This window comes from Paenibacillus sp. SER-28 (genome assembly GCF_052906305.1).
In genome coordinates, this window is sequence record NZ_JBRECM010000004.1 from 1 (window position 1) to 57,671 (window position 57,671).

The 57,671-nt window shown below is 45.8% G+C and carries 51 protein-coding genes and 1 pseudogene (1 of these 52 running past the window's edge); 11 read left to right on the forward strand and 41 right to left on the reverse strand.

The features are described from left to right. The 13 genes and pseudogenes from ACUYLD_RS12525 to ACUYLD_RS12585 all read right to left on the reverse strand — a co-directional run. Window positions 1-210 (reverse strand): annotated as a pseudogene (locus tag ACUYLD_RS12525) (IS5/IS1182 family transposase); the annotation flags it as partial. A 151-nt stretch (window positions 211-361) separates the two neighbouring features. Then, window positions 362-508, reverse strand: a complete 147-nt coding sequence (locus ACUYLD_RS12530; protein WP_446675194.1) for a hypothetical protein — start codon at window positions 506-508, stop codon at window positions 362-364. 26 nt (window positions 509-534) lie between these two features. Beyond that, window positions 535-1,929, reverse strand: a complete 1,395-nt coding sequence (locus tag ACUYLD_RS12535) for a hypothetical protein (protein ID WP_446675195.1) — start codon at window positions 1,927-1,929, stop codon at window positions 535-537. Window positions 1,930-1,950: 21 nt separating this feature from the next. Beyond that, window positions 1,951-3,915 (reverse strand): DUF4163 domain-containing protein, encoded by a 1,965-nt coding sequence (locus tag ACUYLD_RS12540; RefSeq protein WP_446675330.1) that lies wholly within the window; start codon window positions 3,913-3,915, stop codon window positions 1,951-1,953. Window positions 3,916-3,995: 80 nt separating this feature from the next. Further along, a complete protein-coding gene (locus ACUYLD_RS12545; protein ID WP_446675196.1) occupies window positions 3,996-5,144 on the reverse strand; it encodes a hypothetical protein in 1,149 nt (382 codons plus the stop codon). After that, on the reverse strand, window positions 5,141-6,334 hold the full coding sequence (locus tag ACUYLD_RS12550; RefSeq protein WP_446675197.1) for a hypothetical protein: 1,194 nt from the start codon (window positions 6,332-6,334) through the stop codon (window positions 5,141-5,143). The genes ACUYLD_RS12545 and ACUYLD_RS12550 overlap by 4 nt, the downstream gene beginning before the upstream one ends. A gap of 26 nt (window positions 6,335-6,360) precedes the next feature. Further along, window positions 6,361-7,551: a hypothetical protein gene (locus ACUYLD_RS12555; RefSeq protein WP_322158905.1), complete on the reverse strand. Its 1,191-nt coding sequence runs from the start codon at window positions 7,549-7,551 to the stop codon at window positions 6,361-6,363. A 25-nt stretch (window positions 7,552-7,576) separates the two neighbouring features. Then, a complete protein-coding gene (locus ACUYLD_RS12560; RefSeq protein WP_322158906.1) occupies window positions 7,577-8,989 on the reverse strand; it encodes an NADase-type glycan-binding domain-containing protein in 1,413 nt (470 codons plus the stop codon). A 26-nt stretch (window positions 8,990-9,015) separates the two neighbouring features. Beyond that, complete coding sequence (locus ACUYLD_RS12565) at window positions 9,016-10,470, reverse strand: NADase-type glycan-binding domain-containing protein (RefSeq protein WP_322171953.1); 1,455 nt, start codon at window positions 10,468-10,470, stop codon at window positions 9,016-9,018. A gap of 127 nt (window positions 10,471-10,597) precedes the next feature. Continuing rightward, the gene (locus ACUYLD_RS12570) at window positions 10,598-13,363 is read right to left on the reverse strand and encodes an NlpC/P60 family protein (protein ID WP_446675198.1); all 2,766 of its coding nucleotides are present in this window, start codon (window positions 13,361-13,363) and stop codon (window positions 10,598-10,600) included. 51 nt (window positions 13,364-13,414) lie between these two features. Continuing rightward, on the reverse strand, window positions 13,415-13,792 hold the full coding sequence (locus ACUYLD_RS12575) for a DUF4280 domain-containing protein (protein WP_446675199.1): 378 nt from the start codon (window positions 13,790-13,792) through the stop codon (window positions 13,415-13,417). Then, window positions 13,789-14,319, reverse strand: a complete 531-nt coding sequence (locus ACUYLD_RS12580; RefSeq protein ID WP_254349935.1) for a hypothetical protein — start codon at window positions 14,317-14,319, stop codon at window positions 13,789-13,791. The genes ACUYLD_RS12575 and ACUYLD_RS12580 overlap by 4 nt, the downstream gene beginning before the upstream one ends. After that, window positions 14,303-14,908, reverse strand: a complete 606-nt coding sequence (locus ACUYLD_RS12585) for a hypothetical protein (protein ID WP_446675200.1) — start codon at window positions 14,906-14,908, stop codon at window positions 14,303-14,305. Before ACUYLD_RS12585 ends, ACUYLD_RS12580 begins: the two co-directional genes overlap by 17 nt. Before the next feature lie 373 nt (window positions 14,909-15,281). On the opposite strand from ACUYLD_RS12585, the gene ACUYLD_RS12590 reads away from it, so the two are divergent. After that, complete coding sequence (locus ACUYLD_RS12590; RefSeq protein WP_446675201.1) at window positions 15,282-16,466, forward strand: sensor histidine kinase; 1,185 nt, start codon at window positions 15,282-15,284, stop codon at window positions 16,464-16,466. Window positions 16,467-16,607: 141 nt separating this feature from the next. On the opposite strand, the gene ACUYLD_RS12595 is transcribed toward ACUYLD_RS12590, so the two are convergent. Continuing rightward, window positions 16,608-17,564, reverse strand: coding sequence for a nucleoside hydrolase (locus tag ACUYLD_RS12595; RefSeq protein WP_061830535.1), 957 nt, complete (start codon window positions 17,562-17,564; stop codon window positions 16,608-16,610). A gap of 211 nt (window positions 17,565-17,775) precedes the next feature. Here ACUYLD_RS12595 and ACUYLD_RS12600 point away from each other — a divergent pair, with 211 nt between their 5' ends. Beyond that, entirely contained in the window at window positions 17,776-18,369 is a 594-nt protein-coding gene (locus ACUYLD_RS12600) for a hypothetical protein (RefSeq protein ID WP_446675202.1), read from the forward strand. Between the two features lie 80 nt (window positions 18,370-18,449). Here ACUYLD_RS12600 and ACUYLD_RS12605 read toward each other — a convergent pair whose 3' ends face one another. Genes ACUYLD_RS12605 through ACUYLD_RS12615 form a run of 3 tightly spaced genes read right to left on the reverse strand, consistent with a single transcriptional unit; the run spans window position 18,450 to window position 21,967 of the window. Beyond that, window positions 18,450-19,058, reverse strand: a complete 609-nt coding sequence (locus tag ACUYLD_RS12605) for a pentapeptide repeat-containing protein (RefSeq protein WP_250260168.1) — start codon at window positions 19,056-19,058, stop codon at window positions 18,450-18,452. Window positions 19,059-19,095: 37 nt separating this feature from the next. Next, the gene (locus tag ACUYLD_RS12610) at window positions 19,096-19,605 is read right to left on the reverse strand and encodes a MarR family winged helix-turn-helix transcriptional regulator (RefSeq protein WP_013312480.1); all 510 of its coding nucleotides are present in this window, start codon (window positions 19,603-19,605) and stop codon (window positions 19,096-19,098) included. Further along, on the reverse strand, window positions 19,595-21,967 hold the full coding sequence (locus tag ACUYLD_RS12615; RefSeq protein WP_446675203.1) for a helicase C-terminal domain-containing protein: 2,373 nt from the start codon (window positions 21,965-21,967) through the stop codon (window positions 19,595-19,597). The genes ACUYLD_RS12610 and ACUYLD_RS12615 overlap by 11 nt, the downstream gene beginning before the upstream one ends. 168 nt (window positions 21,968-22,135) lie before the next feature. On the opposite strand from ACUYLD_RS12615, the gene ACUYLD_RS12620 reads away from it, so the two are divergent. Together ACUYLD_RS12620 and ACUYLD_RS12625 are read left to right on the forward strand one after the other, a co-directional pair. Then, window positions 22,136-23,212 (forward strand): GGDEF domain-containing protein, encoded by a 1,077-nt coding sequence (locus ACUYLD_RS12620; RefSeq protein WP_254328160.1) that lies wholly within the window; start codon window positions 22,136-22,138, stop codon window positions 23,210-23,212. A gap of 134 nt (window positions 23,213-23,346) precedes the next feature. Continuing rightward, complete coding sequence (locus tag ACUYLD_RS12625) at window positions 23,347-23,520, forward strand: aspartyl-phosphate phosphatase Spo0E family protein (protein WP_013312483.1); 174 nt, start codon at window positions 23,347-23,349, stop codon at window positions 23,518-23,520. A gap of 106 nt (window positions 23,521-23,626) precedes the next feature. On the opposite strand, the gene cidR is transcribed toward ACUYLD_RS12625, so the two are convergent. Further along, entirely contained in the window at window positions 23,627-24,526 is a 900-nt protein-coding gene (gene cidR, locus ACUYLD_RS12630) for a cidABC operon transcriptional activator CidR (RefSeq protein ID WP_446675204.1), read from the reverse strand. A 131-nt stretch (window positions 24,527-24,657) separates the two neighbouring features. On the opposite strand from cidR, the gene ACUYLD_RS12635 reads away from it, so the two are divergent. Together ACUYLD_RS12635 and ACUYLD_RS12640 are read left to right on the forward strand one after the other, a co-directional pair. Further along, window positions 24,658-25,029, forward strand: coding sequence for a CidA/LrgA family protein (locus ACUYLD_RS12635; RefSeq protein WP_013312485.1), 372 nt, complete (start codon window positions 24,658-24,660; stop codon window positions 25,027-25,029). Beyond that, on the forward strand, window positions 25,026-25,703 hold the full coding sequence (locus ACUYLD_RS12640) for a CidB/LrgB family autolysis modulator (protein WP_061830543.1): 678 nt from the start codon (window positions 25,026-25,028) through the stop codon (window positions 25,701-25,703). The genes ACUYLD_RS12635 and ACUYLD_RS12640 overlap by 4 nt, the downstream gene beginning before the upstream one ends. Before the next feature lie 116 nt (window positions 25,704-25,819). On the opposite strand, the gene ACUYLD_RS12645 is transcribed toward ACUYLD_RS12640, so the two are convergent. The 4 genes from ACUYLD_RS12645 to ACUYLD_RS12660 form a co-directional block, all read right to left on the reverse strand. Then, entirely contained in the window at window positions 25,820-27,523 is a 1,704-nt protein-coding gene (locus tag ACUYLD_RS12645; protein WP_446675331.1) for a glycerol-3-phosphate dehydrogenase/oxidase, read from the reverse strand. Between the two features lie 228 nt (window positions 27,524-27,751). Next, window positions 27,752-29,242 (reverse strand): glycerol kinase GlpK, encoded by a 1,491-nt coding sequence (glpK, locus tag ACUYLD_RS12650; protein ID WP_440723254.1) that lies wholly within the window; start codon window positions 29,240-29,242, stop codon window positions 27,752-27,754. 57 nt (window positions 29,243-29,299) lie between these two features. Beyond that, on the reverse strand, window positions 29,300-29,857 hold the full coding sequence (locus tag ACUYLD_RS12655) for a glycerol-3-phosphate responsive antiterminator (RefSeq protein ID WP_023990856.1): 558 nt from the start codon (window positions 29,855-29,857) through the stop codon (window positions 29,300-29,302). Window positions 29,858-30,064: 207 nt separating this feature from the next. Beyond that, a complete protein-coding gene (locus ACUYLD_RS12660; protein WP_446675205.1) occupies window positions 30,065-31,018 on the reverse strand; it encodes an alpha/beta hydrolase in 954 nt (317 codons plus the stop codon). A gap of 260 nt (window positions 31,019-31,278) precedes the next feature. Between ACUYLD_RS12660 and ACUYLD_RS12665 the strand changes: the two genes are divergently transcribed. Then, complete coding sequence (locus ACUYLD_RS12665) at window positions 31,279-31,914, forward strand: NAD(P)-dependent oxidoreductase (RefSeq protein WP_209947693.1); 636 nt, start codon at window positions 31,279-31,281, stop codon at window positions 31,912-31,914. Window positions 31,915-32,033: 119 nt separating this feature from the next. Here the strand turns inward: ACUYLD_RS12665 and ACUYLD_RS12670 are convergent, their stop codons facing one another. The 8 genes from ACUYLD_RS12670 to kduI all read right to left on the reverse strand — a co-directional run bounded on the left by ACUYLD_RS12670 (window position 32,034) and on the right by kduI (window position 40,642). Continuing rightward, window positions 32,034-33,221 carry a cation:proton antiporter gene (locus ACUYLD_RS12670; protein ID WP_446675206.1) on the reverse strand — a complete coding sequence of 396 codons (1,188 nt, stop codon included), beginning with the start codon at window positions 33,219-33,221 and terminating at the stop codon, window positions 32,034-32,036. 315 nt (window positions 33,222-33,536) lie between these two features. Next, complete coding sequence (locus tag ACUYLD_RS12675) at window positions 33,537-34,127, reverse strand: GNAT family N-acetyltransferase (protein ID WP_039271765.1); 591 nt, start codon at window positions 34,125-34,127, stop codon at window positions 33,537-33,539. Between the two features lie 62 nt (window positions 34,128-34,189). Beyond that, a complete protein-coding gene (locus ACUYLD_RS12680; RefSeq protein ID WP_446675207.1) occupies window positions 34,190-35,551 on the reverse strand; it encodes an MFS transporter in 1,362 nt (453 codons plus the stop codon). 93 nt (window positions 35,552-35,644) lie between these two features. After that, complete coding sequence (locus tag ACUYLD_RS12685) at window positions 35,645-36,796, reverse strand: winged helix-turn-helix domain-containing protein (protein ID WP_446675208.1); 1,152 nt, start codon at window positions 36,794-36,796, stop codon at window positions 35,645-35,647. Further along, complete coding sequence (locus ACUYLD_RS12690; RefSeq protein ID WP_446675209.1) at window positions 36,777-38,015, reverse strand: CynX/NimT family MFS transporter; 1,239 nt, start codon at window positions 38,013-38,015, stop codon at window positions 36,777-36,779. The genes ACUYLD_RS12685 and ACUYLD_RS12690 overlap by 20 nt, the downstream gene beginning before the upstream one ends. Window positions 38,016-38,261: 246 nt before the next feature. Further along, complete coding sequence (gene kduD / locus ACUYLD_RS12695) at window positions 38,262-39,038, reverse strand: 2-dehydro-3-deoxy-D-gluconate 5-dehydrogenase KduD (RefSeq protein ID WP_061831955.1); 777 nt, start codon at window positions 39,036-39,038, stop codon at window positions 38,262-38,264. Between the two features lie 49 nt (window positions 39,039-39,087). Further along, window positions 39,088-39,732 (reverse strand): bifunctional 2-keto-4-hydroxyglutarate aldolase/2-keto-3-deoxy-6-phosphogluconate aldolase, encoded by a 645-nt coding sequence (locus ACUYLD_RS12700; protein WP_025683172.1) that lies wholly within the window; start codon window positions 39,730-39,732, stop codon window positions 39,088-39,090. Between the two features lie 79 nt (window positions 39,733-39,811). After that, on the reverse strand, window positions 39,812-40,642 hold the full coding sequence (gene kduI / locus ACUYLD_RS12705; RefSeq protein ID WP_061831956.1) for a 5-dehydro-4-deoxy-D-glucuronate isomerase: 831 nt from the start codon (window positions 40,640-40,642) through the stop codon (window positions 39,812-39,814). Window positions 40,643-40,982: 340 nt separating this feature from the next. Here kduI and ACUYLD_RS12710 point away from each other — a divergent pair, with 340 nt between their 5' ends. Beyond that, window positions 40,983-41,939, forward strand: a complete 957-nt coding sequence (locus ACUYLD_RS12710) for a sugar kinase (protein ID WP_254349924.1) — start codon at window positions 40,983-40,985, stop codon at window positions 41,937-41,939. A 181-nt stretch (window positions 41,940-42,120) separates the two neighbouring features. On the opposite strand, the gene ACUYLD_RS12715 is transcribed toward ACUYLD_RS12710, so the two are convergent. Together ACUYLD_RS12715 and ACUYLD_RS12720 are read right to left on the reverse strand one after the other, a co-directional pair. Then, window positions 42,121-43,134, reverse strand: a complete 1,014-nt coding sequence (locus ACUYLD_RS12715; RefSeq protein WP_061831958.1) for a LacI family DNA-binding transcriptional regulator — start codon at window positions 43,132-43,134, stop codon at window positions 42,121-42,123. Between the two features lie 257 nt (window positions 43,135-43,391). Then, on the reverse strand, window positions 43,392-44,801 hold the full coding sequence (locus ACUYLD_RS12720) for an MATE family efflux transporter (RefSeq protein ID WP_023990870.1): 1,410 nt from the start codon (window positions 44,799-44,801) through the stop codon (window positions 43,392-43,394). 358 nt (window positions 44,802-45,159) lie between these two features. Here ACUYLD_RS12720 and ACUYLD_RS12725 point away from each other — a divergent pair, with 358 nt between their 5' ends. The 3 genes from ACUYLD_RS12725 (at window position 45,160) to ACUYLD_RS12735 (ending at window position 48,606) form a co-directional block, all read left to right on the forward strand. Continuing rightward, window positions 45,160-46,167, forward strand: coding sequence for an acrylyl-CoA reductase family protein (locus ACUYLD_RS12725; protein ID WP_446675210.1), 1,008 nt, complete (start codon window positions 45,160-45,162; stop codon window positions 46,165-46,167). A gap of 233 nt (window positions 46,168-46,400) precedes the next feature. Next, on the forward strand, window positions 46,401-46,961 hold the full coding sequence (locus ACUYLD_RS12730; RefSeq protein ID WP_446675211.1) for an RNA polymerase sigma factor: 561 nt from the start codon (window positions 46,401-46,403) through the stop codon (window positions 46,959-46,961). Further along, complete coding sequence (locus ACUYLD_RS12735; protein WP_446675212.1) at window positions 46,921-48,606, forward strand: DUF4179 domain-containing protein; 1,686 nt, start codon at window positions 46,921-46,923, stop codon at window positions 48,604-48,606. Before ACUYLD_RS12730 ends, ACUYLD_RS12735 begins: the two co-directional genes overlap by 41 nt. 108 nt (window positions 48,607-48,714) lie before the next feature. On the opposite strand, the gene ACUYLD_RS12740 is transcribed toward ACUYLD_RS12735, so the two are convergent. The 9 genes from ACUYLD_RS12740 to ACUYLD_RS12780 all read right to left on the reverse strand — a co-directional run. Then, a complete protein-coding gene (locus ACUYLD_RS12740) occupies window positions 48,715-49,539 on the reverse strand; it encodes a carbohydrate ABC transporter permease (protein WP_446675213.1) in 825 nt (274 codons plus the stop codon). After that, window positions 49,539-50,405, reverse strand: coding sequence for a carbohydrate ABC transporter permease (locus ACUYLD_RS12745; RefSeq protein WP_069290633.1), 867 nt, complete (start codon window positions 50,403-50,405; stop codon window positions 49,539-49,541). Before ACUYLD_RS12745 ends, ACUYLD_RS12740 begins: the two co-directional genes overlap by 1 nt. 16 nt (window positions 50,406-50,421) lie before the next feature. Further along, a complete protein-coding gene (locus ACUYLD_RS12750; RefSeq protein ID WP_446675332.1) occupies window positions 50,422-51,654 on the reverse strand; it encodes an ABC transporter substrate-binding protein in 1,233 nt (410 codons plus the stop codon). 197 nt (window positions 51,655-51,851) lie between these two features. Further along, entirely contained in the window at window positions 51,852-52,619 is a 768-nt protein-coding gene (locus tag ACUYLD_RS12755) for an ABC transporter permease (RefSeq protein WP_250266907.1), read from the reverse strand. Window positions 52,620-52,633: 14 nt separating this feature from the next. Continuing rightward, window positions 52,634-53,434, reverse strand: coding sequence for an ABC transporter permease (locus tag ACUYLD_RS12760; RefSeq protein ID WP_250266908.1), 801 nt, complete (start codon window positions 53,432-53,434; stop codon window positions 52,634-52,636). Then, window positions 53,431-54,159 (reverse strand): ABC transporter ATP-binding protein, encoded by a 729-nt coding sequence (locus ACUYLD_RS12765; RefSeq protein ID WP_446675214.1) that lies wholly within the window; start codon window positions 54,157-54,159, stop codon window positions 53,431-53,433. Before ACUYLD_RS12765 ends, ACUYLD_RS12760 begins: the two co-directional genes overlap by 4 nt. A 342-nt stretch (window positions 54,160-54,501) precedes the next feature. Then, entirely contained in the window at window positions 54,502-56,580 is a 2,079-nt protein-coding gene (gene abc-f, locus ACUYLD_RS12770) for a ribosomal protection-like ABC-F family protein (protein WP_446675215.1), read from the reverse strand. A gap of 102 nt (window positions 56,581-56,682) precedes the next feature. After that, window positions 56,683-56,826: an RAxF-45 family protein gene (locus ACUYLD_RS12775; protein WP_016822706.1), complete on the reverse strand. Its 144-nt coding sequence runs from the start codon at window positions 56,824-56,826 to the stop codon at window positions 56,683-56,685. Between the two features lie 80 nt (window positions 56,827-56,906). Continuing rightward, a protein-coding gene (locus ACUYLD_RS12780) for an MFS transporter (protein WP_235306641.1) crosses the window boundary here: on the reverse strand, window positions 56,907-57,671 show its 3' portion. It continues 414 nt past the right edge of the window; the window shows 765 of its 1,179 coding nt (coding positions 415-1,179); its start codon lies off the right edge, out of view — the gene reads right to left on this strand; the stop codon is at window positions 56,907-56,909.

Here is a 57,671-nt window from a genome sequence, read left to right on the forward strand (position 1 = left end):
GAAATAACCGAGAAAGATCATTTTAAACAACACGGTAGGATCAATGGCAGGACGCCCGTTGTCCGCACAATACAGCGGGCTTACCTTCTCATGAATAAAGGAGAAGTCTATATATGTATCCACTTTACGAAGCAGATGATCTTGCGGTACCAGTTCTTCCAGAGAAACCAATTCAAAAGATTGTTGTTTGTCTCGATGAGGTCGCAGCATATCAACACCGTCCGTTCTACAATAGTTACCTATATTATACAACATTAACGCGGTGTCGTCTTAAATAAAATGAACATAAAAAAAGCTATCGAGACTTTCTCGACAGCCTGAAGGCTCCTTAGGAGCCTTATTTACTTGTTGCTAAACATATTTAACGCGTTTCACCTTTGGTGCTATGCTTAGTTACATGAATAAAAGGATATTCACCTTTGCTTATTTTACGTTTCCACTCTTGTATCATGTCTTCTTGGGTAGGCGGTTTCTCATTCACGATTGCTCCTGTAGTTACTTTAGCCATGGTTTACCCTCTCTTGGTGGTTTTAGTTATTGCGTCTTTATCTTTTCTCCAGTCATTTTAATGTTACCATCCATTTCTACCAAACTCGTTTTACATTTTAACCCGATGGTATCTTTCGCGGTGACTTGTATTGTGTTACCCGCATTGAATACTAAGTTTCCATCAGCCTTAACACGTATGTCCTTTTTACTCCGCAGTTCAATTCCATGGTCATCCAGCAGTCGAATCACCACTTCATCGTCATTCCCCGTGATTAAAATTTCATTTTTCTCAAATATAATGGCTTTGCGGTACTTGGTCATAAAGATCTTCGTCGATGGGTCCTTAATAAAGTCGCCCCCTTTGGATCTTTTGCGGATCGAGTGAGTTACAATGGCGTCTTTTTCTTTAGCGGTTGGAAAGTAGATATCTACAAAGTCAAACAGCTCCGGCATGCAGTACCATCCCGTATTCCCTTCCGATGTATAAAATGTAGCCGTTGGAAAAGCGCAGGTTTCCTTGACGTTAGGCTTGACCTTGTCCATTTCATAAAAGAAAACATTCACATGGTCCTGCTCGATTCCAATAACCTTCGATTTTAACGAGATGCCACGAATACTCTCATTTACAATCAAATCCTGTTTCATTCCATCCGATGTGGTCAGCACATATTCATGCCACAAGACACTATGGCGTATAAACGCAACAGACTGCAGGACGTATAAGGTTTTCCCTTTGAATTTGACCTCTGCGCCAATATGCAGCAGAACATCTTTGGCCCCTGTCGTTTGTATTTTGTAATACAAAAGATTGTCGTCCTTGCTGGCCCCTGGCTTGGTTTTTCTGGTCATCGAGTAGTTATACTGTTTGAGCTCACCTTGGTTGACACCATCTGGTAATCCAAAATAAAACTGCGGTATGTCTCCAATCGGATCAGGTATCAGTCCCCAACCAATCCGAGACGCTATACGTTTTAAAAATGACCAGTCCGTTTCGTCGAATTGCATCGTAAATTCCTGTAGAAGCTGATCTTTTAAGCGGCTCGTACAATTCGCTTTGGGATATGATTTGAGTACATGTTCAAGTAATGCCTGCACCTTCATCTTCACATTTTGAAAGGATTGTCTATGAAGCACTTCATCCAGCTGACTTGTATAGGAGAGGGCCTCGACGACCAAATAGGCTACATTGGATACCATCTTGATTCTGAACTGCGTGACTAATCCCCTAAATAATACAATCTGCTTTTGATCATCATTCACATAAGAAACGACTAACTTCGCCCCTGCTTCCATATGATCTGTGTACTCTTCCATTTGGGCACCCGTTAACACACCTGTCAAAAAGACTTTCACATGCTCATTCATTTTCTGTACAACTTTAACTTTCGGATTTTTAAGAGATAAAACCGTTCCATTATACTTGATGATTGGATATCCCATGTTACCGCTCCCTTTTGTCGGTTAGTTTACGTTTATCCGTTGTTTGCTTACGTATTGAATGACATCTTTAATGGTTTGATTATGTCCCTGATCGTTGAGAGCATCATCTAATGCAGAGAGCGTGGTAAAGGTTTTATTTTTCTTTTGAAAATATATGTCTGCTATAGGGAATTGGTCAACTCTACCAGGTCCATGAATCCCGTTGTCAACATCGGCAATGATGATAACATCCTTCAATCCATCCTTATTGACATCCTTGAAGGCCACTGCTTCTACTCCTCCGTAACGTGCAACCCACTCACGGTTCCCGTAGAAATCCAGGAATGGATACAGAATATGTCCTTGGTCATCCAATAGGAAGAAAAAGAATTTACGAAAACCTTCCGCATACCCATATGTCGATACAAACCGTACTTTCCCAAAGCCTTCGAGAGTAGTTTGAAAAGACTGTGACTCTTCAATTTCATATTGGTCAGTATTCAACTTTTCACCGCCAACTGTGGAAACAGACTGATCCTCAACAGAACTTAACTCACTCCATAGTTCCTCATTCCGCCTAATATTCTCTGGAATTTGTGCAAAACGAATTTCATACTCCGCATGGTCCCCTACCACATGTGCCATAGGTACACTCATCCCCAACGAATCATTTGTGAGATAACTAAACGATTCCATTTCTGCTTCCGCAGGCGAACCTTTGGTTACATCCGCATTTGTTAACAATTGAATCAAATCATCTTTTGTGAAATCACCAATTAACCCTTGTTGCTCCGGCTGAACAGCTGTAATCTTCCCGCTTTTTATAAGCTCAATAAAAGATTTCTCGACCTTTACCAGATCCCTCAATTTTATTCTTGAAGCCTGCTTCATATCCAGGTTCGTCGTATAAAACATATGACTAGGATAGGCTGCGTCCTTCACATAACGAATACCCGTATATTGAACGCTCAAGAATCGTTCACTCTGTCGTTTGATCTCATAATCAATTTCGACATGGACTCCAGCATTGGAATCCGCATAGTTTTGTAATCCTTCTAAAGCATCAGTCTTAAGAATTTGGTTTAAAGATTTCTGCTTTGCAATATCCTTGAGTTTTATAATTTGAGGGTATTTAATCACCATCCCATTTTTTGAATATTCCTCTTGAATGAGTTCATAACTTTGCCGTTCACTATGAGTATTTGAGGCCATACTATATTCAGAATCAATACGGACTTCTCCACTTTTTGAGAACTCAATGATAATGTTCTGTTCAGAATCATCACTGCTTATTAAGAAACCATCGCCGTGGTCTAAAACCTCGATACCTATGCTATCATGTTGTCGACTCTCTAAAATAATGGGCTCATTCATATCCTTGTTCAATTCCCACGCATCCGGGAGCTTCATCTTACCTACATTTATGCCTTTCTCCGTCCACTTTTGTCCAGACAACTCCCACAAATCAACAAATACGGGGTCTGGATGATATATGGAGACATATCCCCCTAACCACAGCTGTATTCCCTTGTCTGAATCCCGAACCACGAAGTCTGTAGTCAATTCTGGCCCGCCATCCTCAATCATCTGGGCATGTACAAGTCGTTTCGTACTCCACCACTGAATAAATGTGTATTTATCTCCGATAGTACCTGTCACCGTTTTAGGTGCTCTGTAATTCACAACTCTAACGTTTAGCCGTCCACTCTTTAACTGAAACGATTTTGTTAAGATAGTGAGATTATTATCGAACTTTTCTACTAATTCTCCATCTTTCATCTCTACACTTTTAGGCTCGTTTAACAACAAATTAAGTTCCTGTGTGAAGTCCTGTAGCTTGTTTTGTCTGACATCAGAATTCATATTCTCATCGTTAATTATATGAAGTGTCTCTAGCAACGTATCCAACTTTTTAGAATAGGAAATCGTTTTGGCTTCATTTTGGAGAGAACGCGTATGATTTGTTGCTGCTTTTGAAGAATCATTTCCCTTCGTACATCCGTTCATTACTAAATAGGAAATTAGTAATAACAGCACGTAACAAATTCGCCCATGCCTCAAGAAACTCACGCTGGATATCACACTCTCTACAATTTATCGTTCATCTCTATACTCATAATCTTCCACTTGTCTGACTGCTTTTCTAACGTAAATACAAGTCCTTGGTTTGATTCCTCTTCTTCTGAGTTACTCTTTACCAAAAACGCCCGCTGATTAGCCTTATTAGCAATCTCTTTTATATTTAGATCTAATCCCGTATAGTCCATAGCGGAAAAATCTATAATATCTTCAAAATTATTTTTTAGACTTGCTGACAAAGCAGTGAATTCCTCCATTTCGGGCAAGTGTATCAAGAAGCGATTCATAAGATAATGATCTTCCAAATAATTTTGAATAATATCTTTAGGAACCATGGGGTATGCAAATTTTTTAGTTTCATTCTCATATAGTACTTTTGTTTTTTCTGGTCCGGTATTGTCGAATTTTTGATAAGTCATTATCGTATGTTGTTGAGTATCCTGAAAACGGTAGTAACTCACATCCTCAAAAACACCATCTTTATTAATGTCCTCTAGCTTCCTGCTCCCTTGCCCTGTTGCTTCTGGATAACTGTAATTAAGGTTATTAATTTGGTTATGGTCCAAAGCAAATATAGAGAAGCCTTCTGCCTCATTCACTTCGCTAGTTGAATATACTACGATAAATTTTTGTTCTGTTTGATCTAATTCCATAATTTTTATGTCTGTATTAAGATGCGCAACCATAACTGGGTCCTCTAATTTACCAATGATATGATAGCCAGCATCCTCACGGACTACAAATATGTTGTCATTTTCCTCTTTTTCTAATCCAAATGCGAGTACGTATTCCATCTTTCCATCAAGGTCCAAATCTGCTTTCAATATTTTCTGAAGGTGCTCATCCTTGGGTTGAATTTTCTTTATAAACTGATCTAATGTGTCAGAATCTGTAACCCGAGCACTACTTCTTTTATTTATCGGATTCACAATATTGCTATTTCGACCTTGTTCTTGAGCAGCAGACCCTGGTTCAGTCACAACTTTTTGCTCTATCACTTGAGTGCTATGTTTGGTGGAATCAACTGCTTTCCGCTTCTCATTCGTAGGCTTTTCAGAACATCCATTCAATAGCAGACTAAATAACAATATTAAAAATAGTATTTTATTTTGTTTTATAAAGTTGATTTCAAAAAACTCCTCTCTTACATTATTCATTGCACGTTTATACGTTGTTTGCTTACGTATTGAATGATATTTTGAAGCGTCCGATTGTGGCCTGTTTGATTGATACTCTTATCCAATTCAGGCAAGGTAGTGTATGTGTTGTCCTTTTTCTGAAAGTAGATCCCCGCGACAGGTAGCGTTTCTATTCCGTGTGCATTAACCCCGGTGATATAATCCGCAATTATGATAATATCCGTACGCCCGTCCTGATTTAAATCCTTAAAGCTTACTGCCTTGATCCTGTCGATCATCCTACCGTTGTTACCATAAAATTCGGGGAATTCGTATAGTATCTTATTTTCCACATATTTGTCACTGTTAACTTCCAAAAAAAACTTTGCGTGTATCAGATCATTTGTTTCCTCATCTTTTAATGTGGATATAAACTTTACTTCCCCCCATCCATTAAGAGTGGTGGTAAACGATTGTTCTTTTTGGATAGTATATGGTTCCAGATCAGGATCGGGCTGAGCATCTTCTTCTACATAATCAGCACTACGTTGCTGCTCCACGGATTTCTCCATGTTATATTCGATAAAAATATTATCTACTTTCTCTGTTTTAGTATCCCAATAAATATTCAAATGTAGGCCATTTTTGGAGTAAACCAGACTTCTATTTGTTATGATACTTGGTTGACCGTAAAGTTGTAGCACTTTACCAAGGGTATCACCAATCTTCAATCCTCTTTTGGTTTTAAACTTGGGATTTTCCAAGCTCACGGCTACTAGATAACTTTCACCATCAACTAGCTCCTCCCCTTCAAGTTCAATTTTAGATAAGACTACAAAATCAATTTCTGGATCTTCATAGTTAGGATAGGACAGACTCCATCTTCTATAGGTCCCATTCCCACTAACATATCCCCTGTTGTTAGCTTCAAACCCTTCACCGTAACCCCATTCATTAATAAGTTGTTTAATATCCGTATTTTTATCAATCTTGTGCGACCGATATGATACTGTGAAGTCCTCATCCTGAAGAGGGTCAGGATCAACTGATGCAACATTCCTGTTTTTTTCGACTTCTTCACCTCGATAACTCCTAGTGCTCTCTTGCTTAATTTTGACGGTAGCTGTTTTCCCACTGTTATAAGTTTTTATACTTGTAGAACTGCACGCTGTTAATCCCAAAATCATTACACACATTATAATGAAATAACAGTAAATTGGTCTGAACATTTCTTTTCCTCATTTCAAACTGTGAATTATCTTCTACCAACGATAGTCCACTCACCTGTATCATTTTTATCGCTATCGTTACCATTTTGGGTGGGTTTAAATGTAAAATTCGGAATCTTAATACCTTCGGATGCAGCTATCTTTTGCGTTACACTTTTATCTAGACTCAACAAATATTGTTCATAATTAGAAGCTTCATTTCCACTAAATATATTGTAGATTTTCTGTACATTATCACCCCAACGGTTATCGCTAGCGTATATGCCACATTCAACTTGCTTAGATTTCATTCTAATGATCGGCGTGAACCAATTGCAGTATTGAAATACGTTTCCTTTGCCTGTAATACCACTCAATTTATTGTTTTTCACTACAGCCTTTCTGAATTCCTGACCATAGTATATATATCCCAATATTTTACCAAATACTAAACTATTAGCTTTCATCAAATCTTTGGCATAATTTGTTTCAGCACCATGCTCACCATCCGCCGCTCGATTTGTACTACTAGTGTTAAAACTGCCAGTTCCTTCTTGAATAATAATTGCTAACAAAAAACGGGGATCAATCTGAATATCATACGTTTCTTGTATCTTTTTTGTAGCTTCCCACAAACTATGCAGCTTTTCCTGATTCCATTTCATTTTTTTGAGAGTTAATGAACGCCTCTTGAATGTTTTTTCAGCTTCAGAACTACCGTTATATTGGAATTCAGCAGGTATCCATTTTCCAGCCGGAGTCTTTACATTTGTGCTTGCAGGTTCATCCTTAAATTCGTTGGTAACCGGTTTTTCTAGTGATGCCTTATCAGTAGTATCGATCAAACCTAGCTTCTCGCGAATAGCTCGTCCCGCCTCCTCAGCAGCCAACCTTTCCCTGATATCTCCGCTTGCCTCCGCAGTCATCCAACGAACGGTTTCTTTTTGCATTTGCTCTTGAGCCCATTTGGGGAACGTAGCCATTTCACGTAATTTGCTTGGCAGCCCCTCTGCCAGCTTTTGCGCTTTGCGCATGCCGACCTCGTCGCCATTTGCTTGAGCAATATACCAATCTTCTTTATATTTACGCAGCCAAGATTGAGCCCAGTCGGGATAATTCAGTTTTTGTTTTTTCTGTTCTGCTGCAAGATCAAAAGCCTTTGCTTTCCTGTGCGCATTAGCGGTTGTTAAAGCTTTCAACATAGGTGTTGCACCAAACGTTGGTTCTTTCCACTTCATATGTCTTCTCCTTTGTTAGGAATGCTTAGAAGAATCGTATCTCCGACATACACGTATCGTGATATTTGCTTCCTTTCTCTACTGCCTCAATCGTTATTTTCACGGATGAGGTATGAATGGGGTTATCAAGAAATTGGTTGCTTAAAAAGTCATTATCTATCATCATGGTCTGCCCGTTTGAAAACTCCAGTTTCATTCGTTTAACTCTATTATTTGCTTGGAAAGCTTTGGATGACTTGGCTAAACCATTAATAAGTTCAAACCCCTTCAGTTCTTGCATAGAGCCGAAATCAATTTTGATCCACTCCCCGATCCCGTCTCCTTTAATGCCTTCACACCAGGCTGTACTCGCATCTCCGTCCATGATGTTTTGGGCAGCATAGGAATTTCCTGCTTGGTCTGGAAGTATAGAAGAAGCAATGATTTTCTGTGCCCTGATTTTCTTTCGATACTTCCTTAAATCCGTTGTTGTCTGTACCCATTGTGTAGGGGACACGTTATAGCCTATCCTGCGGAATATATTAGAGTATTTTATAAACAGACCTGTTTGAATATCTTGTTGTTGCATTTCACCCTTTGAATTCACATAAGCAACTCTTTGGTTATCCAAAGTTATAACAGGAGAGTCTGTGGCTTTCATTAGTATCCTCTTCTCTCCTGTTCTAATATTGAGCAAATACGTCTTATCAAGATCGTAAGAAGAGAGCAGTAAATTATCGTTATAAAGCCACTGTTCAATCTGTATTCCCTCTATCCCTAGCTTGATTTGTTGAATTTGCTTTTTCTTAGACAAGTCATAGATCAATACATTATGTTTACGATCTACAAGGGCAAATTGGTTACCGTCAGGTGAAAACACTGGAAGATTGAGATAGTGACCATCATTTAAACGCCCCAATGCTTCAGTTTTCTGTCCTCGGTTCATATAATAAAAACCGGCATCATCATCTGTGTAAACACATTTGCGTAAGTCAGGAGACATAACAGCGTAGTCCCTATTCGGCACCTTAAATTCATATAATTTCTTTGTGGTAGATAGATCAAAGATTTTGATCACTAAATAATTCAATTCGGTTGACTCTCTACATAAGGCAATACGCCTGCCATCATCCGAGAACCCAGCCAGATACAACTCATATTCAGGATACGTTTTACCTTCACTTGCATGTAATTCACCTATAATGTCATCTAAATCAATATAGGTATTACCTGTAGGATCATCCATGTCAGCTAAAAAATCCATAGGCATATTTCCATTTTCCGCTTCAAACAACAACCAATTTATGGGCCTTTTTGCTGGAGGAAGTTTCTTGGGCTGAGAGACAGCAGCATGAGTTTCATTCTGCTCCCGCGCTTTTTGGTCCCCATTCGATTGTATACACCCGCCTAGTATAGAAAAGATCAAGACGAGCAGCGCAATTTTATTTATCTGCATCATAGATTTTCCTCATTTTCTACAATTCATCACAATAACTTCAGCTCACCTATACATGTATTTGGGAAGTCCGCGCCTTTTTTCACTTCCAGGATGGTAATCTTAACGAAAGAAGTCCGTATAGGTTCATCAAATTTGAAACGTGCGTCACTGCCCTCAAACACTTCAGATTGCCCATTCGAAAAATCAAGTTTCATTTTTTTGATTTTACTTACGTCTAAATACTTATTATTAACCCACATGAAGTTATCGGTTATATCTATACCTCTCACCTCTTGAGTTGAACCCAAATCTATAGTTACCGTTTCCCCTACTCCGCCCCCCTTGGTCCCTTCACACCAAGAGGTTGAATAATTTCCATCCGTTAAATTGTCCACACTTAAAGAACGAATACCCTGATTAGGTAACGTAGAAGAGGCAGTAATTCTTTTCACTTTAACCTTGTTGCTATACTTCATATAATTGGTTTTTGCTTCGATCCACTGTATTGGAGCCGTGCGTATTCCTTGGTTTTTAGTAAAAGAGGATATATCCTCCTTTCTTCCATCGCTCAGATGAACCAGATACATTTTTGAAGCTTCGTATTCTGCGGACAGCGCCAATTTTTGATCAGGGGATAGTATAAATGGTGCCGTACTTTTAGTTATCCACCTTTTTTCTCCGCTCTCTATATCAAATGAATAGACAACATCTTTTGTGTAATTGTCGTCCTCTTCAGAAATTGTATAAATTAATTTATCTTCTTGATCCCATTGCAAAAGCGAAACCATAGACCCTGCAAGTAAACGTTTTGCTCCACTAATACCGGACAGATTCAGCATGATGATACCTGGTTGGTCATTTTCCTCAAAACAGAATCTAGTGCCATCTGGAGAAAATAATCCTGAACTAATGATACCTAAATCTATTTTACGTTTCCCAAGGTCTATTTTTGTCGTTTTCCTCTCTACTGCATCATATAAATACACTTGCCCATTCAACTCATAAAGATATTTACTTAAATCAGGAGAGACTACAGGGTAAGACGTTGAAGGCAGTTCAAACTCGGACTCTTTTTTTCCTGAGTTCAGATCATATACCTCAAGAATGTGTTTTTCGTCCCCTTCTTCCACATCAGAGATTGTCCTTACGATCGCCATTCGACTTCCATCATTTAACACTCTACTGACAGTTACTTGGGAGCCGCGATATTTTATTCGCTCTTCTTTAGTTTGCATCGCATCTACCAAGTCATCGATTCGTATATAGGTCTTCCCTGTAGGATCATCTAAATTGGTCAAAAATTGAGTCGGATATGGGTCTTCTTCTCCATTTAAAAGCCACCGTGCTTCTTTTTCAGTAACATTTCTATTATCTTGTGTGACCCTGTGTGATGATATTTCTTGGGGGTGAGGAGACGGGACAGCTTCCTCTCCTTTAAACCCACTACATGCTGATATAATGGCTACAAAACTAACAATCAGTATGATTTTTATAAAATTCACTTTCTTACCACTTCCTCTTCCGTTCTCAATTAAAGCCTACCTAGCTAAACGGGGCAGTACTTTTTTCTCCTGAGAGAATACCTTGGAATCAAATATTATTATGATGTTTAAGCTATTACTTACTTTCTTATTTATAATTGATTGAGCCATCATTTTGTATAATACGTCTAACTGCGATAACGTTTGAATATATAAGACCATAACCTTTTCCCCAATTTGTGTTTAATTTATCTATTGTTACATTATGAGATGGCTTGTGATCCTTTTTCATTTCGGCAAGATTTTCTGCTTGACCATGCTCGTGAATGAACTTTCCATCTCCCACATATATTCCTACATGATCTACTTTGAATTTGGTTTTCCCCCCACTCCCCCAATCAAATAAGATTAAGTCACCTAACTTCAGATTTTTATAATCTCCACTGGATCGCAAACTTTTGTAGTCAACCTCTGTCCCCCGAAGGATTTGATCTCCTGTATTACCGCCTATATGCACATTTAATATGGTCAAGTACACGGAGGAACTAAAATCAGAGCAGTCCATATATTCAGGAGGGTTGTTGGGATCAAGCTTCATCGTTCTGATTTTAGTATCCTTACAGTAAGGAATCTTGCCTAAAAACTTCTTAGCGAATTCCACAATTGCTTTCCTTTTCTCCTCGGCAGAACTGTTGGATGGTGTAGGCTTTGGTTCCTCCTTCGTTGGCTTTTCAGGAGTAGTCGACGGCTTCTTGCCCGGTTCCGTTTTCGTTGTTGTCGTCGTTGTTGGAACAGTCGGCGTTGTAGCCTTGCTAACCTTAGGCCATGGAAGGATGCCATTGGCTACTTGATGCAGGTACACCGCGAGCACATCACGACCATAGCCCTTATTCTCCAAACCGTATTTTTTCGCAAAGTCATGCAGTGCGGCGTTAAGCTCCTTATCCCAATCGCCTGTAGCTGGAAGCTTGTACGAGAAGCTGTCTGGATACTTCTTGGCAAGCTTGTTCAAATTCTCCCTGGCAAGCTGGCTGTTCACGCCATACTTACTTCGCAGAGCAGTTGCTTCCTTGGCTAAAGCCTTTTGATCAGCAACGGTCAGCTTATGGGCTGCATCTGAATATTGCCCGGACAGCTCCTCCAGCCGATTCGCATCCAGATAGGACTTGGCTGAATGCCCACGAATCAGCTCGTTGATTAGCACATTGTCACGCAGCTGGTTCGCGAGAAGATGCATCTGCTTTTGCTTGGCTTTATCGTTGGCTCCATGTGCTTCCCACCACTGGGACGTGTATTCGTGCATTTGCGCTCTGGCCCAGGCAGGCATACGATCTATTTCTGCCACCTGCTGACGCAATTGCTTGGCCTTGGCCGCTGCTTCCTTGGCCCCTTTTTTGTCCCCGGCTGCCACGGCCTTGTAGTAGTCCGTTTTATATTGAAGCAGCAAGCCCTGTACCCATTGCGGATATCCCTTCCCTTTCAATTCTTGAACTAGGGACTTATAGGCTTTCAGCTCTGCATCAGGCACCTGATTTTTCATGAGCTTACTAGCCTTGATATGAAGCGTTCCATCGGTTCGGATATAGCTGCTTTTGCACGTCAGAGATATTTCGCGAGTAGCGGTCATTTGTACCTTTTTGCCATGCAGCACCAAGTCTGTATCGGCGTGAAATATAAGATCGTGATGACTATAGACGTGAATACCGGAAGCTGGATTCAAGCGCACAAGTATCTTTTCTTTTTGGGTGGAAAGTGCCACTTCTTTGTCGTCGAATCTCGCCACTTTTTGAGTTTTGGTATGAAATAGCTTTCTTGACGGCTTGCTGATTTCATCTCCTTTGTAGTCTCTCTTACGCAGAGATTGGACTACACGAGCTTCCTTTTCATTGTTGGATGGAAAATACAAATGGACATGATCCCCTAGCTCAGGCATGCAATGCCAACCAATTCCATCCCCGGTATACATGGTGGGGTATGAAAACCAACACCCCTCAACTTTGGACTGCATAGAATCCACGGACAAGTGAAGTTTAACGGATTCGTTTTCACCATCTAAATCAATGACTTTCCCTTCAATAGAGGTACCTTTGATTAACGGGTTATGTATAAGCTCCCTCGGAATGCCTGCTCCCGGAACGAGAACGTAGCCATATGTCATAATGCCTTGCTTCATCTCTGCATGAATCTGATCAATAACCCAATGCTTTCGTTGAAACATGACGACATCTCCAAGTTCAAAACGCTTCGTATCCTCCACTTCAGCATATGTATACTGGGGACCTGACTTTGTTTTTTGGAGGGAAAAGTTAATGCTACGCAATTCACCTTTCACCTGTTCTTTTGAGGTACCTAACCATAGTCTCGGGAACACGGATGTAATCTCGGCAATGAGTCCAGTTTGCAGATGAGAGGCCATTCTTTTTAGAAACTCCCAATCACTCTCCTCATACTGAATAGTAAAGCCGCCCAGCTTTTGATCGCTGTCCGCCAGGTCAATAAAATCCCCATGTGGATAGGCATCTATAAGTTCGCGGAACAGTTGATAATACGTCAAGTTGCTGTTTTGAAACGAACGGTTTTTTCGTTGTTGATCCAATAAATATGTAAAAGACGCAGCCTCAAGGTACATGTGATATACGCCATTTTTGAATGCAATTCTAATATTGGTGACCATTCCTTTAAAGATGCTAACTGTCCCTCGGTCTTCATCCGTCTCATATACCTCTAGCACATCTTCATCGTAAGTTAGTCCATCATACTTTGCATGATCCTCATCCGGTATGAGAGCAGTGATGTACACCTTGCCGTGCTCATTTATCTTCTGTGTCAATTCAAAATCAAGTAGCCGGATAATTTCATACGGTGCATTCACTCTAATATTTCCATAAGTCAACATAGTTCCTGCCAGTCCCATCTTACTCCCCCCGTTTGCTTTTCACATGATGCAATTCCTACAATCTGTTAGCTATTCCTGCCCATCTGTCGTGAATGAAATTTTGCCGCACCACATGCATAAATTCGTCGAGCAGCTCATAAGAGCCGGAGATTGATCTACGTATACATCCTTTTTTCCATTCAACCAAGGCATAGAAATGCTCGGTTTGCAGGGCTGCGGAATGATTTTCCCGGAATCTCCTTTGTTAGCAGAAGAGACTGCAGGATTATGCATACTACGGCACATTCCGAATGCAGGGATATGCGTCTGTGGATGAAAATCCTCAATATTCCCCTGCAATTTATCGCCAATGCTAATTCCCCTGTTAGCTGAAACACTAAATCTTCCCGTATGACTTCCATAGCTACAATGTATCTGTGCCCCATCCACTACATAGCTCTCACTCATTCTTGGACTCTCCTTTGTATAGATGGCCCCTCTGTATCGACCTTTTGTAATTTCAAGCCTGCCAGATTGAACTTCAAAATACATTCAGCCACATCAAGATCTACAATGATATGATGATCGTCATCCTGAACCTTGAATATTTTATGATTCTCCACTGCATATTCATCTAGAATGATTTTCTTCAGTGTACCGTCCCTATGATATTCACTACGTGGTGATAAACACATCAGGCTAGGCGGATTTGCCAGCCAATACCTTGTTTGCTGCATTCGCTGCATATCGGCAAAAACAACCAACTTCCAGCTTAATCCGGATTGATATATATCAAAGATTTCCTTTAGTTGTTCCGAAACGATGGATACCGGATGCTCTATAAAATCAATATAGTCCGCATCACCTGATACATAAAATTGTAAAATAGATTCTTCATCGGCACATGATGAGCCTTCTGCCCATTCCAACAACTGCCTGCGATTTGTCTCTACTGGATACATATACTCCGTAATACGATTATCCTGTTGAATCATGTAGTACTCCATAAGCTGTTGAATACACCACCTCACTGATTCCTTTATACTCCCCTATTCTTACTTCCAAATCGCCCTCACATTTCAAGGCCTTGAATTCAGGTAAATGTACAGCTTGCTGAATAGCACCCTTCGCTAATTTCAGAATATATTGATGGAATTCCCCTGTAGCCTGGAGTACAAATCGCTCCACATCAGGCTGAAAAATCTTATTCATATAGGGTTTTCGAAGCTGATTCAATTCATCCTCCAATTCTGCTAAAAAGCGGAATGCCCAGCCTGCATCATAGATTCCATAACAAGGTTGAGGATCAAAGAACCAATTTTTATCATAGGCTTCGACGACATAGTTATAGTTACGGTCCATCAGATACGTGCGCCTCATAGAATAAGTAATGTATCCGATCCTCGTCTTGGCCACTTCTGCGGAATTGGCTTGTAGGCAGATCGATTGAAAGGATTGAATAAAAGAAGAGATGAGCTCATCTTTTCTTTGTTCATACAAAGACGCTGCCTGATGTAATTTCTGGTTCAATACATCTTCTGCATAGGTCTTAAGGAAGTGTTGTAGGGCTTCCTGTCTATTCATAATTCCACCTCTGAACCTATTATATAGAATATTTACATGATATTACTGGTTCTATCCTCCTATTTTATTACACAATTTTCATATCATGAGATTACATATGAATTTATGAAAACAGAATGAAAATAATCATATTTTTTCGTGAATGTGTAATAATATATGCGAAAATTCTCCAAGAAAGGCCAGCATTAGACCTAAGAAATGAAGGTTTGTGCAAGCGAATAGGTAAATCGAAGTAGAAGACTCAGGTTTATAATGAAATAATCATGTATAATTAATGATACGCTCCAAAAACACATTCAGAGGATCGGGAATGGGATACACAAACTGCTAAAGTTTTTGGATAACCACCACTTTGCATCAGGATTGGAGATACATGACTACTTCACCTACAGGTTTTTATAATAGTATTCAAGAGGCTACCGCGCATGTCATTGATGTGTTGAGTGATATTTTGCATGTAAATACCATTTTTATTGCCGCTAATGATGGGATTACGAATGTAATCGTTGATTCATTTAACCGGGAAGAGATACTCGTTAAGAAAGGGGATGTGCTCCCTTTTGAGCTTAGCTATTGCAGTCTGGTGTTGGACCATCCTGCGGATCACCTCACGATTTCAGAAACGACTATTCACCCGCACACATGTGATTTAGATGTGACTAAAACCATGGGAAACCACTCATTTACAGGAATCCCCATTCGCATGAAAAATGGACAGGCTTACGGAACCATTTGTATCTTGGACGCGCCATCTGTACATTTGACAGAATCCGAATTGAAGGCCCTACAGGCTATGGCTGTATTTCTGGGTTATGTGGTGGAACTGGAGAAAGAAAAGATAGATGCTGAGATCTCTGCCCTGAGCAAGCTGGATTTGATCTCTTCCCTGAGTAATAAAATTCGGTTTTCGCTAACCGAAATATGGGGAGCCACCGACCTCATGCTGACGACGGAGTTAACAGAGGAACAACAGCAATATATGAGCATCATGGAGTCGAGCAGTCGCTCGCTTATGACGTTGTTGAGTAATATTTTGGATTACAGCAATATAGAGTCCAGACAGATCGATGATATTGAAGATCCGTTTGATCTGAGAACGATGATGGAAAATGTATTGAGTCTGTATACAGAGGTAGCAGCGCGACGGAATCTAGAGTTGAAGCTCGACTGGAATCTCACCAGCTCGCCTATTTTTATCGGGGATGAGGCTAAAATTCGCCGTATGCTGATTAATTTGGTAGATAATGCAGTAAAGTTTACAAGCACAGGAGCTGTCATCTTATCTGCAACCGCCCAATCCGTGACCGATGCACCTGAAGTTGAACTGGAATTAAAGGTGAAGGATACTGGGATCGGTATATCTCCTAACAAACTGAAATTGTGGCTTGAGCATGACCGTGGGAACTCCCCCTCATATGGCAATCCAGGATTGGGTTGGCAGATTACCAAACATCTATTAAAACGAATGAATGGTAAAATGACTGGGATCAGTGAACCTGGTAGCGGGACAGAAATAACGCTCCAGTTCACTCTGAAAACATATCAGGAGTCAGCATGAAATAGAAACTAGCTTGTGATAATTATAGGACACATCATGTAATAGAAGCCCGTGACGCATAACGTCACGGGCTTTATGTTATGAGTACGTGTCACTAGGCAATATTATCACCCTATGCCGCACGTTTGTGCATAGTCAGACTTAGTAACGTTTGGGAGCAGCCAGCTTGGCCAAATCCGCCATATACGTAAAAAAGGCTTCTGGATCTGTATCGTATACCAGGTTCACAGGGCGTCCCTCTGCCTGTTCCACCGTTCTGCCCTGACTCGGGCCTTCTGCGATAACGCTGCAATGCACCGTCTTTTTCTTGACAATGTCCGGGCGTCCTACGGATGCAGTGGTCAGTACATCCCACAAGTAGTAGGTTGAGTTCGTTTCGCTATAGACGAGCGGCGGACATCCTGCATAGCAATTACCCAAGAAATCCACGCCTTCATATCGGCGCTCGGCAGCCCAACGATTGCGTACTGCTGGAGTTAATGGCACTTTGCTTGTGCTTTCCAGCGCTACCAGATCAATCGTGATACCGCTTTGCCACACCCGATATGCTGCTTCTGGGTCCCAGAACACATTCCACTCTGCTGTGCCGTCATGCTCCGGCTCCTCCACATTCCCTTTTTCAAAGGTGCCGCCCATCCATACCAGCTTTTCAATCTTTGCTTCAATATCCGGTGCTTCATCCAGCGCTCGCGCCAGATCGGTTAGCGGTCCAGTGAATAGCAACAGCGTCTTACCTTCAGCTCCGCGTACCTTTTCGATCAGATGCTGATGAGCTGGCAGGGATGAAAGCGGTGCTTCCATGCGCCCCGATTCATTCAGTACCGGTAATGCATCTACATAGAAGGAATGTAAACGCCAAGCAGCAGGAAACGGATTTTTACCGCGTGAATTAGACTTTGCGACTTCCACAGGCCCTTTATTTTGTCCAAAACGATCAATAATTTTGCGGCTGGCATCCGTCGCAGGCTCTAGGTAACCATCTGCTGGAATCACCGATACTCCGGTCAAATGAACCTGTTCCATCTGAAGCAACATAAACAGGGATACTAGATCATCCACTCCACCATCATGATTAAAATAAACGTTTGTCTGACTCATCTGTCTCTTCCTTCCTTTATCCCCGTAAAACAGGCTTGTTCTTATCGGCAACCACCCTTCATTATGCCTGATCGCTTCACAGGAGTAAATGTGCGATAGTGTGTGGATCAGGGATTTTTTGCTTACTCCATGCTTAAGATAGGTAGAAATGTGTGTAATAACAGGGTAGAAGCACGGGTCCTAATCGGAAGCGTAGGAAGGAGAGTTTCATATGACAGTCCATACAATAGAAGAGTTGGAGCAGATCCGTAGAGAGTGTAAATCCATGGTGACGAAAAGGGCTGCGGCTTCTGGTGGAGCGGTATTAGTTCCAGTTCCAGGGGCTGACGTTCTTGCTGATGTCGGCATTTTGATGCAGCTACTGCCAGCCATTAATGGAAAATTCGGATTATCTGAGAAGCAGCTGGAAGGTCTGGACGCAGAAACAAAATCCATGGTGTATGGTTTTATCACCTCAATTGGTAGCAAGCTGATCGGGCGACTCATCACCCGTGAAGTTATCGTGCAGATTTTGCAAAAAATGGGCATTCGGATCGCTACCAAGCAGGTTAGCAAGTTTGTCCCCCTTCTGGGGCAAGGGCTAGCCGCGGCAATTGGCTTCACTGCCATGCGAACCATTGGTAATCGGCATGTCGATCAATGTTATGAAGTAGCCAAACGCTTGCTGGAGCAGCGAACTGCCGCAGATACCGCGCGCAACTGGACAGTTCCACAGCAGCCTCTCGAGCCTGTGGGAGTGGATCATTTGCCAAACCGGGACCCGGGAGCAGCGATTCCACTACTGCCGGCACCCCCTAAAGATTAAGTTCTTCACATTCGAGTCAACCATCCATTTCACCTGCACGGGGTACTGCAGATCGAGACGGGTCCTGTACCCCGTGCTTTTTAGCCTTCCACCTTGGCTCCATAGGAGCGGGCCACCGCTACTGCCTGCTCGATATCCAACTTGGCTCCGGTGATGTCCAGATCTTTAAAATTCACGCCATCCATCTTCGCACCGCGCAGGTCTGTTCCTTGAAGATGGGCTTTGTGCAGTCTTACCCGGGTAAGATCCGCCTCCCGCAAATCTGCTTTTTCCAAATTGCATTCGGATAAGTCGGCTTCCTTGAATCGTATTTTTCGCAAATCTTGTTTTCTTAAATCTGCATGACGCAAATTCGTATAAGACCAGTCTCCGCCCGTAATTGTGATACCATCCATATTCGCCCCCGCAAAATCTGAACCTACCAGCTTGCAGTTTTCAAACCGGACTACAAACAAATTGGCGCTGGTGAACAAACAATTGGTAAAAGCCGACTCCTTGTAGTGAGATGCATTCAGAATGGCTCCGGTAAAATCACAGTCCACAAAAGTACAGCCTTCCACGAGAGACTCATTCATCTCCACACCCCGAAAGCGACAGCGGGTAAACTCGCAATTTCTCCACTCGCCTTCTCTGGCATCCATTGAGCCAAAATCACGGGCTTCATAGACCTCATCTGTATAAAAGAACATGTTCTCTCTCCTATTCCTTACTCCCTATATTAGGAATTCAGCATTTCGGCAAGGACCGCTCAAAACCGCCCTTCATTTTTCCCAGTAAACCCTTCATCATCTTATGGTCCTGCGGCGTAAACTCAGACATACACGACCGAATCAACTTCGTATAATAAGGGACTATCTTACTTAACAGCTCTCGTCCTGCCTCTTTTAATCCGACAGTCACCATCCGTCCGTCACTCTCATGAGCCACACGTTCAATCATGCCATCTCGCTCTAATCCGTCGATCAGCCCCGTCATGGTTCCACGCGTCACATCAGCTTTTTCCGCCAACTCTGATGGTGTCATGCGATGCGGCGAATGGCAATGCAACAGGCTAAGAACAATAATCCGACCCTGAGAAGCCCCCAACTTGCTAAAATCCGTATCCATTTCTCTGAAAATACCATTAGCCAAGCGCGCAAATGTCACAAAAGTCTCTATATTATCCACTTCGGCATCTTCATGTCCAAAGCTACGCAGCACCCCGCGTATGGAGTCATTATGAAAATTAAAGTTCATAGTCTATCCATTCCTTCCTTAATCCCGCTTGTTCCGTCAGACGGTAGCTTTTCCATTCGTCAGGCAGCAAAGAAGCATATGGTTCCTTGGCAAAACGATCATCTACCAGGATCAGCAATCCTTCGTCGTGCTCTGTGCGAATAAGTCTGCCACCTGCCTGAAGAACCTTGTTCATTCCCGGATATACATACGCATAGTTGAAACCATTCCGTCCCTGTTCCGAAAAATAATTCCGCAGCACATCCCGCTCTGCTCCAATTTGCGGCAAGCCGACGCCGACGACCACTACCCCATTTAAGCGATCCCCAGGTAAATCGACACCTTCAGCAAACACACCACCCAATACGGCAAAGCCAAGCAAGGTGTGCTCTTGCCCAGGCTGGAAGGCCTCTAGGAATTGATCCCGCTCTGGTTCGGTCATCCCCGGACTTTGTACCAACGTATTTGCGGACACGTCCCGAAGCATGAATTCCTCATACACCTCACGCAGATATGGATAGGACGGGAAAAACACAAGGATATTTCCTTTCCGTTCCACAACCAATGCAGCCAGCATATCCGCAATCGCCCCTTTGGAACGCTCACGATCCCGATAACGGATGGAGAGCGGTAGCAGACGTACATCCCACTGCTCCTGATGGAAGGGCGAAGGAACCTGTAACGTATAATCTTCCTCGTTTGCTCCGAGCATGTCCCGGTAATAAGCAAGCGGTGTCAACGTCGCGGAAAAATAAATGGCTGAGCGGTAGCCTTTAATAGCTTGTCCCAGCAAGTGAGAAGGATCAAGGCAGAACAGCTTGACCCTCACTTCACTGCGTCCTGCTTCCACATAAGTAACGTACCGTTCATCATATAAAGCTGCAATTCGCAGCATATTCTGAGCGGTAAAATACGTATCTAGAAGCAATGCATAAGCCGTACCCTCACCGCTTGCATGGCTTGTACTGCCCCCCGTTACCAGTTCACGTTCAGCTGCTTCCACAAAAGGCACCAACAGCTCCAGTACCTCTTGCGGTGCTGCTGTCTCTACTGCTTTTCCTGTATCTGCATATTGCTTGCGCAGCGTAATCATATGTGCGTTCACTGCACTCGCAGCCGCAGCAATCTCTGGGCTTAGCAACTTAAATTCCCGTTTCAGTTCCAAAAAAGAAGATTTCAAAATTTCCGCCGAAAACATGTCCCGGCCACGTTCTACCAGATTATGCGCCTCATCCACCAGTACGACACCTTTTCGCTTGTGCTCCTCCAGCAATCTTTTCAAAGAAATCCGTGGATCGAAAACATAATTATAATCACTGATTATACCATCCGAGGCATACGCCACATCCAGCGAAAATTCAAAGGGACAGACCTTATGCTTGCGCGCATAATGCTCAATCACCGCCCGGGTCATTAACGTCTCATTCGCCAAAATATCGGATACCGCACCGTTGATCCGGTCGTAATAGCCCTCGCACATGCTGCATGATCCAGCATCACAATCATTTTCATCCTTGAAGCAAATTTTATCCTTCGCAGTCAAAGTCACCACATGCATGTGCAGCCCTTGGGCCTGCATTCTGGCACAAGCTTCTTCGGCTGCTGCCCGAGTGGTGGTACGAGCCGTCACATAATATACTCGTCTCACCAACCCTTCGCCGATCGCCTTAATCGCAGGAAACAAGGTGGATACCGTTTTACCAATACCTGTAGGTGCTTTGGCAAACAGGTTAACCCCTTCGGTAATTGACTTGTACACCGAACCCGCGAGAATTCGCTGACCCGAACGATACGTGTCAAAGGGAAAGTTCAACTTAACAATGCTGGCATCCCGCTTTTCCGCATGTGCTCTCAGCAGAAATGCATACGGAGCATAATCAGCAATCATCTCCTGTGCAAAAGCTTCTAGCTCAGTAAAGGATAGTTCCCGTCTGAATCGGCGAATGTCTTCACTGTGTGCCTGTACATAAGTAAGCTGGACCTGCATCGAATGATGTTGTTCCTCACGAGCAATCATATAGGCATACAGAAATGCTTGTGCCCAGTGTACAGTTTGGCCGTCACCCTGAATATCTTCGAGGGGCAAAGAGGTCGATTTAATTTCATCGACCGTCCATACGCCATCCAGCTCAATTAGTCCGTCACAACGGCCTTCAATGATAAACAATTCGTCCTTATACGGAATTTCTGTACGTAAATGTACCTCTTTGCGGTCATGCTCCTTGTAACCTTTCTGGATAACCTGATGCACGCGAGTTCCTTCGAGCATACTGCTATTCGATCGAAAGCCGCTATGAATGCTGCCGCTCCGATGCACATATTCCACAAGTGGACGCACCGATATGTGAATTGGTTCCTTCATACGATCACCCGTTCCGGTCATAGTCCTTTCACTGTACCACGTAGATAAACGAAACGTAAGGGACATAAGAATCGTTTGTATTCAATTGGTATTCACTCATGCCTACTTTTTACCGAAATATAGAAACGAGGCCTTTTGCTTTATTCTCCACGATACTACAACTCTCATTACAGCATAAAGGATAGGGATATGTTAAAAGAATTAATTAACAATTTTGCGTTATTAACAAGCTTCTTATTCTTTGGAAATTTATTTTTCCGGAAATATGAACGTTACCTAAAAAAACATATATTCATTTATCGGGTAATGAACGGTTTAATGCTGGGTCTGTTTGGCATTCTGTTAATGATGACCGGTTTATGGGTCCGTGGGCACTTTGTGGTCGATCTGCGCCAATTGGCGATTATCATATCTGTTTATATGGGAGGATCGGTATCCGGTCTGCTGACCACCTTGATCATAAGCCTGTACCGTATTTACATCACAGGTGGTTGGACAGATGTTTCTCTGACTGCTACCGTCAATTGTTTCATGACATTGGGCATTTCACTTATCTTTATTCGAGAAAAAAGCCTAACACTCCGCAAGTGGATGTCGGCCGTACTTGGAGCTGCTGTAGTGTCGTTGTTATCTACTTTCTTTGTAGTTAACCCTCCTGATAATGAATCTATTATAATAATCACAACTGTTAAGTTGCTTGGCGGCCTGTTCACTTATTTTATGATGTCCTATATCAAAAAAACAGAACGGGCTGTTCATCTGCTGGAAGAAGCTGCAAATCGGGATCATTTAACCGGACTCTACAGTCCACGTGCTTTCGATGCGCTATTTGAAGAGGTCTTTCATACTTCCAAGACTACAAAACAACCCTTTGGACTCGTGATGCTGGATATTGACCACTTTAAAAATATTAATGATACGTATGGTCATTTGAACGGAGATACCGTCTTAAGCCAATTGGGAATGCTGTTAACCCGGGAATCTACAACGAGGGCGTACCCCTCCCGTAAGGGCGGAGAGGAATTTGCCATTCTGATTGGAAATTGTGATAGTCAGAAAGCAGCAAGCTTTGCCGAAAAAATTCGGAAAGCTGTGGAAAATGAACGTTTCCTTTTGAATGACGGAACCTCGATCTCTCTAACCGTATCCATCGGAGCAGGCAGTTCACCTGTCATTGCATCGAGGCACTTACTGGAAAAGTCAGATGAGGCATTATATGAAGCTAAGCGTTCAGGACGCAATCAGGTGAAACTAGCAAAACCATAGATATTAGTCGCTAAATGTCAGGAAAGCTGGATTATTGTTAATAAAAAGTGGTAAAATGGAAATAACATCGTTATCAAAAAAACTTCTGCCGCTAGTGGAGACATGCCTTACAATCGACATGGGGGGTGGGCTTTGTGAACCTCGAACAATTGGAAAAACTCATGGAAAAAGAACGCCGTGAACTGAATCGCATGGCTGACTTACACGGATTAAAAGATGAACGTGTATTGGACAAATCCTCCAGACTTGACCGTATTATGGACAAGTACCTTCACACCAAGCGTGCAATAAACCAAACACACTCATAGAAGCAAGCTACATCGCTGCCCCTCAGGGCAGCTTTTTTATGATGTAAGCAGTATTCGTCCTCCTTCGGTACACATCTGCACCGTTACTCACCTTCTCGCAGACTGACTACTTCCCGCCATATTCCGTCCGCAACAATTGCTGTGTGAACGATATCCATTCTCTGGCGGCAAAGGACAGATAACGATCGTTCCGCCAGATCATCCCCAAATGCCAAGGAATGACGGGTTCCACCAATGGAAGAACACGCAAGCGCTCAGAATCCAGATCTCGGCAAATGGCCTCCGGCAACAGAGCTACCCCCAGATTTGCAGCAACCATTTCGCTAATCAGATCCCATTGTGAGCTTTCGTAGACTACACGCGGCTGAAAGCCAGCACGGACACATTCGGCAATGATACGGTCATGCAGCGTAAAATCCTCACGGAACAGTACAAACGCCTCCTCCGCTAACGCAGATAACGGTACCTCCTTGCACTCTGCCAATGCATGCGTAGGATGAACGAGCAAATTCAGCTTTTCCTCCACAAACAGAAATGTCTCAAACATATCTCCAACCGCAGGCAGCACAATCACCCCGATATCCAACGCTCCGGCTTCTACGTCCTGTTCCACTTTCTTCGCCCCGTCCTCAAATAATTGAATGGTCACATCAGGATATGCCTTATGAAATTCTCCAATGACACGCGGAAAAAAGCTCGATCCGACCATAGGGGGCAAGCCAATACGGATATGTCCTTTTTTCAGGTTCATCAAATCACTCAGCTCCGAGGACAGGCTCTGAAAGGACTTTACAATCGCTTGTGCTTGAAGCTCAATTACCTTTCCCGCATCCGTCAGTTCGATTCTTTTGCCAATTCGGTCGAACAAAGCGACCCCCAGTTCATCTTCCAGACTTTTAATCGTCTTACTGATCGTCGGCTGGGTAATAAACATGCTCTGGGCTGCCTTTGTAAAGCTACGCAATCGCGCGACTTCCAAAAAATATTGTAAATGTCGGATATCCAAACCTACACCTTCTCCCATAGACAAACGGAATAGATTACATTCTTTATATGCATTTTACTCATGAAAGCTTGTGATGTAAAATTTCATTACAGTTTGAAAATAACCGATCTCAAAGATAGGAGCCATTATATATGAAAAGCTTCATACGCGGTGTCCTCCAGATCGCCGTCCTGATGGCCTTTTCGCTCATCCTGAACGCGGTAGTCTCCTGGCTCCACCTGCCTGTACCCGGTAGTATCATTGGTATGCTGATCCTTTTTATTCTGCTGCAAACCGGCTTGGTCCGGCTAAGCTGGATTGAAGTTGGCGCAAACTGGTTGCTGGCCGAGCTGCTATTATTCTTTATTCCCTCCGCTGTCGGCGTTATGAATTATTGGCCGATGCTGGAACACGATGGTATGAGCATCATGCTGGTCGTGTTGCTCGGCACCTTTCTGGTGATGGCCTGCACAGGTATGGTCGCCAGTCTGCTTGGTAAACGAAAGGAGCATAAATCATCATGACCGGTCTTCTATGTATTATATTGACACTCGCTATTTACTGGATGGCCAAACGCATGTACCGCACACTGCCCAAGGTGTATTTGTCTCCATTGCTCATTACACCTGTTGTTATCATTTTGATTTTGACGCTGACGGGTGTGAACTACCGTTCTTATAATTCGGGCGCCCACTTGCTGTCCATGCTGCTACAGCCAGCTACGATTGCATTTGCTGTCCCTTTGTACCGATATTTCCCTGTGTTAAAAAAACATGCTACACAAATCGTGCTTAGCGTGCTGTCTGGGTCCGTTGTAGCCGTGTTGTCCTCCATGGCGCTTGCCAAGTGGATGCATCTGAATTCTTCGCTGCTGAGCAGCCTGATTCCTCGCTCCATTACGACACCCATTGCGATGAATGTATCGCAAACGATTGGCGGCAATCCGACGGTCACAGCTGTATTCGTTATTCTGACCGGATTGAGCGGTCTTATTATTGGTCCGATGATTGTAAAACTGTTCCGTATTGAAAATGAAGTCTCACGTGGGGTGCTGCTCGGTACCGGTGCTCATGGTACTGGCACTTCCAAAGCCTTCGAGTTCAGTTCGCTGACGGGGACGATATCCAGCATCTCGATGGTGCTCGCCGCTCTCTTTACCTTGGCAGCCGCTCCGTTCCTGTTCCACTTGATGCTGTAAGCCATTTGTATACAAAGAAGCAGCGATTCTCTTGTTATTGAAGAATCGCTGCTTCTTTGCTTTCAGTCCATGTCTTAAAGCAATGGACGGCTCAAGGATATACATCCCTCGCGGCCTCAAATAGCTTTAACGTCGCCGGGTTTCGCCTCTACCTCTACAGGCGTTACAGCTTCATACAGGTAAGCATCCAGCTCAGCCGTATATTGTCGTTCTTGCGCGGCGCTCCAGCCTGCATGTTCGGACATTAATGCAATGGCGGGCTGTTTCCAGCGCTTCACCTCGTCAATCTGGAAGAACAGCGCCCCGGTTCGGCGTATGAAAAAATCAGACGGTGTCACCGTCATTTCCTGTTCCATCGCATACAGGAGCGGGACACGCACTTCCACAGGCAGCGCCGCTTCCTGCTCGGTAGCCTCCTTCATGCTCCGTGCCGCTATGGCAAACAGCCGCTCTGTGTTGGAGCCATAGCGAGTAGCCCATGCTCTAGCTATATCCGACGACAAACCGAGCGCAACACCTGCTGCGGTTTGCTTACCTACGTACGCGACCCAGCCCGCTGAGCCGCCTACACTGCCGCCCGAAATCGGGATATGTCTGGTGCGGCATGCCCGGAAGCTTTGCCCGTGCAAGCGTCCTAGCTCCCGTACCGCACGATCCACGACGAGTTCGGACATTTTCCGGTAGCCCGTCAGCTTGCCGCCTGCAATCGTGATCAGACCTGAACGGGATTCCCAAATTTCGTCCTTGCGTGAAATTTCCGAAGGACTTTTACCGTCTTCATAAATGAGCGGCCGTACCCCTGCCCAACTGGATTCTACATCCGTAACAGTCAGTTTCACATCCGGGAACATTCCGTTGATCGCTTGGAGCACATAGGCCCGATCTTCGGCGGTCATCCGAGGATGCGCCGTATCCCCTTCATACACCGTGTCGGTCGTACCTGCATAGGTTTTCCCATCACGTGGGATGGCAAATACCATGCGTCCATCCGGTGTATCGAAGTACACTGCCTGTTTGAGTGGAAAGCGCTCAGCATCGAACACCAGGTGAATACCTTTCGTCAGGCGTAGCACCTTGCCCTCTTTGGAGCGATCCATTTCCCGCAACGTATCTACCCATGGTCCGGCCGCATTAATAACCAGTGAAGCTCGAATTTCGTATGGCTTTCCCGTTACCCGATCCGTTACGCTTGCGCCGCTTATTCGTCCGCCGTCATACAGCAGCTTGTCAGCCTTGGCATAGTTCACCGCCAGCGCTCCTCGTGTAACAGCTTCCTTCATGACCTCAATCGTCAGGCGAGCGTCATCTGTGCGGTACTCCACGTAGCTGCCGCTCCCCTTCAGTCCATCACGCTTCAGCAAAGGCTCGCGCTCTAGCGTAGCCTGGATGTCGAGCATACGACGGCGCTCACTACGCTTAACACCAGCAAGGAAATCATATACTAGCAGCCCAACAGAGGTGGTGAATGCGTTAAACGTGCCACCCTTGTGAAAAGGAAGCAGCATTCGCTCCGGTATGGTCACATGTGGACCATTTTCGAATACGATGGCCCGCTCCTTCCCGACCTCGGCTACCATCTTAACTTCAAACTGCTTCAAATAACGAAGACCACCATGCACTAGCTTGGTCGAGCGGCTGGACGTACCTGCTGCAAAATCCTGCATCTCCACCAGTGCTGTCTTCAAACCACGATCCGCCGCATCCAGCGCAATCCCCGCCCCTGTAATGCCGCCGCCAATGATTAAAATATCAAAATGCTCATCTCCCATACGTTCCAAAACAGCGGTTCTCTCCTGCGCAGCAAATCCCTGTTCTCCCATCATGTATCCCTCCAGCTTTGTATATATTCACGATGCAATCTGCCAACTGAATCATCATAAGGTACAAAAAAAGACCACGAACATCGCTGCGGCGGATGCCGAGCGGTTCATGGTCTCTCCAAGTCTCCTGACGAGTATTAACTTATCTATATCGTAGCACACACGATACGCTATGAAAAGGGAAATCTGCCTGTTGTCAGATGGCTGACTTCTATCGTAAAACCATCCCTACTTGAACGCCATTGCGGCATGAACTGCCTTTTTCCAGCCACCATAAAGCCCAGTCCGCACGTCTTCACTCATGGACGGAGTAAAGGTATGATCACTCTGAGCATATCCCCGGACTTCATCCAGACTGCTCCAAAACCCAACTGCCAGTCCCGCTAAATACGCCGCACCGAGTGCAGTTGTCTCGTTCACAGCAGGTCGTTCTACAGGCAGATCGAGAATATCGCTCTGGAACTGCATCAGGAACTCGTTCATCACTGCACCTCCATCTACACGCATTGAACGCACAGGTACACCCGAATCGCTCGCCATGGCAGTTAGGACATCTTTAGTCTGGTAGGCCAGCGATTCCAGTACCGCTCGTATAAAGTGCTCCTTGGTCGTTCCCCGCGTCAAACCAAATGTCGCACCGCGCACGTCACTGTCCCAATACGGGCTGCCCAGACCCACAAAGGCCGGGACAAAATATACCCCTTCCGTCGAGGTCACACGCGCCGCATACGCTTCACTATCTTTGGCTTCGCGGAACATACGCAACCCATCACGCAGCCACTGAATAGCAGATCCGGCTACAAAAATGCTGCCCTCCAGCGCATACTTCACCTGACCATTCAGCCCCCATGCAATCGTCGTAATCAGTCCATGCTCCGAGTCACAGGGTTCATCTCCGGTATTCATCAGCATAAAGCATCCCGTACCGTAAGTATTTTTAATCATGCCCTTGTCAAAGCATCCCTGACCGAACAGAGCTGCTTGCTGATCACCCGCCGCTCCGGCAATAGGAATTTCCTGTCCAAAAAAGTGATAATCCACCGTATGCGCATATATCTCAGAAGATGATCTCACCTCTGGTAGCATAGACGCCGGAACGCCGAGAATATCCAGCAGCTCCTCATCCCATTTTAGCTCATAAATGTTGTACATGAGTGTGCGGGCCGCATTGGAGTAGTCCGTTACATGTGCTTTACCACCAGACAATCTCCAGATTAGCCAGGTATCAATCGTACCCAACAGCAAATCCCCGCGCTCCGCTTGAGCTCGTGCCCCTTCGACGTTGTCGAGTATCCATTTGATCTTGGTGCCAGAAAAGTAGGGATCAATGAGCAGTCCCGTTTTGCTATGAAAAATATGATCAAATCCACGGCTTTTCAATTCCTCGCAGATCCCGGCTGTTTGCCGTGACTGCCATACCAGTGCATGATATACAGGCAGACCCGTATGTTTATCCCACACCACTACGGTTTCCCGTTGATTCGTAATACCAATCCCGGCAATTTGGCTGGCTTTCACACCTGATTCCGACAAGCAGGAGGCGATGACGGCCAAAATAGAGCTCCATATCTCATTTGCATTTTGCTCTACCCACCCCGGCTGGGGAAAATACTGTGGGAACTCCCGTTGTGCCTTGTATACCACTTTTCCCTGCCGATCAAACAAGATGGCCCGCGAACTGGTTGTGCCCTGATCCAAGGCAAGAATGTATTGCTCCATTGTTTTCCAGCCTCCTTGCATATTTATGTATTGTTGCCCACTTGATTCAAATAAAAGCTATTGCTTATAATGCTCGAACAGTTGTTTATTGGAGGTCGTAACTGCTGTAGCTCCCGCAGCCAACGCCGCTTCCACATCCTCAGGGGTGCGAATAAGTCCGCCCGCCAAAATAGGAATGCCCGTGCGCTCGCTGACCTCCTTAATCATCGGCGGAACAACACCGGGCAGCACCTCAATATAATCAGGTCGTGTTTTTTCCACCAGCGCGTAGCTTTTTTCCAGCGCAATCGTATCGAGCAGGAACACCCGCTGTACAGCAAGAATCCCCTTCTTTTTAGCGGTTGCAATCACCCCGGATCGGGTCGAAATAATCCCAAATGGCTTAATTTCCTGACACAAATATTCAGCCGCATACTCGTCATTCTTCAAGCCTTGCACCAGATCGGCATGCAGGAGCATTTGCTTGCTGCGACTTCTAGCCATCTGGTACAGGTTGCGCAGCTGCGCTACATGCGTATCCAGAAAAACAGCATACTCATAAGAACTGTCCAAAATACCCTCCAGCTGCTTCATATGCTTAGCTGCAGGTAAAATGCGTTGTCCCTGAAATGGCATGGATATCCCCCTTTAGGCTGAATGTCGGTCAAACTCGTTCAAATTTTATATTATCACTCTGTTGGACGAACGTGAAGCGGTTTCATTGCAGATATGTATAAAGGCTGCCTTCCCTGCAATAGATGTCAGCAGGAAGAAGACAGCCTAATCGTTCAAAGGAACTGGATCAAATCACACGATGGCACCCTTAAAATGCTCCATAGTGTACTAGCTCTCAAACCCTTGGCGCAGCCATGAGGTAGCGAGCGTGATCGCACCGCGCTTGGCCGCGGTTTCCGACAATGGGTTCAGCATCACAAAGTCGTGGATGATGCCCTGAAAGCGTGCAGCGGTTACCTCTACCCCTGCTTCACGCAGCTTGTTCGCATAGGCCTCACCTTCATCGCGCAGCACATCGGCCTCGCCTGTAATGACCAGCGCACGCGGTAGCCCTTTGAGCTGTTCTGTGGTGGCACGTAACGGGGACGCCGTAATCTGCGCTCGTTCATTGGGATCTGTCGTATATTGATCCCAAAACCATTGCATTCCTTCGCGGCTCAGGAAATATCCTGTGGCGAACTCCTGGTAGGATTCCGTGTCAAAGGAAGCGTCCGTCACCGGATAAAATAACAACTGCTGCCGGATGGCAGGACCACTGCGTTCTTTGGCCAGCAGCGTTACGGCCGCGGTCATGTTACCGCCGACACTGTCTCCGGCTATCGTCAGCGTATCGGGCTTCAGTCCATGCTCGCGCCCATGCTGTGCCACCCATTGAACGACCGCGTAAATTTCCTCAATCGCCGTCGGATATTTAGCTTCAGGTGACAAGCTGTATTCCGGGAATACAACGGCTGCCTGTGAGCCGACTGCCAATTCACGAATCAGACGATCATGCGTGTGGGCATTACCGAATACCCAGCCTGCTCCGTGAATATATACAATGACCGGCAGATCACTTGTCACTTGTTGTGGACGAACAATTCTGACCTTTACCTCACCGCCAGGCCCACCTGGAATAGTTAGATCTTCTACATCTGCAGCAGGTTTGTCTGCTGGACCAGATTGAACCTCATTGACTGTTTCACGTCCTTTTTCAGGACCCAAATCATATAGAAACGGAGGTTTGGCATTATCGTCTGCAAATTTCTGTGCTGCCGGTTCAAGCTGTACTTTTTTACTCATATCGATTCACTCTTCCCTTCTTATCTGTGGTTTACATATATCCAATATGGCTTAAGTTTGCTCATTCAGTTTCACCTTATATATTTAAACGAGTTCCTCTCTTTCCAATCGGAGGACTTTAGTTTGCCCAACAGAAGAGCTTGACTTTTATTTTGTATTGTAACTATAATAGTTACATATTAAAGTTCGTAAATGCACTGGGTACACTTACGATCAAACGAATGAATCATCCACATCATATTTATAGGAGGCTATCTATTATGAAAATTGCAGTTATTGGTGCAACCGGTAAAGCAGGAAGTAATATCGTAAAAGAAGCATTAGACAGAGGGCATGAAGTAACCGCCATCGTCCGTGACTCGGCTAAAGTAACAGAAAATCGTGCTACTGTAGTACAAAAAGACGTTTTTGATCTGAAAACAGATGATCTGAAAGGCTTTGACGTAGTCGTTAATGCATTTGCCGCTCCACTCGGACAAGAGCATCTGCATGTCGATGCAGGTAACGTACTAATTGAAGGCCTGCGTAATGTATCCGGTACTCGCCTGATTGTCGTAGGTGGTGCAGGCAGCTTGTTCACTGACGAATCCCAAACACTTTTGGTAAAAGATGCTCCCGGCTTCCCTGATTTCGTATATCCAACAGCAAATAACCAAGGAAAAAACCTGGAAATTTTGCGTGGTACCAGCGACCTGAACTGGACTTTCATTAGTCCTTCTGCGGAATTTGCTCTGGGTAAACGCACAGGCTCTTACCAAGTGGGAAAAGACACACTGTTGGTTAATTCCAAAGGTGCAAGCTATGTCAGCTATGAAGATTATGCGGTTGCCGTAGTGGACGAAATCGAAAAACCACAACATCTGAACCAACGTTTCACTGTCGTATCTGAGTCCTAATTACTGTATTCTCGCAGCACATTTAGCATAAAAAAGACCCTTCGCCCATTCTCTCATGCTGCACGCTATGAGAAATTGAACCCGAAGGGTCTTTTTATTATGACCTGTTGATACTCTCGTTATGACTTGTCAGTGCTGACCTTCTTTTCTGTATCGTGAGCGGAAGTCTCCCTCTTATCGCTAAAACACAGCTTGAGGATCGGAGGCGAAGCCAAAGTCGTCAGAATGATGGCAATGATCACCGATGTAAAATATTGCTGTGCCAACAGACCCGACTGTAGACCGGTAGCTGCGATAATAAGTGCGACCTCGCCGCGAGATATCATCCCGGAGCCAATCGCAAGGGCAGAACGGTTATCGAAGCCCGTCAGCCGCGCCCCGAGTCCTCCCCCGATTAGCTTTGTCACCAGCGCAATCAGTGTCAAAACAACAACAAATCCGAGCTGCTGCCCTACTCCCTCAAAGGAAACATTTAATCCGATGCTGACAAAAAATACAGGAACAAAAATGGAATAAGCGATGGGTTCCACCTTTTCTTCTACGGCGTGCTTAAAGCTGGTTTGTGCAATGGCAATCCCGGCCGCAAAGGCTCCGATAATCCCTGCCATCCCCAACATATCCGCAAAATACGCAAATCCAAAGCAAATAATCAACGCAGTCGTGATGACCGCTTCAGTCACCTTGAGCGGAGCAAGTATTTTCATAATCCATGGAACAACGAACCAGCCCCCCAGAATAGCTACGACGAAGAAAACTAGCTTTTTGCCAACAAGAAGTCCCAGCGAAGTTTCTCCACCCATACCGAATATACTCATTACTACCGCTAGCAGCACCACGACAAGCACATCATCCAGCACTGCCGCACCCAAAATGGTTGAGCCTTCCCGGGTATTCAGCTTATTCATATCCTTGAGTACCTGTACCGTAATGCTTACCGAGGTAGCACTCAGAATAATTCCTAGAAACCAGCCTTCATGCACCGAGAATCCAAAGGCTTCCCCTACACCAAAACCGCAAATTAACGGTAAAATAATACCTCCAACCGCCACAGCTACCGCAGGCTTCCAGTTACGCCGAAGTTGATCCAGATCCGTCTCCAGTCCAGCAATGAACATCAGCAGCAGCACGCCGATTTCAGACATATCATGAATCAGCGAATCATTCTGAACCCATCCCAATACGGCTGGGCCCAGGACAATTCCTGCGATCAGCTTTCCCAACACCGCTGGTTGACCGAGCTTGACGGACAAATGACCCGCGACTTTTGTGAACAGTAGAATCAGCAGAAGATATAGTATAAATTGCATAGGCTGATAACCTCCTTTTTATTTAATCCTTGAACTCATTTGCGCATAACCCACAATATTGAAGATACTGATAATCATAAAATGCTAAACAAACGTGCAAAATATGTGTCTGACCTGAAACAAACGGCTCGCAAAATAAAAAGGGAAACCCGAAATACAGCACAGGTTCCCCTAAAAAAGACATAAAGGAGCCTTGGTGACAGGCTCCTCCAGTAAATTCATATATTCTTTTAATGTTGTCGGTCATACTTGCGCAAACGAGCAATTTTATCTATTAATTATATCTCTTCTGCAAACCCGTGTAAACGTGTTGAATCAATTTTCTGTTTTTTTCACATAGCGGTCGCGGTATTCGTGGTCCAGCATACTCATCAGAATCGAATCATGGTATTCATAATTGTAGAATAAAGCATCCCGCTGCACACCTTCACGCTGAAAGCCTACTTTTTCATAGCAACGAATGGCGCGTTCATTAAAATCAAATACATTCAGCTCAATCCGATGCAGATTACAGATACCGAATCCGTAACCCAGCATGAGTACAAGCGCTTCGGTGCCGTAGCCTTTCCCCTGATTTCCCTGCTCATTGATCGCAATACGGATGTTGGCACTGCGGTTTAGGCTGTCCATATCCTGCAGGGCTATATCCCCAATGACACGATCATCTTCGATAAGCGCAATCAACAGCAACAGGCTTGAGGTGTCCTGTCCTTTAGCTTCAATATAACGGGCAATTTGATCCTTGGTAAAGCTGCGTTGTGTGCCTGTCAGCCTCCGCACATCCTGATGGAACAATGTATTATAGTATAGCTCGGTGTCCTCTACGTTAACGGGACGCAAGTACACCCGTGATCCTTCAAGTAACCGTGCCACAGGCTCTGAGGCTGAAGTTTGTTGAGTCATCATGATCTCTCCCATGCTAATAATATAAATGACGAAAATCAAAGCAAATTATTGCGCAAGTTTGACTACGCAAGGTCTGCATTTTGCTCCGTAGTCAGGCTAGAATCAGCGAGGGACTCGCGCCAAATTACGGATTGAAGCAGCAGGCCTGCCAAACCCAAGATTCCAACAGTCATCCCGATCCAGACAAAAGCCGTTCCCGCCCCTGCTATTCGGATTAATACTCCCCCTGCAAGCGGGCAAACGACCATGATTGCTCCAATCACGGTACTTTGGATACCAAAGACGCGCCCCACCATATCAGCAGGGGTTTTGGCTTGTAATATATAATTCTGGGTGATAATGTACAGGCCGTTGCCCACGCCCAGCACGGCCCCGATCATAAGCAGTACGGGCAATCCTGTTCCGGGTTGTGCCCAGCCTAAAGCAGCAATAGCTCCGCCAACCAGCACATATCCACCACCGAGCCCCCAGCCTGCGCTTATGCGATTCAAGCGATTAAGCACAAGCATGCAGCCGACGGCGCCAGCACCAATGGCTGAAACCAGCCAGCCAAGCAGTGATTCATTACCCGGAGCGAGCACTCGCAGCAATGTAGGGAACTGGTAGTCGATCATGAGAATGGCGATCAAGCCGAAAAGTCCGAATATAAGCGTATGCAAAAGCATTCGACTGCGCCATAAGAACGCCCAGCCCTCGCGCCATTGGTTGAAAAAACGAGATGCGTGGACATGCTCCTCCCGCATTTTGGCTTCATCAGCCTCAGGCGCTGTATGCGCAGCCGACTTTCCTTGCTGCCCAGCTGCAACTGCTTGTTGGTCTGTGCTGACCAGCGTGGGACCGATTCCCCGCAGCGGCCACAGCAACAGGCCGGAACAGAGACGCAGCAATGCATTGAGAATAATGCATGCCTGAGGGGACAACACAGTCAAGGTCATAGCGCCCAGTAATGGCCCCGCCACTTTGGAGGCCTGATTGACCAGCCCATTTAGTGAGGTCGCCCGAAACAGGTCGTCGCTGGCGACTACCGTGCGGGTCAAACCTTGCTGTGAAGGCATTTGGAATACGCCAGCCGCCGCGCGCAGACCGAGCAAAGGCAGCAGCCACGCCGGGCCCGGGACGGCGAGAATCGCCAGCGTCAATAAGGCAATAGCTGCATCGCAGACGATCATCAGCTGGGCCTTGTGCACCCGGTCGGCTAACGTGCCCGCGATGGAACCCAGCAGCAGACCCGGTAGGGCCATCACTACCGGAATCAGCGCAATCATCATAGGGTCGGCTTCCCAGCGATAGGCAACGAGCACCTGAATGGCGATAGCATCAAACCAATCGCCAAAGGAGGCAGCCGTGTGCGCCGCAAACATCCGCCGAAAACGGCCATTGCGCCAAATGCTAGGCGTGGATTGCAGTTCTTTCTTTTCCTTCATTATCTACTCACCCTGCTCTCATTTTCAGCTTCTTTTAGCAATAAGAACATTCTAGCGGGTCTATATCAGAGGAAAATCAGACAGCTAAAAACATCAGACAACAGAAAGTGTTTGCTCCAACCAGCGCCTTAGCGCCTGACGATGCAGTGTTAAACTGTTGTCCCGGTCAAGCCGATCATATTGAGCCGCATATTTCTCTTCCAGCGTGGGATAGGTGCCACAGAGCTTCAAAAAACCGCGGATTTGGCAGACCACTTTGATTTTTAGCAATTCCTGTTTAGCCATATCAAGGGTATCCAGCCCTTCATCCATAAGCCGCTCGGCGTTGTTCACATCTCCAGTACGCAAAAGCATAAGTCCGCACATCATGCGATAACGGCCCAGTTCGCGTAAATATGGAGCCTCCGACAGCATGCCTTCCAGACGATCAGACAGTTCCGCAGCCTTTTCCATATGATTGGAAACCAGATGCATGTACATCTTCATCAGTGCAACAGGCATCACAAATTTATCGAGATTATCCCGTTCCATTACCCTCAAGGTTAGTGGTAGACCTTCCTGTGCGCGTTCAGGTTCTCCATTTTCCACATAAGCCTCCAAGATGTTGAGAATGCGTAATTCCCGTTCCTGTTCACTGGACAGCAACCTGCTGGAAAGCGCACACTCACATAGAGCAATCCCCTCATCCGTTACCCCTGCTGTGCCCGTAAATAGCAGCAACATCCAATACAATCGGTCTACAGGGGCAAAATCCTCCCGCTCCAAGAACCAGGACACATCCGCCTGTACAAAACGGGTATACATTTGATAAAAGGCGGACATTTGAAAACCCATCTGCTCCTGCTGGGCAGCCAGCGCTACGATGGAATTCCCCTGCCCCAACAGCTGGTATTTCCGGAAAAGTCCATGTACGGCGTCCTGCACCTCCTGATCGAGCAAGGACGGATGATTCTGTGGCTGCACGTCAGTCAAGGTCAAGCTGTAGCCATACCCTCTGACCGTATGAATACGGAGCCCACCCCATGACTTAAGTTTTTTGCGCAATCTATAGATATGATCATCCACCGTACGTTCCACCGGATACTCCAGCGGCCACACACGATCCAGCAGTTGTTCCCGGGTGAACACCTGATTCCGGTTATCGTACAGAAAGCGCAACAGCGCAAATTCTTTAGCCAACAACATAACACGATCTGCATTACAGACCACACTGTAGCCATCTGCATCAAATTGCAGCCTGATCATCCACCTCGCCTCCGACATATCGTTTCTTAGCTGCACCCAGCCCTATAAACATAAGCAACACACTCAGACACAAGAGCAGCAGCAGCGGGATTGTCCAGCCTTGCGTCGCATCATGCAGATAACCGAACAGCGTCGGTCCTGTTGCTGCTAGCAAATAACCAAAGGATTGTGCCATACCAGACAGCTCTGCTGCCTGCTGCGGTGTCCGCGTCCGCAGATTAAAGAACATCATCACTAACGGGAAAGCAAAACCACCCGCTATACCGATACAAATGACCCAAATCACACTCCACTGTGTAGCCCCAAGCAGAAATCCACCCAAACCGATAAAATACAGCGCAGCCATAATTAGAACCAATACCCGCTGATCCTTCACCCGCGCTGCCCAAATAGGCACAATAAAAGTAAATGGCATTTGTGAAAACTGCAGCGCGGACAGCATCCATCCCGCAGTCTCTGAATCCATCCCCTGTCCGCTCATCATTTCGGGAAACCAAGCGGCAGGAACATAGAACAGGGCAGATTGCAGCCCCATAAACAGCGTCACCTTCCAAGCCAAAGACGATGTATACACATTCACGGTTCGCGCGGACACTGCCGCTTTATTGGCTGTTTTGCGGGCCTTAAGGAGTTGGGGCACCCAGAGTAAGATTCCTACGACACCTACAATCGCCCATATTCCCAAAGCACCGCGCCAGCCCATACCTCCGTTCAGAGCCAGCGGTATACTCAGCCCGGATGCTGTTGCAGCAACCACATTCATGGATACTGAGTATACGCCGGTCATCAGTCCGCTGTTGCGAGGAAACTCCTCTTTGATCAGACTGGGCAGCAACACATTACACACGGCAATAGCCAGTCCCAGCATGGCGGTCCCGACAAATAATGCGGTCACCCCCAGCGTTGAGCGCACCACAATACCTGCGGTCAACAGCAGCAAGGCTGCAAAAATAATAAGAGATGACCCGAAGCGGCGCGACAGTTTAGCTACAAAAGGCGACAACAGGGCAAAAGCCAGCAACGGCAATGTCGTTAATAGGCCACTCAGTGTATTCGAAATATGCAAAGAATCCTTAATCAAACCGATAAGAGGTCCTACCGAGGTAATCGAGGCGCGCAGATTGGCACCTACCAGAATGATCCCTATGGCAAGCACCCAAGGACCGGCATGCCACAAAGATTTGTATACCAAAGCTCGTTGGTGTTGCTGTGAACTCATCTCTCCATTCTCCTATCTATCTGTGTTATGCTCAAAGGCTCCAACCAAGTGTACGGTTGGAGCCTAGCAATTTTTATCTCATTAAATTATAAAGGCATTCGTGCCATATGCATAGGACGGATCGAAACAGCGCTCCAAGTCTTCAAGTTCAGCATATAGCTTCATTAAAAAATAAAAGCTGCCTGAAAGGATAGTTTCCTTTTGAGGCAGCTTTCAGTTCATAAACTTCGATGCGACCAGCGCTGCTTAACGTACCAGCCAGCCGCCGTCCACCGCCAAGATATGACCGTTCATGTAGTCGGAACCCTGACTAGCGAGGAAAACCACAACTCCCATCAAATCAGACGGATCGCCCCAACGACCCGCAGGAATACGCGACAAGATTTCTTGATTGCGACTTTCATCCGCACGGATTGGAGCTGTATTTGCCGTAGCAATATAACCCGGCGCAATCGCATTAATCTGAACGTTATGAACCGCCAGCTCATTCGCAAATGCCTTGGTCAAACCAGCTACCGCATGCTTGCTCGCTGTATACGGCGGAACGAATTTGCCACCCTGAAAAGCAAGCATAGAAGCGACATTGATAATCTTCCCGCTTTTTTGCTCTACCATCACCTTTGCCACTTCCTGGCTCAGGTGATATACGGCATTCAGGTTAATCTCCATGACAGCGTCCCAATCCTCATCTTTATACTCCAGCAGAGGGGCGCGACGAATCGTACCTGCATTGTTTACAAGGATATCAATTTTACCGAATTCATTGACGCATTCTTCTACAATTTTCTTAATGGATTCTTTCTCTGTCAGATCAGCCTGATAAAAGGCAACCTTCACACCCGTTGGCTCCAGCAAACGTCTTGTTTCTTCATATTCATCATTGTTAGCTACAATGAACAGATTTGCACCTGCTTTGGCCAAAGCTACGGAATATCCTTGACCCAAACCAGTGTTGCCTCCTGTTACAATCGCCGTTTTACCTTTTAGACTGAAAAAATCCAATGAAAAATTGTCCAGACCCATGCCTACGCCTCCATCACAAATTAGTATAAAAACCTATAATTCCTGAAGCCTATAGCGCTGCGCGTACTTCCTTATATTTAGCTACATAACGTGCTGCATTTTCTGTGATCAAGTCGTAGCGACCTTCCTTGGCTGGAGCCGTCAAATTACCCCCAATTCCCACGGCTACACATCCGTTACGCAGCCAGGTTTCCATATTGTCCAGATCAACGCCACCAGTTGGCATAATCTGTACATGAGGCATTGGACCTCTGACAGCCTTAACAAAGTCCGCCCCCATCGCACTGCCTGGGAACAACTTCACGACATCGCTACCCAATTTCATGGCTTCCTTAATCTCATTCAGCGTCATACAGCCGGGCATATAAGGAATCGCGTACAAATTGCATAGCTTCGCTGTTTCTTCTTCAAAAGAAGGACTCACGACAAACTCTGCTCCGGCTAGAATAGCAATTCTTGCCGTCAGTGACTCCAGTACCGTTCCTGCACCAATCACTGCCCGATCCTTAAATTCGTCTCTCAATCTTCGAATGACCTGATCCGCATCCGGCGTCGTAAACGTAAGCTCAATATTATCCAAGCCGCCTTCAATGCAGGCTTTAGACATTAGATATGCTTCCTCCGCCGTGTTTCCCCGAATGACTGCGACGACACCTACTGAAGTGATATGTTCCAAAACTTTCTTTTTCGTCATGTTCCTGATCCTTTCCACGAATGGGATGACCATGTACCCTCAGCCACTTGCAGGTTCACGCTCCAATACACTGATTGGATTAACGCAACTCGCTCATGGCAACCTGATCCATGTCTTTATATGTTTTATTTTCACCGGCCATGCCCCAAATGAAGGTATAGCTGCCCGTAGCCGCACCGCAGTGGATAGACCAAGGTGGAGAAATAACGGCTTCATCATTTTTCATCACCAGATGGCGCGTTTCGTTCGGTTCACCCATCAGGTGGAACATTCTCGCATTCTCATCCAGTTCAAAGTAGAAATACACTTCCATCCGACGGTCATGAACATGTGTCGGCATGGAGTTCCACACACTGCCGTTCTCCAACGTCGTCATCCCCATAACCAATTGGCAACTTTGAATGCCTTCATCATGGATAAAGCGACGCAACGTACGGTTGTTAGCTGTTTCCTGCGAACCCAGACTTTCAGACGGTACATCGGCAAAAGACTGCTTCGTCGTCGGATACGTGGTATGAGCCAGGGCCGAAACGATATAAAATTTCGCAGGCTTTTCACTGGAATCGCTTTCAAAGATCAACTCCTTGCCCCCTCTGCCTACATAGAGACAGTCTTTTGTGGCCAGCTCGTAAGTTTCACCATCCACCTTGACCGTACCGCTGCCGCCGACATTAAAAATGCCCAGTTCGCGGCGCTCCAGGAAAGTTTCTGCTTTGATTTGATCGTTACCTTCCAGCGCAACAGATTTATTCACGGGATAAATGCCCCCGATAATGACACGATCTTCATGCGTATAGACCAGCTTTACCTCCTCAGGTACAAACAGTTCCTGGATCAAATAGTGCTGACGCAACTCTTCAGTCGTAAAATGCTTGGCATGTTCGGGATGAGTTGAATAACGCATTTCCATAAAAACATTCCTCCTGTTTAGATAAACTTTTTTATCAACGGAATTGTTATAAAAGCGGTTTCTAACTCTACTTCTTAGCTAGAATTGTAATAATTATCTAAGAGGGTGTCAACCCAAAACTTCACTATTCCTAGAAAAACCCTTAGTACATACGAAGTTTTACACGCTTTTTACCTTTTGATAAACAAAACCACATTTTTTTATCTGTATTACCTAAAAAGTTTTTAGCCAATATATCAACTTCATCATTGTGAAAAACCGATTTATGTGATAATTTCAATTTATTCAGTTAGTGCATGCGCTTACAGATTAAGTTTACTAAACATAAGGAGGAATACAAATGACCGCAACATTGGATGCTGTTACCTTCGGAGAACCGATGGCCATGTTTTATGCCAATGAAGCAGGCTCTCTGGATGAGGTGCGTTCATTCACCAAAGCGTTGGCCGGGGCAGAGACGAATGTTTCAGCCGGTTTAGCGCGTTTGGGTCTACGGGCGGGACTCGTGACCAAACTCGGCGAGGATACGTTCGGCAAGTTCATTGCCAGTGCGCTACGTCAGGAAGGGATCGACACACAGAACGTCATGTTTACCAAAGACCACTCTACCGGCATGCTGATTAAATCCAAAGTTACAAGTGGGGACCCCGAGGTGGAATATTTCCGCAAACATTCCGCCGCTTCTACATTAAGCATCGCAGATTTTAACGAGGCTTACTTTTCCGGAGCTCGCCATCTGCATTTTACAGGTATTTCTGTCGCCCTCTCCCCTGAGTGCCGTGATTTCGCACGTCATGCGCGGCAATTTATGAAAAAGGCTGGCAAAACCGTATCTTTTGATCCGAACCTCAGACCTAAGTTATGGCCTGACACGAAAACGATGGTGGAGGCGATTAATGAGGCATCTGAGGGGTGCGACTGGCTTCTACCCGGCATTCATGAAGGTAAAATATTGACAGGCTACACCTCACCAGAGGATATCGCTTCCTTCTATCTTGACCGAGGTACCTCGCTGGTCATCATCAAGCTGGGAACCGAAGGCGCCTATTACAAATCCGCAGATGCGGAGGGATACGTCAAACGCTTCCGCGTAGAGCATGTCGTGGATACCGTCGGTGCCGGTGACGGATTTGCCGCAGGTGTGATTAGTGCGCTGCTGGAGGGCTTACCCCTGGCTGAAGCGGTCAAGCGCGGGAATGCACTTGGTGCGCTGGCTGTCATGTCAGCCGGAGATATGGATGGCTATCCGACGCGAGCCGAACTGGAATCCTTTTTGCTCAGCGCCAGCACAAATTAGTCCGGGTTTATTCCCAGCATAACCTTCACCGCTATAAGCGCAAGCTCAACAAGGCCGAATCCAAAGTCAGCCTTAACTTCCAATAGCCCGTATTCGCATTTGTGTGACCTGAGTAGCATACGCAAGCTCAGGTTATACAAAGGAATACGGGCTATTTTTATAATATATGACACATTGCTCGTTACAGCGTTTTGACGGATTCTCCCCGATTGATATCCGGCACAAATCGGTAAATAATCGGAACCGATTCGCCGCCTTCCTCAATGCTGGACAGCAGTGTTTTTGCTGCCTGCTTCCCCATATCCGCAATCGGTTGTGTAATGGTCGTAATCGGCGGATTGTAAATATGGGCAAACTCCGCATCGTCAATCCCGATAATGGACAGCTCTGCCGGAATACGTATACGGCGGGCATTCACATACTTCAACACCTCAGCCAACACGATATCATTCCCGGCCAACAGCGCAGTCGGCGGCTCCGGCAGTTGGAACAGCTCCTTCAGCGTCTGCTGGATTTCTTCTCTCGGCACACTGTGCATATATTCTTCACGAGATGGCAAGCCATGCTCCTCCAGCGCCTTTTTGTATCCGCTGAGCCGTTCCACTCGTGGAGTAATCCGATTCAAGCCAAGGGGCAAGGTAATCAGCGCAATTCGCTCATGCTTGTGAGCCACAAGTTCCTGAATCGCCAGCTTAATCGCCATTTCGTTATCTAGTAGCAGGCTGCGCGTATTGACACCGTCCACCAAGCGGTCCAAAAACACCAATGGATATTTCTCACGAATGAGCTGGTTGTAAATATCTGCATGCTTGCCTGTCGGGAAGATGATCAGGCCGTCCACCTGCCGAGCCTTGAGCATCTCAATATACTGGCCCTCCTTGTCCGGATTTTCATCGGCGTTGCAAATGATCACCTGAATGCCAAAACGCTGCAATTCCTCCTCAATCGCACGGATAGACTGGATCGAAAGGGTATAGTCAATGTTGGCTACAATGACCCCCACCATAAACGTCCGGTTTTGCTTCAAGCTGCGGGCCAGCCCGTTAGGCTGATAGTTCAGCTCTTGAATGACCTCGGCAATCCGGTCTCTGGTCTGGTCGCTCATATATTTATATCGTTTGTTCAGAAATTGCGAGACAGTGCTTTTAGACACTCCTGCCTTCTGGGCAACATCTTCAATCGTCGGCTTCTTCATCGGTACACTCCTTGTCTTTCATGTACTGCATTAGTGCAACAAAAGTATATCTTTTTTTTAGTAAATTTACCATACTTCTATTTATGAATGCCATTATGATATAAGTCGAACTTCAAAGTTGCCTATCGTGCCACCGTGTAGAAGTATGGTTCTCCAGCAGCAAAAAGAGGCAGTTCAAGATGTTCTCTTGAACTGCCTCCGTGTACACAACTCTATCGAAAAGCTAGGCTCCAGCTGGCCCTAAATGCTGCTCGACATCAATGTGCCGGAACGGGCGTTGCAGACTGATCTGGTGTATCGTGCTCGACCAGCGCATGCTTTTCCCATAATCGGCTTTTCCAGCGAGCATACATGATGACAGCACGAGTCCATTCATCAGCAGCAATGGCCAGCCACACACCGGCGAGCCCCATGTCCAGCTTGAACACAAGCAGATAACCAAGCGGCAAGCTCATACAGACCATGGAGATCAGACCCATAAAGACCGGGAACTTCGCATCTCCAGCAGCACGTAACGAGTTAATAATGACGATATTCGTGGTCCGGCCAGTTTCTAGCAGAATGCTAAGTAAAATGACCTGTGCTCCCAAACGAATAATTTCAGGGTTTTCCGTGAACAAACCAAGCAAGGGAACACGGAAAAAGATGACCACCGCATCAATAATCACGGTCACGAGTAGCGCCCATTTCACACTGGTCAATACACGTTTATAAGCCGTATCCTTCTGTCTGGCTCCCACGAGCCTTCCTACCACAATAGCCGTACCCATACCAACTGCCATACTGAATAAGTAAATATAGCTCGAAATATTATTCGCATATTGACGTGTCGCCATTGCTTCTGCGCCCAGATAAGTCACGTACAGTGTGAAGATGAGCTGACACGACTGATACATAATGGACTCCAGCGCGGATGGTACACCAATGCGCAATATTTTAGAGATGAACTTTTTGGACAATTGGACGTAATATTTCCACTCGACACGAACCTCAGTGACCCGGTACATCAGCCAGAAGAAGATCAGGAGACAAATAAAGCGGCTACCTACTGTAGAAATAGCAGCACCTTCTACTCCAAGTGCAGGCATTCCCCAATGCCCAAAAATCAAAACATAGTTGCCGACCACGTGGATCACGTTCATAAAAACCGATACATACATTGTTTCTTTGGTAAAACCATGTGTACGAATAGTCGCCGCCAGCGCATTAATCAATGCTTGAAGAAAAATGGCACCTCCGACGATGCTCATATAAGACTCCGCGTAAGCCAGAATCTCACCCTGGACATTCAGCCATTGCAACATGTGCGTACCAAATACGAGAAAAATTACGCTAAGCAAAAGACCTACCATCAAATTCAACGTAATGGCCGTACCTGTAACCTGGGCCGCTTCGACTAGTTTCTTAGAACCGATATATTGAGCTACGACGATAGCAGCGCCGTTGCCGATAACCTCCAGTACAAGGATAGCAATTGAAATAATTTGATTGGACGCGCCCACACCCGACACCGCATTATCAGATACAGAACTGATCATGAATGTGTCGACGCTCCCCATTAGCATAAACAGAAACAATTCAAGGAAAATAGGCCATGTTAAACGGAACAAATTCAGTTCCTTAGCTTCGGACAATACCGAACCTTTTTTTAGTGCTCTGGTTGTCATTCATTCACCTTTCTTCATAGATTTATTTAACGATCAAAAGGTATGTTAGCACAGTCATTCTGAAAATACATCCCGTTTACGTAAAATGATTTGCAAAATGCGTAAGAATTCATTTATCACCCTCTTTATAATTGATTATCGAACTTTATTGAAACAGGATATTGCAAGAATATAATCAGTAGTCTGGTCTTTTCGACGCAATGATGAGCTAAAGAGTATAATAGAATACGAGCCTGTGAGCATTGCCGCTGACAGGTTGTGAAGATTGTTGTATGCTTCCTAAGCATAATTTGCGAATTAAATATGGGATATATAGGACATTGATAGGGTTAAAAGGTAATAAAGGAGGCTTTTACAGATGACTCAATCATTTCAAGCTCTTGTCGTCGATCAGACGCAGGACGGTGAAGTTCAAGCAGAGGTACGTTCTCTGGAAGCTAGCAGTTTACCTGCTGGAGAAGTATTGATTCGTGTCGCTTATTCCAGCATCAATTATAAAGATGGGCTTGCTGCCCGCAAGGATGGCAATATTGTCAAAGCCTATCCGTTCGTACCAGGCATAGATTGCTCGGGAACCGTCGTCTCTTCGGAGGATAGCCGCTTTAGCGAAGGACAAGCGGTGCTCGTTACCGGATACGGGCTGGGTGTGTCTCAATTCGGAGGATTCAGCCAATATGCACGCGTGCCTGCGGACTGGGTGGTTCCACTTCCGAACGGACTCACGCCGAGAGAGGCGATGATCTTCGGGACAGCCGGATTCACCGCAGCCCTGTCGTTATATCGACTGGAACAAAACGGCGTTACTCCCGAGCAGGGCAAGGTACTCGTCACCGGAGCGACGGGCGGCGTAGGCGGGGCAGCCATTGCCTTGCTGAACAAGAGAGGCTACCATGTCGTAGCCAGCAGTGGCAAGGCCGATGCGCTCGATTACCTCAAGGCGCTCGGAGCAGCCGAGGTTATTTCCCGCGAGGAGGTCTACGACGGTGCGGAGAGCATCCGCCCCCTGGGCAAGCAGCTTTGGCAAGCGGCTGTTGATCCTGTAGGCGGAAAGCCGCTCGCTTCGCTGCTCAGCCAGATCGCCTACAACGGCTCCATTGCCGTGAGCGGCCTGACGGCAGGCACCAAGCTGCCTACGACGGTGCTGCCGTTTATTTTGCGCGGCGTAAGTCTGCTGGGCATAGACTCTGTCTTCTGCCCATACGACACTCGCGTAGCAATCTGGAAGCGGCTCGGCAGCGAATGGAAGCCGGAACAGCTGGAGCAGCTCGTTGAGCGCGAAGTCGGATTGGCTGACCTGCCAAGCGCGCTCGAAGACATCCTTGCAGCCCGCTCGCAAGGAAGAACGCTAGTACGGCTGGTTGACTAAGCGGAGTAGTCCGCAAGCTATCCATTGACGTGTTTTCGCGTGAAGAAGTGTCATCCCCTAGGGTCTAGCTTAGGAACATGTAAGAAGCCTGTAAATCTGCAATTTTGAGATTTACAGGCTTCTTTTTTTCGTGTGGTACATTTGAAGCAGACGGTTACTTTCGCAACCAAATGAACCTTTTGAGAACCTCAGTTGTTATATAGATAAACTGCACGAGAAAGGAGAGCGCATCATTGGAGAGCAATCGAGAGTTGTTTGATTTGTATCAACGAGATGTATACCGAACCTGCTACTACATGGTACATAATGCATCGGATGCAGAGGATTTAACGCAGGAAGTGTTTATCATCCTGTTTCGCAGCAATCGTGAACAGATCGAACAACTAAAAGCCTGGATTATGAAGATTACGGTCAATCATTGTCTGAACTACCTTAAACGCCAAAAAAGCCTGCATTTGAAGGTATCGGCTAATCCCTATCTATTTAGCGGGGCGGAAGATAAGCCTGTAGACAGGCTGGTGGAAGAACGCGAATCAGCAGAGGAATGGGCCGTTTATATGAATCGCCTTCCGGCCAAAATCCGCGCTGTGCTGACACTCCGCTATATGCACGATTTCACGCTGGCGGAAATATCAAAACTGCTGGAAATTCCGCTGGGGACCGTCAAATCGAGGACTCACAAAGGACTAAAGTTATTGGAGCAAATATTGCGGGATGCAGGGGTACAAATTCCCGAGATGGAAGGAGAGAACTATGAACAACGTAGAAAAGGCATTGAAGCGCAAGTTAAATGATGATTCGGAAATGGCCTATCCTGACTTCGGTGAGATGTGGAACCGGATGGAACAGACAGGGCATACTGCCCCTACGCTAACCGACACTTCCGATTCATTCACTCCCCACCGACACAGAAACTGGCGCAAAATAGCTATTGCCGCCTCTCTAAGCGCACTTCTGGTTGCAGTTCCTGTCTATGCCGCCATCCACTACAACTGGGACAATCTGCTACGCGGAAGAAGTGGCATCCAGACAGCATTAAAGCAAAACCTCGGGCAACCGCTGGAGCAGTCCGTGACCAGAGACGGAGTGAAGCTAACGCTGCATACAGCTATTGTCGATGAGAACCGGACCGTGATTCTGTACAGCTTGGAGGTCGGAAAACGAGCAGAGAACGAGTTTTGGAATGTCAAAGGCGTATCGCTAAAAAGTGCTGCGGGGGAAAGCAGTGCAGGGGAATATAACTTCCAGCAATGGGACCCGAAAAATCAACGGTACAACGGGTACTTTGAAAGTGATTGGACACCGCAGCAAGAAACAGAGAACGTGCGGCTGAACGTAGATCATATTGAGCTCACCAGCGTTCAGGAATTGGATTTGCCACTCGATATCAAATCACCTCAGACGCAGACGTTCAAACTGGATCGGAACGGTTTACAAGATATGAAAGTGCAGGTATTTGAACAAGGGAAGGAGCAGCTGATGCTGTCCTCAGCGATTACCTTCGATTCGTCCATACCCAAGAGATGGGACAATCCACAAATTATTGCCTACAAAGGCGACGAGCCTGTGATGTCGCAGCCTGGAGGGGCTTTTGGCAAACCCGGTGATAACGGGGAGTATACAGCACAGCAATATTTTTCCAAAGCGGATATGCCGGAAGGACAGACTACCTTCAAACTTCAATATGCGCAAACCGAGAAAAGTATACATGAACCTATAAAATTTGACCTGCAGCTAAGCAAGAAGAAGATGGAAAGCGGGACGATTAAAAGTGCGCTGAATATCCCACTGGAGAAAGGCAATCCAAATGTTTTGCTAAAACAAATGATTGTCACACCTACGCAAATCCGTGTCACGATCAGAAGCAAGGAGAAATTCGCCATGTTACCTTATCAAAAGTACTTTCTTTCTGTGAACGGCACAACATTAGAAGGTAGTCGTTGGTCTTCACCTGATCAGGAACACGATCTGAACACAATCCGTTTTGAAAGGCCGTCCAATCTTGTGATTACCAAGGACAGTCCTATTACTTTTACAGGCAAATACAAGGTTACGACCCATTCGGATGACAAAACGCCACAGCGTTTAACTGATATTTCTGAGCAAAAGCAGGCACTAACGACGCAAGTCGGTGGCTATCCTGTGAAGTGGACCTACTATAAACAGGGATCAGACTTATTCGTAGAAACCGAAAGCGAGGATGCTCACTTTGGAGGGATTAACCAGACGCATATTGGCCTGGGTAAAGAACGGATTATCGGCAAGCCGATCACAGCCAATTTTGCCGGAGACGGCAATAACAAGGCAGTGGATGTCTACAAGAACTTCAAAGGGAAGGAAGCTTCTATCTATATGTTCTACTATACAACGGACGACCCGAAAGCAGAGACAACCGTCCCCTTACAGCCTCTGACAAGCAGCAGCGAAGCATCCAAATAGCAATGCTATAAAAAGAGGGTCCTCTATACCTGTGTGAACCGTGGTATAGGGGACCCCTTTTTATTTTCCTATGAAGGCACAGTCTGCCTGGAACGATTGACTCCCGCCCTACTTTACAGAACCTTGCGTAACGCCATTGATAATCCATTTTTGTGCAATCAGATAGACAATAATCATCGGCAGCAAGGCCATCAGGTACGAGGCAAAGGCCAGATTAAAGTCGGTATTGAACTGCCCCTGAAATACATACTGGACGAGCGGTAGCGTATATTGCTCCGCATCGCTGATAATAATGAGCGGCAGCAGGAAGTCGTTATATGTGGACAGGCAGATGAGAATCCCCACGGTAGCACTGATCGGTGCCATCAACGGAAAAATAATTCGCCAGAACGTGCCCCATGTCGTCGCCCCGTCTACCGTAGCCGCCTCTTCCAGCGCCACCGGAATGGAACGGATATAGCCGACATAGACGAACACGTTAAACGCCAGCCCGTACACCGTATGCAGCATAATCAGGCCAAACAGATTGGTCATATGAAGTCCCGAGGCCAGTTTTACAATCGGCAGCATGATGATCGGGAACGGTATAAACATGGCGCTCACAAAATAAAAATATAATCCCTTAAAAAAGCGTCGCTGCATATTACGCGCAATCGCATAAGCGACCATCGAATTGGTTAGCAAAGTCAATATGACCGTCGATGTCGTGACCATCACACTATTCTGAAAAGCGCTGAAGAAGTTGGTCATTTCTACTGCACGACTAAAATTTTCCCAATGCAGCTCGGTCGGAAAGGCAAAGGCGGAATGTGCCATCTGTTCGGGATTTTTAAGTGCTATCGTCACCGTCATATAGAGGGGAAACAGGATAAATATTGTCCCCAACGCTACCAGAAGCAGCACAGGCCAGTTGGTACGTCTGCTTGTTTTCATCAGTTATCCATCTCCCTTCTCTGGAGGAATCGCAGCTGTAAGATGGAAATGATCGCGATCACAATAAAGTAAATAACAGAGTTAGCCGACTGATAAGCAAATTCTCCGCCTTTAAATCCCCCGGTGTATATCAGGTGTGAAATCGACTGGGTGGCTCGTCCCGGCCCGCCATTCGTCAAAGCCACGATCTGATCGAACACCATCAGGGAATTTTTCATCGCCAATACCATATTAATCGTGAAAAACGGTGCAATTAACGGAAAGGTAATGCTCCAGAATTCGCGCCATTTACCCGCACCGTCCAGGTTGGACGCCTCATACAGACTTGTCGGAATGGTTTGCAGCCCGGCCAGATAGAGAATCGTATTAAAGGCAATCCCCTGCCATACAGCTACGATGACAACCCCCACCCAAGCCAGTTGTTCACTGCCCAAAATGTTCGTCGACAATGAGGTAATACCTAAATTTTGCCCCCAAATCGTAAACACGTTCGAAAACAAGTAATTGAATATGTAACCCACGATCAACACGCTCAAAATATTAGGCAGAAAATAAATACCGCGGAAAAAGTTACGAAACCGTATTTTAGCATTCAGCCCTAGCGCAATCAGCAAACTAAGGATATTAGTCGCAATGGTAACCACAATCGCAAATTTGAAAGTAAACCAGTATGCGTTCCCCACATTGTCGTCCTGAAACAAATTAATATAGTTCTTAAACCCGACAAAGTGATACTGATGACCAAAGCCGTTCCAGTTCGTAAGCGAATAATAAAAGCCCTGCAAGGCAGGCAAGGTCAAAAATACAAAAAACAATAGCACCGCCGGCACCGTCATCCAGTAAAAAGTCGTTAGTCGCTTATTCATGTCTCCTCCTCCTCTCCTATCGGCGGTTAGCTACCTTATTCCATTCACGGTCGAGCTTAACTAGATAGGCGTCGATGTCTCTGTTTTGCAGGAAGGCCTGCACAATCGAATTCAATTGGACCGCTTTGGGAATATAGTGATCGGCAAAATCAACGACGCGGCCCGATTTAAAATACGGCAATAGCTCTGCCACACTCGGATCATCCTGCGTGACTCCCTTCACCGCCGAAAACAGTGTTTGCTCTGTAATGTATTGCTTGCTGTTCTCCGGCTTCAACAAGAAGGCAATGAACTCCTCGGCTTCCTTTTTATGCGGAGTGCTCTCCGATACGGCTAATAGCGTATCTATACCGGACACCAGCTTGACTGCCTTTTCGTCATTCCCTGTTGGTAATGGGAAAAATCCAAGCTCCACTTTCTGATTGGCTTTGCGAATTTCAGATATGGCCCACGAACCCTGAATGTACATCAATCCCTGCCCGTTAGCGAAGGCACGGTTACCATCGGCATAGTTTTTGCCAAAATTATCACCATGTCCGTATTTCAGTAGCTCCAGCTGCTTTTCCGCAACCTCGCGGTACTTGTCCTGAAAAGTGACCTGATTTTCACGCCTTTGCAGGAAAAAATCAATGCCCACCAGATTCGGGCCCAGCGCATTAAAGGGGAGGTTCGTTTGCCAATCATCTTTATATGTAAAATAGAACGGGATTTTTCCGGCTGCCTTGATCTTTTGCGCCGTTGCAATCAGCTCATCCCACGTTTTGGGCACCCGTAATCCCATTTCCTTAAAAAGCGTTTTGTTATACATCACACCATTCGCATTCGCAGCATAAGGAATTCCATACACGGGATCGACCCCGGTTACATCCTTAAGCATTTTGAGGTAAATCGGGTCAATCGTACGTGGCAATTCTGTATTCGCCAGGTCCGTAAAAATACCACTTTGCGCCAAAATGGAGTAGGTATCAGTGGCCCCAAGCCCTACAATGTCAGGTACATCGTTTTTGACAACCCGGGTCAATAACACAGTCTCTGCCTCTGGCGGATTGACCTGTGTCACTTCAATACCGGGATGTTCCTGATTGAATTGAGAGATTAGCTTATCGAATGAACCCTTGGCCTCCGGCTTGTTTTGAAAAAACTCAATTTTCACCTTACTCGAAGCATCGCCCTTGTTGCATGCGCTTACAAAAAAAGCCAATAAAAGGATCGCCGCCAGTGTAGACAGCTTTTTGACCCAACACCACATGCTCATACCTCCTTTTCCCCTATGTCAATCTATGCGGAACTAGACAATTAATACCCGTCCCTTATGGAAAAGAAACGATACTGCTACAACAATCTGATAACAGGAGGAACCAATGTTAAAAAAGATCCAATTGACCCTCAAACGGTCGGTTGGATCTTTCTTTTACTTTTATGATGTTCAGGTTACAAGTCTTATTTCTAAACAATCTTTTTTTCCCATCGTGTAAAACTAATAATGATACTTACCAGAATCAATCCACCTGCACACATCCAAAAATTAAAAGAACTGTCTACTCTTAAAGCAAGCATTATTTGCTGAAATGGGTCCATTAACATAATGAGGGGCCTAAACAACTCAAAGAGAAATACGGATAAGATAAGAATCACTATATAAGCAAATAGTGGCCGTGACACGAACAAACATACAGTGCTACTCAACATGAGCTTTACCAAGCAAACCAGCGTTAATACCAAATAAAACGAAAGTATGTAGGGTACGGCATCTGATGGGGAAGAGGCGACGGATGAACCATATTTAAAAAAAGTAGAGCTGTGTGGGAAAAACAACCATCCAGCGAATACACCTATAAGCAAGCTTGTCCCCATAAAAATGGCCGTTGAGACTGATAGTGCGAGCAACTTGGCAAACCAAAAATGAAAACGTCGATACGGTCGTAGCATATATAGCCTATATGCTCCAGAATAGAGATCGCCGCTTAACTGATCCACGTACAGAATGGGCAGGATTGCTGTAACTAGAAATAAGGCAACCTCACTCATCATCAGCCACGGCAGGTTCAGATTATTTACGACCACAGTTCCTTCACCAAAACGTAAGACCTTCGTACCCGTTACTTTATGGCTCCATATAATTGCAACCACGATGAATATATAGGCTATATATAATAAAAGAGTGGATTTGCGATTCCAAATTCGTTCCATTTCACTTCGCCAGATTGCCAGCATGAGGAAATCCCCCCCTAATACAGATAATCATCAGTCACAAAACGGCGGTATGCGCCCCAAGTAAACAAGATCAGATATAGACTAACAACAGTGATAATCGCCCCATTCACAGACGAATTGCCCATTAAGGACCTATCTAATCCTGTATGCTGCATATATGGAATAATCATAAATGCGATCACATTGTATAGGTATGGGATATGGGAAACAAAAGAGGCCAATTTTAAATATAATGAATCAAACAATAGAGAACCCAGATTGTATACCATACAAACACCGATGGCATACGTTACACTTTTGCTATACATAGCGACGAAACAATAGAAGGAGCATATTGCTAATAATGAGGCAAGCGCCCAACCATAGTATTTAAGCATCTGCAGTCCTTGAGATTCGGACAACCCCGCATCACTTACATCATATGAAAGAGTCCATACTTCAACGATCACCTGCGATGATACTGCAAATACAATGAGAAGAAACAAAATAGTAGCATTTAAAACCAGCAGTTTACTCCAGAAAATCTGTCCGCGGGTAAATCGGCGCATAAATAACAACCGCAGTTGCCCGCTTCGAAATTCCTCTGTATATACAGCAGCAGCTAAAGCAGCTACAGCTATGTTGCATACTAAAAACAAATTCTCACGCAGACCAGTAACGACAAAGTTTAAAGATAATACCTCAACAGGAACCTTCATCGTGCGCAAAAAATATACTCCTGTCGAACAAGCAAGCAGCGGCGTACATAACACCATGAGCCAGAACCACTTTCGTCTCCATAATCGCTCGAACTCACTGTATATTAATGATTTCATAGTCCCATCAATCCCATGAAAGCATCCTCTAGCCGTTGGCCGTCCTCTACTAGTTGATCAGCAGGTCCCTGCCAAACTAGCCTGCCCTCTTTGATAACAATGAGTTCGTCACACATCTGTTGCAGTTCATCCAACAGATGACTGGAGATAAAAAAGGCATAATTCGCCGAATCACGCAAATGAAGCACAATATCTCTCAGTTCCCTCATCCCCATGGGGTCAAGGCCATTGGACGGTTCATCTAGCAATAGAAGTTCAGGAGCACCCAGCATGGACTGCGCAATGCCTAGCCTTTGCTTCATGCCGAGAGAATAGGTTTTCACCTTGTCGTCCCCTCGTTTTTCTAATCTCACCTTTGTAAGTAACTCTTCAATATGTATCTCCCGATCTGAGGGTGCAATTTCAGAGTGTAGCCGTGACAAATTGCGTAAAACCTGCCTGCCTGTCATATAATCAAAAAAGACCGGAGATTCAATAATAGCACCCACCTTGGACAGCGCCTTTTCCCGATCCGTCTGTACATCATATGAAGCTATCTTTACAGAGCCGCTGGTTGGCTGCATTAATCCGGTCATGATTCGCATCATTGTAGTTTTACCAGCTCCATTAGGTCCGATGAATCCATATATCTTCCCTTTCTGAAGCTTAAAGGAAACACGGTCTAACAAATGCCTTTTCCCCATTCTTTTCGTTACCTGACTGACCTCCAGCAAGGAGTCTGACATACTATTCCCTCCATCCATAACAAATCACAACATAGCCAACGCGTGCATTTGATATGTAAGATCATGATGGACAACACAGACTTCGCTTAACAATGAAACAAATTATTTATTCAATTTAAAAAATATCACATGTTGCGAAATGCAAACAACTCACTTTATATGTAAAATATAATGATAATGACACATCAATACCATTTATCTTAATTAATGGTCATTAATTTTCGTGATGATATCTTTGTCTTTACGCTGCAAAAAAGGTAGCCCTTTAGTAAACGTTCTACCTCAGGGCTACCCTCTATATAAAATAAACTGTTTTCTATCCAGTAACTACTAACCTGTCACCTACTCCAGTTCAATCCACTCGCCGAGCAACGTGTCCAGCTCCGCTTGCAGTCGCTCACGCGCGTCCCACAGCTCCGCCATGTGTATCGTGTCGCCGCTTGTGCCGAGCAGCTCCAGCTCGGCATCCGCCGCTGCCAATTCTGCTTCTTTGGCGGCGATGGCCCGCTCCAACCGCTCGCTGGATGCAGCGGGCGGGCGTGATGGCTTCGCGGCGGCCTTCGTTTCGCGTGCCCCAGCCCCGGCAGCGGGCGAGCCCAAGCGACCTGAGCGTGCACGGCTCGCATCGTCTTCCGTAGTCGCTCCCGTATGCGCAGCCGCCCCCATGCCATTGCTCGCTACACTGGAATGTACAGCTGTGCCCGAGCCAGAGCCGCCACCGGATGCGGCTCTGCTTGCAGATGTCGGGCGTGTCCCGGTATCCCCCTCGCTCTGTAGACGAGCGTTGTCCAGCTCACGCTTCTTCGCTCGGTACTCATCAAAGCTGCCTAGATAAAAGGTCAGCTTTCCAGCCTCTAGCTCCCACACGCGCCCTGCCAGCTTGTTCACAAAGTAGCGGTCATGTGAAATCGCCAGCACCGTTCCCGTGTAGGTGTCCAGCGCTTCCTCCAGTGCCTCACGTGAGTCAATATCCAGGTGGTTCGTCGGCTCATCCAGCACCAACAAATTTGGCTTTTTCATGACCAGCAACGCCAGCCGCAAGCGGGACCATTCGCCACCGGACAGCATGCTCACGGGCTTAAACACATCGGCACCGTAAAATAAATACTTCGCTAGCAACCCGCGTGCCTCGCCTTCTTCCACCCCTGCTTCCTCCTTGAAGTAGGCAAGCACAGTTGCCCGGCTATTCCGTTCTCTTTCTTGCTGCGCCAAATATCCGTACTCCACGCGCGCACCCCACTGGACCGTGCCTGCATCTGCGCTTTCCTGACCAAGCAGCAGCTTGAGCAACGTCGTTTTGCCTGACCCATTATCACCCAGCAAGGCCACCTTTTCGCCGAATTCCAGACTGCCCGTTGCCCCGTTTAATATCTGTCGCTCTCCATAGGCTTTAACAATTTCTTCAAACTGCAGTACCCGGCGACCGGAACGATCCTCCAGCTTTAGGTGAAATTCCGCCCCCTGCGGGTCCAATACAGGCCGCTTCACCAGTTCCATGCGCTCCAACGCCTTACGAATGGAGGCTGCTTTTTTGAAAAACTTTTCGTTATCGCCATTGCGACCCCACTCTTCAAAACGCCGAATGGCCTCTTTCATCTTTTTGATCCGCTTTTGCTGTTCCTTATAATCTTCAAATTGTAGTAGCAATCGTTCTTCCTTTTCCTTAACATAGCCGCTGTAGTTCGTATAATACGTAAACGCCTCGCCATCCTCGAGCTCAATCATTTTAACGGCGACCCGATCCAGAAAATAACGATCATGAGATACAACCACACACGCACCTGTATAGCCCTGCAAAAATTGCTCCAGCCACTCCAGCCCTTTCAAATCCAGATGGTTGGTCGGCTCATCCAGCAGCAGCAAATCCGGTCGTCCGATGAGTTGTGATGCCAGCGCTATTTTTGTTTTCTCTCCACCCGACAGCGAGCCGAAGCTGCGCGTATACATACCTTTGGGAATACGCAGCCCATCCGCTACCTGGTCAATGTTTGCATCCATTTCATAGCCGCCATTGCGTTCAAACCGTTCCTGCAAGGCAGCATACGATTGCAGTAGCTTCTCCAGAAGGCTCGCATCCGCTGCCACAACCGGATCTGACATTTCCCGTTCCAGTGTGGTCATCTGATTGCGGCAATCCTTCAGCTCACGATAGGCGTAAGCCAGCGTTTCGTACACGGTGAAGCTCTCAAACTCCGCCGGAATTTGCGGCAAATAGCCGATTTTCGTATCCTTGGCGATGACGAGCTGCCCTTCATCTGGGCGGGACAAACGTGCGATTAGGCGTAATAGGGTGGTTTTACCGCTTCCGTTGCGGCCGATGAGCCCCACCTTTTCTCCCGTATGGATATCAAACGATGCACCATCCAAAATCAGATTGGCAGCGTGGTATTTTTTCAATTGTTGACCGTTTACTATATACATGTTCAGGCTCTCCTTTATTTAGGAAGACCCTTACCCGGGTAACACAAAAAGAGCCGCAGGAGCAACCCCGCGACTCTTCGGAAGATACAAAATCCGTTCGAGTTAAGGTAGGCGTCTTCTCGCGATGTTTACAACCGTATGATTAAAATTGGACAGACTTCTCCCGTTGTATGGAAAAGCATGAACAATGCCAGCCATAGCAATCGGCAGCTGGCTAATACGGTTGTTCAGCATCTCGTGATTCACCTACCTCACCTCCTTCTTCATAATTGTGTGTAGTATAACATGTTTGCTCGTATTATGAAAGAGGACGATAGTCCATCGAACTATGAAACAGAGTGGTGTCCTCTGACAGCCTGCGAAGTCCCGGCTCTGGTAATCGAAAATACGCCGCAGACAAAAGCAACAATCACAAATGCCCCACCTACCCAAGCGTTCGTGGCAACAGATTCACTATTCTCAATCACTACTCCTCCCAAGGCAGAACCGAGAGCGATCCCGACCTGGAGCGCGGAGAAATTAAAGCTTTGCTGAATACTACCCGATTCGGGTGCATTTTCAATAAGATAACTTTGCATCGGGGGCGACAAGGCCCAACTCAGTATGCCCCAGATAATCAGTAGTGGCGCAAATACATAAATCGAGTGAATTGAGAATGGCAGCAAGAACATCACGGCGATAAACACGCCTACGACGACTAGAATACTTTTCGCCGTGCCGAACCGATCTGCCAAAGAGCCGCCAATAAAACCACCGCTCACTGCCGCCAGCCCAAAGACAAAATAGGCCACACTAACCCATGAAGCGTTCAAGCCCATCATATTTTCTAAAAACGGAGTGAAATACGCATATAACGTGTAATGGCCCGCCAGTGTCAGCGTGGTCACCAAATGAGCACTGATGACTTTAACATTTTTTAAGGATTTCAACTGATCACGCATAGGTACAACATGTTCTGTCGGAATCCGCTCCATAAACAAGTTGATAACGATCATAGCAACGACCGTCAACAAAGCAATGATCAGGAAAAGCACCCGCCAGCCAAATGCATTTCCAATCAGCACCCCGGCTGGAATACCTAGAACGATGGA

What these genes read in the sequence shown, in the direction of transcription:
- ACUYLD_RS12595 (WP_061830535.1), bottom strand. Translation starts at nt 17,564, where the DNA reads ATGAGTCAGACAAACGTTTATTTTAATCATGATGGTGGAGTGGATGAT.
- ACUYLD_RS12575 (WP_446675199.1), bottom strand. Translation starts at nt 13,792, where the DNA reads ATGAGTGAGAGCTATGTAGTGGATGGGGCACAGATACATTGTAGCTAT.
- ACUYLD_RS12685 (WP_446675208.1), bottom strand. Translation starts at nt 36,796, where the DNA reads ATGATCAGGCTGCAATTTGATGCAGATGGCTACAGTGTGGTCTGTAAT.
- ACUYLD_RS12675 (WP_039271765.1), bottom strand. Translation starts at nt 34,127, where the DNA reads ATGATGACTCAACAAACTTCAGCCTCAGAGCCTGTGGCACGGTTACTT.
- ACUYLD_RS12555 (WP_322158905.1), bottom strand. Translation starts at nt 7,551, where the DNA reads ATGAAGTGGAAAGAACCAACGTTTGGTGCAACACCTATGTTGAAAGCT.
- ACUYLD_RS12540 (WP_446675330.1), bottom strand. Translation starts at nt 3,915, where the DNA reads ATGAACGGATGTACGAAGGGAAATGATTCTTCAAAAGCAGCAACAAAT.
- ACUYLD_RS12680 (WP_446675207.1), bottom strand. Translation starts at nt 35,551, where the DNA reads ATGAAGGAAAAGAAAGAACTGCAATCCACGCCTAGCATTTGGCGCAAT.
- ACUYLD_RS12750 (WP_446675332.1), bottom strand. Translation starts at nt 51,654, where the DNA reads ATGTGGTGTTGGGTCAAAAAGCTGTCTACACTGGCGGCGATCCTTTTA.
- ACUYLD_RS12745 (WP_069290633.1), bottom strand. Translation starts at nt 50,405, where the DNA reads ATGAATAAGCGACTAACGACTTTTTACTGGATGACGGTGCCGGCGGTG.
- ACUYLD_RS12655 (WP_023990856.1), bottom strand. Translation starts at nt 29,857, where the DNA reads ATGCCATTTCAGGGACAACGCATTTTACCTGCAGCTAAGCATATGAAG.
- glpK (WP_440723254.1), bottom strand. Translation starts at nt 29,242, where the DNA reads ATGGAGCAATACATTCTTGCCTTGGATCAGGGCACAACCAGTTCGCGG.
- ACUYLD_RS12720 (WP_023990870.1), bottom strand. Translation starts at nt 44,801, where the DNA reads ATGACAACCAGAGCACTAAAAAAAGGTTCGGTATTGTCCGAAGCTAAG.
- ACUYLD_RS12535 (WP_446675195.1), bottom strand. Translation starts at nt 1,929, where the DNA reads ATGGGATATCCAATCATCAAGTATAATGGAACGGTTTTATCTCTTAAA.
- ACUYLD_RS12660 (WP_446675205.1), bottom strand. Translation starts at nt 31,018, where the DNA reads ATGAGTAAAAAAGTACAGCTTGAACCGGCAGCACAGAAATTTGCAGAC.
- ACUYLD_RS12670 (WP_446675206.1), bottom strand. Translation starts at nt 33,221, where the DNA reads ATGCAATTTATACTATATCTTCTGCTGATTCTACTGTTCACAAAAGTC.
- ACUYLD_RS12725 (WP_446675210.1), top strand. Translation starts at nt 45,160, where the DNA reads ATGACTCAATCATTTCAAGCTCTTGTCGTCGATCAGACGCAGGACGGT.
- ACUYLD_RS12620 (WP_254328160.1), top strand. Translation starts at nt 22,136, where the DNA reads ATGTTAAAAGAATTAATTAACAATTTTGCGTTATTAACAAGCTTCTTA.
- ACUYLD_RS12560 (WP_322158906.1), bottom strand. Translation starts at nt 8,989, where the DNA reads ATGATGCAGATAAATAAAATTGCGCTGCTCGTCTTGATCTTTTCTATA.
- ACUYLD_RS12545 (WP_446675196.1), bottom strand. Translation starts at nt 5,144, where the DNA reads ATGAATAATGTAAGAGAGGAGTTTTTTGAAATCAACTTTATAAAACAA.
- ACUYLD_RS12640 (WP_061830543.1), top strand. Translation starts at nt 25,026, where the DNA reads ATGACCGGTCTTCTATGTATTATATTGACACTCGCTATTTACTGGATG.
- ACUYLD_RS12740 (WP_446675213.1), bottom strand. Translation starts at nt 49,539, where the DNA reads ATGAAAACAAGCAGACGTACCAACTGGCCTGTGCTGCTTCTGGTAGCG.
- ACUYLD_RS12635 (WP_013312485.1), top strand. Translation starts at nt 24,658, where the DNA reads ATGAAAAGCTTCATACGCGGTGTCCTCCAGATCGCCGTCCTGATGGCC.
- ACUYLD_RS12645 (WP_446675331.1), bottom strand. Translation starts at nt 27,523, where the DNA reads ATGGGAGAACAGGGATTTGCTGCGCAGGAGAGAACCGCTGTTTTGGAA.
- ACUYLD_RS12715 (WP_061831958.1), bottom strand. Translation starts at nt 43,134, where the DNA reads ATGAAGAAGCCGACGATTGAAGATGTTGCCCAGAAGGCAGGAGTGTCT.
- ACUYLD_RS12610 (WP_013312480.1), bottom strand. Translation starts at nt 19,605, where the DNA reads ATGAACTTTAATTTTCATAATGACTCCATACGCGGGGTGCTGCGTAGC.
- ACUYLD_RS12550 (WP_446675197.1), bottom strand. Translation starts at nt 6,334, where the DNA reads ATGTTCAGACCAATTTACTGTTATTTCATTATAATGTGTGTAATGATT.
- kduI (WP_061831956.1), bottom strand. Translation starts at nt 40,642, where the DNA reads ATGGAAATGCGTTATTCAACTCATCCCGAACATGCCAAGCATTTTACG.
- ACUYLD_RS12755 (WP_250266907.1), bottom strand. Translation starts at nt 52,619, where the DNA reads ATGCTGGCAATCTGGCGAAGTGAAATGGAACGAATTTGGAATCGCAAA.
- ACUYLD_RS12530 (WP_446675194.1), bottom strand. Translation starts at nt 508, where the DNA reads ATGGCTAAAGTAACTACAGGAGCAATCGTGAATGAGAAACCGCCTACC.
- ACUYLD_RS12590 (WP_446675201.1), top strand. Translation starts at nt 15,282, where the DNA reads ATGACTACTTCACCTACAGGTTTTTATAATAGTATTCAAGAGGCTACC.
- ACUYLD_RS12570 (WP_446675198.1), bottom strand. Translation starts at nt 13,363, where the DNA reads ATGGGACTGGCAGGAACTATGTTGACTTATGGAAATATTAGAGTGAAT.
- ACUYLD_RS12665 (WP_209947693.1), top strand. Translation starts at nt 31,279, where the DNA reads ATGAAAATTGCAGTTATTGGTGCAACCGGTAAAGCAGGAAGTAATATC.
- ACUYLD_RS12585 (WP_446675200.1), bottom strand. Translation starts at nt 14,908, where the DNA reads ATGAATAGACAGGAAGCCCTACAACACTTCCTTAAGACCTATGCAGAA.
- ACUYLD_RS12760 (WP_250266908.1), bottom strand. Translation starts at nt 53,434, where the DNA reads ATGAAATCATTAATATACAGTGAGTTCGAGCGATTATGGAGACGAAAG.
- ACUYLD_RS12690 (WP_446675209.1), bottom strand. Translation starts at nt 38,015, where the DNA reads ATGAGTTCACAGCAACACCAACGAGCTTTGGTATACAAATCTTTGTGG.
- abc-f (WP_446675215.1), bottom strand. Translation starts at nt 56,580, where the DNA reads ATGTATATAGTAAACGGTCAACAATTGAAAAAATACCACGCTGCCAAT.
- ACUYLD_RS12605 (WP_250260168.1), bottom strand. Translation starts at nt 19,058, where the DNA reads ATGTTCTTTTATACAGATGAGGTCTATGAAGCCCGTGATTTTGGCTCA.
- ACUYLD_RS12735 (WP_446675212.1), top strand. Translation starts at nt 46,921, where the DNA reads ATGAACAACGTAGAAAAGGCATTGAAGCGCAAGTTAAATGATGATTCG.
- ACUYLD_RS12700 (WP_025683172.1), bottom strand. Translation starts at nt 39,732, where the DNA reads ATGACGAAAAAGAAAGTTTTGGAACATATCACTTCAGTAGGTGTCGTC.
- ACUYLD_RS12615 (WP_446675203.1), bottom strand. Translation starts at nt 21,967, where the DNA reads ATGACCGGAACGGGTGATCGTATGAAGGAACCAATTCACATATCGGTG.
- ACUYLD_RS12765 (WP_446675214.1), bottom strand. Translation starts at nt 54,159, where the DNA reads ATGTCAGACTCCTTGCTGGAGGTCAGTCAGGTAACGAAAAGAATGGGG.
- ACUYLD_RS12710 (WP_254349924.1), top strand. Translation starts at nt 40,983, where the DNA reads ATGACCGCAACATTGGATGCTGTTACCTTCGGAGAACCGATGGCCATG.
- ACUYLD_RS12600 (WP_446675202.1), top strand. Translation starts at nt 17,776, where the DNA reads ATGACAGTCCATACAATAGAAGAGTTGGAGCAGATCCGTAGAGAGTGT.
- kduD (WP_061831955.1), bottom strand. Translation starts at nt 39,038, where the DNA reads ATGGGTCTGGACAATTTTTCATTGGATTTTTTCAGTCTAAAAGGTAAA.
- ACUYLD_RS12580 (WP_254349935.1), bottom strand. Translation starts at nt 14,319, where the DNA reads ATGATTCAACAGGATAATCGTATTACGGAGTATATGTATCCAGTAGAG.